This is a genomic window from Brevundimonas huaxiensis, from assembly GCF_014218725.1.
GTDB lineage: Bacteria > Pseudomonadota > Alphaproteobacteria > Caulobacterales > Caulobacteraceae > Brevundimonas > Brevundimonas huaxiensis.
In genome coordinates, this window is record NZ_JABBJE010000007.1 from 56775 (window position 1) to 113492 (window position 56718).

General features: G+C 67.2%; 53 protein-coding genes, 1 other RNA gene and 1 pseudogene (2 of these 55 running past the window's edge). 27 read left to right on the forward strand and 28 right to left on the reverse strand.

Annotated features, from left to right (window positions below):
• Positions 1-87 carry the 3' portion of a hypothetical protein gene (locus HF680_RS12890; protein WP_185225335.1) on the forward strand. The gene continues 711 nt to the left of window position 1, outside the view, so only the last 87 of its 798 coding nucleotides appear in the window; the start codon falls outside the window, past its left edge; its stop codon occupies positions 85-87.
• 3 nt (positions 88-90) lie between these two features.
• Here the strand turns inward: HF680_RS12890 and HF680_RS12895 are convergent, their stop codons facing one another.
• Both HF680_RS12895 and HF680_RS12900 read right to left on the reverse strand, forming a co-directional pair.
• Positions 91-336, reverse strand: a complete 246-nt coding sequence (locus HF680_RS12895) for a Tat pathway signal protein (RefSeq protein WP_185225336.1) — start codon at positions 334-336, stop codon at positions 91-93.
• Positions 333-473, reverse strand: a complete 141-nt coding sequence (locus HF680_RS12900; RefSeq protein ID WP_185225337.1) for a hypothetical protein — start codon at positions 471-473, stop codon at positions 333-335. The genes HF680_RS12895 and HF680_RS12900 overlap by 4 nt, the downstream gene beginning before the upstream one ends.
• A 110-nt stretch (positions 474-583) precedes the next feature.
• Between HF680_RS12900 and purL the strand changes: the two genes are divergently transcribed.
• The 4 genes from purL (at position 584) to HF680_RS12920 (ending at position 5833) form a co-directional block, all read left to right on the forward strand.
• Positions 584-2800 (forward strand): phosphoribosylformylglycinamidine synthase subunit PurL, encoded by a 2217-nt coding sequence (gene purL / locus HF680_RS12905; RefSeq protein ID WP_185225338.1) that lies wholly within the window; start codon positions 584-586, stop codon positions 2798-2800.
• Positions 2797-3234, forward strand: a complete 438-nt coding sequence (locus HF680_RS12910) for a DUF305 domain-containing protein (RefSeq protein WP_185225339.1) — start codon at positions 2797-2799, stop codon at positions 3232-3234. Before purL ends, HF680_RS12910 begins: the two co-directional genes overlap by 4 nt.
• Positions 3235-3282: 48 nt before the next feature.
• Positions 3283-4668 carry a cytochrome P450 gene (locus tag HF680_RS12915; protein WP_185225340.1) on the forward strand — a complete coding sequence of 462 codons (1386 nt, stop codon included), beginning with the start codon at positions 3283-3285 and terminating at the stop codon, positions 4666-4668.
• Positions 4669-4741: 73 nt separating this feature from the next.
• The gene (locus tag HF680_RS12920; protein WP_231576560.1) at positions 4742-5833 is read left to right on the forward strand and encodes a glycosyltransferase family 4 protein; all 1092 of its coding nucleotides are present in this window, start codon (positions 4742-4744) and stop codon (positions 5831-5833) included.
• Here HF680_RS12920 and HF680_RS12925 read toward each other — a convergent pair.
• The 5 genes from HF680_RS12925 to HF680_RS12945 form a co-directional block, all read right to left on the reverse strand.
• Complete coding sequence (locus tag HF680_RS12925) at positions 5812-6633, reverse strand: TIGR00282 family metallophosphoesterase (protein ID WP_045809851.1); 822 nt, start codon at positions 6631-6633, stop codon at positions 5812-5814. The two genes, HF680_RS12920 and HF680_RS12925, sit on opposite strands and share 22 nt — an antisense overlap.
• A 10-nt stretch (positions 6634-6643) precedes the next feature.
• Entirely contained in the window at positions 6644-7216 is a 573-nt protein-coding gene (locus HF680_RS12930) for a 5-formyltetrahydrofolate cyclo-ligase (RefSeq protein WP_235968975.1), read from the reverse strand.
• A gap of 48 nt (positions 7217-7264) precedes the next feature.
• Positions 7265-7425: non-coding RNA, 6S RNA (gene ssrS, locus HF680_RS12935), on the reverse strand.
• 63 nt (positions 7426-7488) lie between these two features.
• The gene (locus HF680_RS12940; RefSeq protein WP_045809850.1) at positions 7489-7812 is read right to left on the reverse strand and encodes a cell division protein ZapA; all 324 of its coding nucleotides are present in this window, start codon (positions 7810-7812) and stop codon (positions 7489-7491) included.
• Entirely contained in the window at positions 7812-8060 is a 249-nt protein-coding gene (locus HF680_RS12945; protein WP_045809849.1) for a hypothetical protein, read from the reverse strand. The genes HF680_RS12940 and HF680_RS12945 overlap by 1 nt, the downstream gene beginning before the upstream one ends.
• Positions 8061-8154: 94 nt before the next feature.
• On the opposite strand from HF680_RS12945, the gene tkt reads away from it, so the two are divergent.
• The 5 genes from tkt (at position 8155) to HF680_RS16065 (ending at position 14368) form a co-directional block, all read left to right on the forward strand.
• Positions 8155-10146, forward strand: coding sequence for a transketolase (tkt, locus tag HF680_RS12950; RefSeq protein ID WP_185225341.1), 1992 nt, complete (start codon positions 8155-8157; stop codon positions 10144-10146).
• A 61-nt stretch (positions 10147-10207) separates the two neighbouring features.
• Positions 10208-10600 (forward strand): VOC family protein, encoded by a 393-nt coding sequence (locus tag HF680_RS12955; RefSeq protein ID WP_185225342.1) that lies wholly within the window; start codon positions 10208-10210, stop codon positions 10598-10600.
• A 5-nt stretch (positions 10601-10605) separates the two neighbouring features.
• Entirely contained in the window at positions 10606-11802 is a 1197-nt protein-coding gene (purT, locus tag HF680_RS12960; RefSeq protein ID WP_185225343.1) for a formate-dependent phosphoribosylglycinamide formyltransferase, read from the forward strand.
• Between the two features lie 252 nt (positions 11803-12054).
• Positions 12055-14142, forward strand: coding sequence for a carbon starvation CstA family protein (locus tag HF680_RS12965; protein WP_185225344.1), 2088 nt, complete (start codon positions 12055-12057; stop codon positions 14140-14142).
• Positions 14126-14368 carry a YbdD/YjiX family protein gene (locus tag HF680_RS16065; protein ID WP_205196277.1) on the forward strand — a complete coding sequence of 81 codons (243 nt, stop codon included), beginning with the start codon at positions 14126-14128 and terminating at the stop codon, positions 14366-14368. Before HF680_RS12965 ends, HF680_RS16065 begins: the two co-directional genes overlap by 17 nt.
• Before the next feature lies 1 nt (position 14369).
• Here HF680_RS16065 and HF680_RS12975 read toward each other — a convergent pair whose 3' ends face one another.
• Together HF680_RS12975 and HF680_RS12980 are read right to left on the reverse strand one after the other, a co-directional pair.
• Positions 14370-15641, reverse strand: a complete 1272-nt coding sequence (locus HF680_RS12975) for a S41 family peptidase (protein ID WP_235968976.1) — start codon at positions 15639-15641, stop codon at positions 14370-14372.
• A 52-nt stretch (positions 15642-15693) separates the two neighbouring features.
• The gene (locus tag HF680_RS12980) at positions 15694-16404 is read right to left on the reverse strand and encodes an SDR family NAD(P)-dependent oxidoreductase (RefSeq protein ID WP_185225345.1); all 711 of its coding nucleotides are present in this window, start codon (positions 16402-16404) and stop codon (positions 15694-15696) included.
• Between the two features lie 41 nt (positions 16405-16445).
• Between HF680_RS12980 and HF680_RS12985 the strand changes: the two genes are divergently transcribed.
• From HF680_RS12985 to HF680_RS13005, 5 genes are all read left to right on the forward strand, one after another.
• Entirely contained in the window at positions 16446-17147 is a 702-nt protein-coding gene (locus tag HF680_RS12985; protein ID WP_185225346.1) for an HAD family hydrolase, read from the forward strand.
• 467 nt (positions 17148-17614) lie between these two features.
• Positions 17615-20743, forward strand: coding sequence for a TonB-dependent receptor domain-containing protein (locus tag HF680_RS12990; protein ID WP_317134081.1), 3129 nt, complete (start codon positions 17615-17617; stop codon positions 20741-20743).
• 240 nt (positions 20744-20983) lie between these two features.
• On the forward strand, positions 20984-21298 hold the full coding sequence (locus tag HF680_RS12995; protein WP_038293704.1) for a ribonuclease E inhibitor RraB: 315 nt from the start codon (positions 20984-20986) through the stop codon (positions 21296-21298).
• Between the two features lie 25 nt (positions 21299-21323).
• On the forward strand, positions 21324-24623 hold the full coding sequence (gene carB / locus HF680_RS13000) for a carbamoyl-phosphate synthase large subunit (RefSeq protein WP_185225348.1): 3300 nt from the start codon (positions 21324-21326) through the stop codon (positions 24621-24623).
• 114 nt (positions 24624-24737) lie between these two features.
• Entirely contained in the window at positions 24738-24971 is a 234-nt protein-coding gene (locus HF680_RS13005; protein WP_185225349.1) for a DUF1294 domain-containing protein, read from the forward strand.
• Here HF680_RS13005 and HF680_RS13010 read toward each other — a convergent pair.
• A complete protein-coding gene (locus tag HF680_RS13010) occupies positions 24961-26259 on the reverse strand; it encodes a dicarboxylate/amino acid:cation symporter (protein WP_185225350.1) in 1299 nt (432 codons plus the stop codon). The genes HF680_RS13005 and HF680_RS13010 overlap by 11 nt on opposite strands.
• Before the next feature lie 128 nt (positions 26260-26387).
• On the opposite strand from HF680_RS13010, the gene HF680_RS13015 reads away from it, so the two are divergent.
• From HF680_RS13015 to HF680_RS13035, 5 genes are all read left to right on the forward strand, one after another.
• Positions 26388-26588, forward strand: coding sequence for a hypothetical protein (locus tag HF680_RS13015; RefSeq protein ID WP_045809839.1), 201 nt, complete (start codon positions 26388-26390; stop codon positions 26586-26588).
• 74 nt (positions 26589-26662) lie between these two features.
• Entirely contained in the window at positions 26663-27328 is a 666-nt protein-coding gene (locus HF680_RS13020; protein WP_185225351.1) for a glutathione S-transferase family protein, read from the forward strand.
• Positions 27329-27382: 54 nt separating this feature from the next.
• Positions 27383-27583: a hypothetical protein gene (locus tag HF680_RS13025; RefSeq protein ID WP_055752934.1), complete on the forward strand. Its 201-nt coding sequence runs from the start codon at positions 27383-27385 to the stop codon at positions 27581-27583.
• A 146-nt stretch (positions 27584-27729) separates the two neighbouring features.
• A complete protein-coding gene (gene greA / locus HF680_RS13030; RefSeq protein ID WP_017504734.1) occupies positions 27730-28203 on the forward strand; it encodes a transcription elongation factor GreA in 474 nt (157 codons plus the stop codon).
• 5 nt (positions 28204-28208) lie between these two features.
• The gene (locus HF680_RS13035; RefSeq protein WP_185225352.1) at positions 28209-29204 is read left to right on the forward strand and encodes a mitochondrial fission ELM1 family protein; all 996 of its coding nucleotides are present in this window, start codon (positions 28209-28211) and stop codon (positions 29202-29204) included.
• Positions 29205-29328: 124 nt separating this feature from the next.
• Here HF680_RS13035 and HF680_RS13040 read toward each other — a convergent pair whose 3' ends face one another.
• Entirely contained in the window at positions 29329-29619 is a 291-nt protein-coding gene (locus tag HF680_RS13040) for a hypothetical protein (RefSeq protein WP_205196278.1), read from the reverse strand.
• Between the two features lie 68 nt (positions 29620-29687).
• Between HF680_RS13040 and trxB the strand changes: the two genes are divergently transcribed.
• Positions 29688-30695, forward strand: a complete 1008-nt coding sequence (gene trxB, locus HF680_RS13045; protein ID WP_045809834.1) for a thioredoxin-disulfide reductase — start codon at positions 29688-29690, stop codon at positions 30693-30695.
• Between the two features lie 16 nt (positions 30696-30711).
• Here trxB and HF680_RS13050 read toward each other — a convergent pair whose 3' ends face one another.
• The 4 genes and pseudogenes from HF680_RS13050 to HF680_RS13065 all read right to left on the reverse strand — a co-directional run bounded on the left by HF680_RS13050 (position 30712) and on the right by HF680_RS13065 (position 35411).
• Entirely contained in the window at positions 30712-31671 is a 960-nt protein-coding gene (locus HF680_RS13050; RefSeq protein ID WP_185225354.1) for an aldo/keto reductase, read from the reverse strand.
• Positions 31672-31741: 70 nt separating this feature from the next.
• Positions 31742-32164 (reverse strand): annotated as a pseudogene (locus HF680_RS13055) (response regulator); the annotation flags it as partial.
• Between the two features lie 48 nt (positions 32165-32212).
• The gene (locus tag HF680_RS13060; RefSeq protein WP_235968977.1) at positions 32213-34150 is read right to left on the reverse strand and encodes a PAS domain-containing protein; all 1938 of its coding nucleotides are present in this window, start codon (positions 34148-34150) and stop codon (positions 32213-32215) included.
• 79 nt (positions 34151-34229) lie between these two features.
• Positions 34230-35411, reverse strand: coding sequence for a cell wall hydrolase (locus HF680_RS13065; RefSeq protein ID WP_185225356.1), 1182 nt, complete (start codon positions 35409-35411; stop codon positions 34230-34232).
• Positions 35412-35646: 235 nt separating this feature from the next.
• On the opposite strand from HF680_RS13065, the gene HF680_RS13070 reads away from it, so the two are divergent.
• Positions 35647-38886 carry a PAS domain S-box protein gene (locus HF680_RS13070; protein WP_235968978.1) on the forward strand — a complete coding sequence of 1080 codons (3240 nt, stop codon included), beginning with the start codon at positions 35647-35649 and terminating at the stop codon, positions 38884-38886.
• A 63-nt stretch (positions 38887-38949) separates the two neighbouring features.
• Here the strand turns inward: HF680_RS13070 and HF680_RS13075 are convergent, their stop codons facing one another.
• Together HF680_RS13075 and HF680_RS13080 are read right to left on the reverse strand one after the other, a co-directional pair.
• Positions 38950-39306, reverse strand: coding sequence for a DUF6481 family protein (locus HF680_RS13075; RefSeq protein ID WP_045809829.1), 357 nt, complete (start codon positions 39304-39306; stop codon positions 38950-38952).
• Between the two features lie 246 nt (positions 39307-39552).
• A complete protein-coding gene (locus tag HF680_RS13080) occupies positions 39553-39738 on the reverse strand; it encodes a hypothetical protein (RefSeq protein WP_045809828.1) in 186 nt (61 codons plus the stop codon).
• A gap of 449 nt (positions 39739-40187) precedes the next feature.
• Between HF680_RS13080 and HF680_RS13085 the strand changes: the two genes are divergently transcribed.
• On the forward strand, positions 40188-41312 hold the full coding sequence (locus tag HF680_RS13085; RefSeq protein ID WP_082064342.1) for a cell wall hydrolase: 1125 nt from the start codon (positions 40188-40190) through the stop codon (positions 41310-41312).
• A gap of 21 nt (positions 41313-41333) precedes the next feature.
• Here HF680_RS13085 and nadC read toward each other — a convergent pair whose 3' ends face one another.
• From nadC to nadA, 4 genes are read right to left on the reverse strand one after another with little or no spacing between them, the layout of a single operon-like run.
• The gene (gene nadC, locus HF680_RS13090) at positions 41334-42191 is read right to left on the reverse strand and encodes a carboxylating nicotinate-nucleotide diphosphorylase (protein WP_185225358.1); all 858 of its coding nucleotides are present in this window, start codon (positions 42189-42191) and stop codon (positions 41334-41336) included.
• A complete protein-coding gene (locus HF680_RS13095) occupies positions 42188-43702 on the reverse strand; it encodes an L-aspartate oxidase (RefSeq protein ID WP_185225359.1) in 1515 nt (504 codons plus the stop codon). Before HF680_RS13095 ends, nadC begins: the two co-directional genes overlap by 4 nt.
• A complete protein-coding gene (locus HF680_RS13100; RefSeq protein WP_045809825.1) occupies positions 43699-44571 on the reverse strand; it encodes a metalloprotease in 873 nt (290 codons plus the stop codon). The genes HF680_RS13095 and HF680_RS13100 overlap by 4 nt, the downstream gene beginning before the upstream one ends.
• Before the next feature lie 58 nt (positions 44572-44629).
• Positions 44630-45721 carry a quinolinate synthase NadA gene (gene nadA, locus HF680_RS13105; protein WP_185225360.1) on the reverse strand — a complete coding sequence of 364 codons (1092 nt, stop codon included), beginning with the start codon at positions 45719-45721 and terminating at the stop codon, positions 44630-44632.
• Positions 45722-45911: 190 nt separating this feature from the next.
• On the opposite strand from nadA, the gene ilvA reads away from it, so the two are divergent.
• Positions 45912-47426 carry a threonine ammonia-lyase, biosynthetic gene (ilvA, locus tag HF680_RS13110; RefSeq protein WP_185225361.1) on the forward strand — a complete coding sequence of 505 codons (1515 nt, stop codon included), beginning with the start codon at positions 45912-45914 and terminating at the stop codon, positions 47424-47426.
• 69 nt (positions 47427-47495) lie between these two features.
• Positions 47496-49703, forward strand: a complete 2208-nt coding sequence (locus HF680_RS13115; protein WP_185225362.1) for a methyl-accepting chemotaxis protein — start codon at positions 47496-47498, stop codon at positions 49701-49703.
• A 37-nt stretch (positions 49704-49740) separates the two neighbouring features.
• Here HF680_RS13115 and HF680_RS13120 read toward each other — a convergent pair whose 3' ends face one another.
• Entirely contained in the window at positions 49741-50139 is a 399-nt protein-coding gene (locus HF680_RS13120) for a host attachment family protein (RefSeq protein WP_091749628.1), read from the reverse strand.
• 109 nt (positions 50140-50248) lie between these two features.
• On the opposite strand from HF680_RS13120, the gene HF680_RS13125 reads away from it, so the two are divergent.
• On the forward strand, positions 50249-50959 hold the full coding sequence (locus HF680_RS13125) for a LamG domain-containing protein (RefSeq protein WP_235968979.1): 711 nt from the start codon (positions 50249-50251) through the stop codon (positions 50957-50959).
• Here the strand turns inward: HF680_RS13125 and HF680_RS13130 are convergent.
• The 6 genes from HF680_RS13130 to HF680_RS13155 form a co-directional block, all read right to left on the reverse strand.
• Positions 50956-51483, reverse strand: coding sequence for a methylated-DNA--[protein]-cysteine S-methyltransferase (locus tag HF680_RS13130; protein ID WP_185225363.1), 528 nt, complete (start codon positions 51481-51483; stop codon positions 50956-50958). The genes HF680_RS13125 and HF680_RS13130 overlap by 4 nt on opposite strands.
• Positions 51467-52558: a bifunctional transcriptional activator/DNA repair enzyme AdaA gene (locus HF680_RS13135; protein ID WP_185225364.1), complete on the reverse strand. Its 1092-nt coding sequence runs from the start codon at positions 52556-52558 to the stop codon at positions 51467-51469. The genes HF680_RS13130 and HF680_RS13135 overlap by 17 nt, the downstream gene beginning before the upstream one ends.
• A gap of 58 nt (positions 52559-52616) precedes the next feature.
• Positions 52617-52826 (reverse strand): helix-turn-helix transcriptional regulator, encoded by a 210-nt coding sequence (locus tag HF680_RS13140; protein WP_017504712.1) that lies wholly within the window; start codon positions 52824-52826, stop codon positions 52617-52619.
• On the reverse strand, positions 52819-53520 hold the full coding sequence (locus tag HF680_RS13145; protein ID WP_185225365.1) for a hypothetical protein: 702 nt from the start codon (positions 53518-53520) through the stop codon (positions 52819-52821). Before HF680_RS13145 ends, HF680_RS13140 begins: the two co-directional genes overlap by 8 nt.
• 73 nt (positions 53521-53593) lie before the next feature.
• Positions 53594-54736 (reverse strand): hypothetical protein, encoded by a 1143-nt coding sequence (locus tag HF680_RS13150; RefSeq protein ID WP_317134071.1) that lies wholly within the window; start codon positions 54734-54736, stop codon positions 53594-53596.
• Positions 54733-55068: a PadR family transcriptional regulator gene (locus HF680_RS13155; RefSeq protein WP_161638426.1), complete on the reverse strand. Its 336-nt coding sequence runs from the start codon at positions 55066-55068 to the stop codon at positions 54733-54735. Before HF680_RS13155 ends, HF680_RS13150 begins: the two co-directional genes overlap by 4 nt.
• Before the next feature lie 141 nt (positions 55069-55209).
• On the opposite strand from HF680_RS13155, the gene uvrB reads away from it, so the two are divergent.
• On the forward strand, positions 55210-56718 hold the 5' portion of the coding sequence (gene uvrB, locus HF680_RS13160) for an excinuclease ABC subunit UvrB (RefSeq protein ID WP_185225367.1). It continues 831 nt past the right edge of the window; 1509 of the gene's 2340 nt are visible here — the first part of the coding sequence; the start codon lies at positions 55210-55212; its stop codon lies beyond the right edge, outside the window.

Genomic DNA, 56718 nt, shown 5'->3' on the forward strand with positions numbered 1-56718 from the left:
ACGGCCCTGGCCGGCGCGATCGTCCTGCTGATCGGCGGCCTGCTGCTGACCTTCCGCCTGCGACCCGGCGTCGAGCGGGCTCGCTAAGCCTCAAGGCTCGTCGGTGACCGCGTCGTCCTGAGGCGCGTGGTCATCGGCGCCCACATCGAAGGCGCCGGCCTCGTCGAAGCCGACGCTGCCGACCCCGACGGCCGAGCCGGTCAGCCGCTGACGACGGCTGGCAAGCGCGGCTTCGGGCGCTGCGGCGTCCATCTCTGCGGTGGTTTCAGGATCGTTCGAACGGTCCATCTGCTGGCCTTCGGCCGGGACGATGCGGTCGGTGTGCGGCTTGCTCACGCCTCGTCCTCCTCGGCGTCTTCGGCCTGTTTCTGAGCCCGTTCGGCCAGGGCGGAAGCGCCGGCGTCGTCGGCGGCGATCTCTGGCAGGTCGTCGTCTTCGGGGGTGGCGGCGGGGTCGATGGGGGTATCGGTCATGGCGGCTCCTTTGACTGTCGCCGGGATCAACCACCTGCGATAGACGATGTTCCCCGATGTTGCGCCGCGCGGGCTGACATTCGGCCCATCTGCGGCTAGAAGCGCCGCCCATGAGCGCTCCGCAAAAGACCATGGCTGAATTGGCCGCCGAATACGGCCTGGCCCCTAATGAATATCAGGTCGTCCTCGATCGACTGGGGCGCGAGCCGAACCACGTCGAGCTGGGCGTCTTCTCGGTCATGTGGTCCGAGCACTGCTCCTACAAGTCGTCCAAAATCCACCTGGGCAAGTTCCCCACGACCGGCGAGCGCGTCATCTGCGGGCCGGGTGAGAACGCCGGGGTGATCGACATCGACGACGGCGACGCCTGCATCTTCAAGATGGAGAGCCACAACCACCCCTCCTACATCGAACCCTATCAGGGCGCGGCGACGGGCGTGGGCGGCATCATGCGCGACGTCTTCACCATGGGCGCGCGTCCGGTCGCCCTATTGAACGCCCTGCGTTTCGGCGATCCCGGCCATGAGAAGACCAGGCGTCTGGTCAAGGGCGTCGTCTCCGGCATCGGAGGCTATGGCAACTGCGTCGGCGTGCCCACGGTCGCCGGCGAGACCAACTTCCACAAGGGTTACAACGGCAACATCCTGGTCAACGCCATGTGCGTCGGCCTGGCCCGCGCCGACGAGATTTATTATTCGGCCGCGCCCGAGGCGGGCCATGACGTGGTCTATTTCGGCTCCAAGACCGGCCGCGACGGCATCCACGGCGCCACCATGTCCTCGACCGAGTTCGACGACGAGTCGGAGGCCAAACGCCCCACTGTTCAGGTCGGCGACCCCTTCGCCGAAAAGCTGCTGATCGAGGCCACGCTGGAGCTGATGGCCTCGGGCGCCGTCGCAGCCATTCAGGACATGGGCGCGGCGGGCCTGACCTCCTCCTCCGTCGAAATGGCGGGCAAGGGCGGCGTCGGCATCGAACTGAACCTGGACAAGGTGCCGCAGCGCGAAACCGGCATGACGGCCTATGAGATGATGCTGTCGGAAAGCCAGGAGCGGATGCTGGCGGTGCTGAAGCCCGGCTATGAAGATGTCGGCTATCGCATCTTCCAGAAGTGGGGCCTGGACTTCGCCATCATCGGCAAGACGACCGACACCGGCCATCTGGTGCTGAAGCATCACGGCGAAACCGTCTGCGACGTGCCGCTGGCGCCGCTTTTCGACGACGCGCCCCTGTATGACCGCCCCTGGGTCCAACCGGAGCTTCAGCCCAAACTGAATCACGCCGACATTCCCGCCCCCGAAAACTGGGCCGATGCGGTGATGAAGGTCGTCGCCTGCCCCGACATGGCCTCCAAGCGCTGGATCTGGGAACAGTATGACCGCCACGTCATGGCCGACACGCTGCAGGACTCCTCAACGGGAGCCGACGCCGGCGTGGTGCGCGTGCACGGTACGAACAAGGGTCTGGCCGTCACTTCGGACTGCACCCCGCGCTACGTCCAGAACGACCCCTATGAGGGCGGCAAGCAAGCTGTGGCCGAGGCCTGGCGCAACCTGACCGCCGTGGGTTCGCGCCCCATCGCCATTACCGACAATCTGAACTTCGGCAACCCGCAGCGCCCGGAGATCATGGGCCAGATCGTTCGCGCCATCGACGGCATGGCCGAGGCCTGCCGCGAGCTGGTCTTCCCGGTCGTGAGCGGAAACGTGTCGCTCTATAACGAGACCAACGGCGTCGCCATTCCGCCGACCCCGACCGTCGGCGCCGTCGGCCTGCTGCCCAACTACGACGTGGTGACCGGCTTCTCGACCTTGGCCGAGGGCGATGCGCTGGTCCTGATCGGCCAGACCCAAGGCGAACTGGGCGCCTCCATCTATCTGCGCGAGGTTCTGGGCCGCGAGGACGGCGCCCCGCCGCCCGTCGATCTACCGCTGGAAAAGAAGACTGGCGATTTCGTGCGCGACCGGATCGAGGCCGGCGAGTTGACCGTGGTTCACGACCTCTCGGACGGCGGCCTGATCGGCGCCGCCGCCGATCTGGCGCTGGCCTCCGACGTCGGGGTCACCCTGGACGCCTCCAGCGCCGCCCACGCCCACATCTTCCTGTTCGCCGAGGACCAGGCCCGTTACCTGGTCGCTGTGCCTGACGCCGACGCCATCATCGCCAAGGCGCGTGAGGCGGGTCTGCACGCTTCGGTCGTCGGCCATGCGGGCGGCGCCGCCTTCGCCTCCAAGGGCGACAAGGGCGAACTGTTCAGCATCCCCGTCGCCCACCTGCGCGAATGGCACGAAGGCTGGATGCCGGGCTGGCTGGGCGACGCCGCATGATCCGTGTTCTGGCGCCGCTCGCGCTGCTGGGCTTGCTGAGCGCCTGCGACGGCGGCGGCGATCCGGTGGAGCAGGCGCTGCGTGATGCGTCGGCCGCCCATCAGGCCGCAGCGGCGCGCACGACCGAACAGATGCAGGCCGGTCACGCCGGTCACGACATGGGCGGCCCCACGCCCGGCGTCACCCCTGGAGATCGGGCCTTCGCCGCCTCCGAGGCCGAGATGCACCGCAAGATGGCCGCCGCCTCTGGTCAGACGATCGACCAGGCCTATGTCGCCAAGATGATCGCCCACCACGAAGGCACCGTCTCCATGGCCAAGGTCGCCCTGCGCGACAGCCGCGACCCGGAAATCCGCCGCATGGCCCAGAGCGTCGTCGACAGCCAGACGCGCGAGATCGCCGAGATGAAGGCCTGGGCGCCGACGGCGCAATAGTGCGCTAAAGGTCTTTCGAAGGCTGCATACAGCGCCTAACTGTTGCGCATGGCCGACGGAACGACACCCTTCCGCCCTGCGATACCGCCCCGGCGCGCGGGCAAGCCGCTGTCGCTGCTGCCCTTCCTGTGGATCAGCTGGCGCGATCCGATCCAGATGTGGTCCGAGCGGCATTTCACCGAGCCGCAACTGTATGGATCCTCGGCCTTTGGCGAAATTCTGGTGGTCAGCCATCCCGAGGGCGTGCGGCACGTCCTGACCGAGAACGCCGCCAACTATGTGAAGGGCGATCTGCAACGGCGTGTGCTGGGGCCGATGCTGGCTGAGGGCCTGCTGCTGACCGAGGGCGAGGTCTGGCGTCGCGCCCGGCGTATCCTCGCGCCCCTGTTCACCCCCGCCAAGATGGCGACGCTGAACGCAAGGATGGCCGAGGTCTGTCACGCGCGTGTGGCCGCATGGTCGCTGTCGGCGCGGGGGCGGGTGCTGGATATCGACAGCGAGATGTCTGGCCTGACCTTCGACATTCTGTCGGCGACCATGTTCTCGGACGAGTTGGGCGGCGAGGCGCGCGGGTTCGAGCGGGCGCTGAACCAGTTTCTGGCCAACGGCGCGCGGATCGATCCGCTTGACGTGCTGGGCGCACCGGACTGGGCCCCGCGCCTGGGCCGCCTGGCCAGCTTCCGCTCGGCCCGCTTCTTCGAGCAGCGCGTGACGAAGCTGGTCGAGGCCCGCCGCGCCAAGATCGAGAGCGGCGACGCGCCGCCCGACGACCTGCTCAGCGCGCTTCTGCTGGCCCGCGACGAAAACGGCGGTCCGGGCCTGAGCGACGAAGAGGTCGCGGCCAACATCCTGACCTTCATCCTGGCGGGACACGAGACGACGGCCCGCGCCTTGGGCTGGACCCTGCATCTGCTGTCGCGCCAGCCGGATTATCTGGCTTGGCTCCAGGCCGAGGCCGACGCCTTCGACGTCTCCGATCCAAAATGGGCCGAGGCCCTGCCTTGGACCCGCGCCGTGCTGGAGGAGACGATGCGCCTGTTTCCGCCCGCCCCGACCATGGCCCGCAAGGCGCTGGCCGACGACGAGATCGGCGGGCAGACGATCAAGGCCGGCGCCACCGTCATCATCTCGCCGTGGATCCTCCAGCGCCACCAGCTGCTGTGGGACGACCCCGACGCCTTCAAGCCCGAGCGCTTCCTGCCCGAGAACCGCAAGGCCATCGATCGCTACGCCTACATCCCCTTCAGCGCCGGACCCCGCGTCTGCATCGGCGCCGCCTTCGCCCTGCAGGAAGCGATGATCGCGCTCGCCGCCATCCTTCGCGTCGCCGATGTCGAAGCCCTGACCACGGTCGAACCCCGTCCGGTCCACCAGATCACCCTGCGCAGCCGCGATCCCATGCGACTGCGGCTGAGGGCGCGCCGAAAGGGCTGACCGAGCGGCTCCGTCGCCGTTCCGCCACGAACCGACTATAGGTCGCGCCGTCCTTTCCACCGGATGCCGACCGTTGCGCACCGCCATCCTGCTCCCTCCCGGCTGCCTGTTTTCCGAAGCCCAGCCGAACTCGATGGAGACGGTGGTGCGGACGATGGCGGGCGTCGATCGGGGTGGCGAGACGCGCATCTTCTGTTGTCAGGGCGCGGACGACGGAGTTTCAACGAGCGTGGACGCCCTGCCGGCGGGACGCATCCGCATGCCGACCCTGATCGAGCGGCTGCGCGCCTTTCGGCCTGATGTGATCGAACATCATCAGCAGGTGAAGCAGGCGCTGGCCGTGCGGCAGGCCCTGCCCGAGACGCCACACCTGCTCTATCGCCACAACGCCTTGCGCCCGCCGCGCCACCCCATCGACCGATGGCGTTATCGGGCGCGTTACGAGCGGCTGGACGGCCTGGTCTTCGTCAGCGTGGCGGAGCGGGACGCCTTCGTGCGCACCTTCCCTGATCTGCACGACCGGGCGTTCGCGGTGCCCAACCCCATCGACGCCGGCGCCTGGCTGGCCTCGCCCGATGATCGACAGCCGGTCATCGCCTTCGCCGGGCGCGCCATGCCGGAGAAGGGCGTCGATGTGCTGTGCGCCGCCCTGCCCCGCGTTTTGGACGCCCACCCCGACTGGCGCGCCGTGCTGATGCTGAACGACTGGAACGACCACGCGCGCTGGGCGGCCCGGCACGTCGCGCCGTTGGCGAGGTATGGAGACCGGGTGGAGGTGCTGAAGTCCGCGCCCTTGGGCGAGGTGCGGCGACGGATGCAGACGGCCGCCATCGCCCTGACGCCCTCGGTCTGGGACGAGCCGTTCGGACTGACGGCGATCGAGGCCCATGCGGCCGGCGCAGCCCTGATCTCGTCCGGGCGCGGCGGCCTGCGCGAAGCCAGCGGGGCGCACGCCCTCTATGTCGATGCGGTGACCCCGAAAACATTGGCGGCGGCGATGGACCGGCTGATCTCGTCACCTGAGGAACGATTGGCGCTGGCGCGATCCGCACAGGCCTATGTGCTGACAACCCATACGCCCGAGCGTCGTGCGGCCGAGCTGAAGGCCGTGCGCCAGACCGCGATCGACCGTCGCCGGGCGCGTCAGACGACTGGGATCGCCTGAGACAACCGCCCGCCGACGCGGATCGGCTCGACCCGCACGGCCAGCCCAGTCCGGTCGTCCGTCTCGACGAAGACCCCGCATACCGTCGCCGGGCCGGACGCGGGCATGTAGCGGCCGCCGGAAATCCGGGTGGTGAAGCGGCGCAGCGGCTCTTCCTTCTCGTTGCCGATCACGCTGTCGTAGTCGCAGCAGCCGCCGGCGTCGGTCTGATAGGCCGTGCCGCCGGGCAGGATTTGGCAGTCGGCGGTGGGCACATGGGTGTGTGTGCCGACCACCAGTGACGCGCGCCCGTCGCAGAAATGGCCCATCGCCATCTTCTCGGACGTGACCTCGGCATGCATGTCCACGATCACGGCGTCCGCCACCGCGCCGAGCGGCGCCGCGGCCAGCTCGCGCTCCACCGCCCCGAACGGGTCGTCCATCGGGTCCATGTGCACCCGGCCCAGCACGTTCATGACCAGGACCGTTCGGCCCGAATGGGTCTCGAACAGATTGGCCCCGGCGCCCGGCGCATCCATGAGACGCGGATAGTTGGCCGGCCGGATCAGGCGCGGCTCACGCACAATATAGGTCAGGGCCTCGCGCTGGTCCCAGCTGTGGTTGCCCAGCGTCAGGCAGTCGGCGCCGGCCATGAACAGCTCGCGCGCCGTGTTCTCGGTGATGCCGAAGCCGCCCGCGGCGTTCTCCGCATTCACGACCACGAAGTCGAGTTTCAGGTCCCGCTTCAGGCCCGGAAGATGATCGCTGATGCCGTCACGGCCGGATTTGCCGATGACGTCGCCGAAAAATGCCAGTCTCATGCGAAAAGTCTCATTCGAAAGCCGTATAGCCGGTCTCGGTCAGAACGCCATGCAGTCGAATGTCGTGCGGCTCCAGCGCTAGCCGCTCGACCCTTTGGCCGGCGTAGGCGAAACCGATGCGGATGGCGTCGGGTCGCGCGGCGAAGGTCCGGTCATAATAGCCGCCGCCCTGCCCCAGGCGCCCGCCCTGATAGTCAAAGGCCAGCAGCGGCGTCAGGATCAGGTCCGGCAGGACGACCTCCGCCAGCGGCAGCGGCGCGGGGCATCCGGCGGCGTCCATCTCCAGCGGTTCGCCGGGCGACCAGGCGCGGAACGCCATCGGCGCGTCGCGCTGGACCACGACCGGCAGGCACAGCCGGCGGCCCGCCGCCTCCAGCGCGGCGGCCAGGGCGTCGGTGTCCAGCTCCGACCCCATGGCGCGATAGAGCGCGACGATCCGAACGGCGGGAAGCGCTTCGGCATGGTCCGCCGCCCGGCGGGCGGCCAGCGGATCGACCTGGGCTAGACGCTTGCGCAAGGCGCGGGCGGCCGATCGAAGTTCATGTTTGTCCTGGATCATCGAACCGCCCCTACGCGTGCTCATGCAGGGAGCCGCCGCGCGGCGAGCGATAGCACACCACAGAGAGAGGGTGGCGGCGCCGCGCGAACCGTGAAGAACGTTTAAATCCTCTCGACCTGGGTAGCCAGGTGGGCTCCGTATGCCCAAGCCCTCGAGCCCGGACAGGGACAGATCCCGTAGAGTGAATTAAGGTCAGAAGGATATGTTGTCTTCGACGTGAGCCGCAGCATGACCCGCCGTCGATCAAGATAGGCCTTCACCGGCCCCGACGCCAGCATCCGCAGCGGAATAATCGCCTAGAGGTTCTGGGCGATCTTTTCGATTCGCGCGGCGACCGCGTTCAGCGCCTCGGCGACCCCGTCCGTCGAAGCCGCCGCCGGCGCTGTCGCTGACGAAGGCCCCGCCCTGCCGGCGTTCAGCCGCGCCTCGTGCAGTTCGTCGGCCAGGATCAGCGCGGACATCAGAAACAGCCGCAGATCGCCGACATGGCCCACGTCGCCTGCGACCTGACGCACCTGATTGTCGAACTGTTTGGCCAGGATGCGGACCCGCTCTTCCTGCCCGTCGGCGCAGCCCACCGCATAGGGGCGACCGTTGACCTCGACCGTCACCGTCGCCATCAGCCGGCCTCGCTTTCGGCCAGGACTTCGCGCACGGCCTGGGCGGCGCGGCCCAGCGCCTCGGACGCCTCGCGCCCGGCGGCCTCCAGTTCGGCCACGCGCTGATCTGTGGCGCGCGGGGCGAACAGATCGTCGTCCGCGATCGCGGGCGCCGAGGCGGGCCGCGCCTTCAGCTCCAGAATCTTGCGTTCCAGTTCGGCCAGGGCGCGGTCGATACGCGCCCGTGCGGCCGTGGTGGCGTCTGCCATCGGTCGCTCCTTTAGATTCCGTATAGAAGCCGAGGACGCGCCGGGGTAAAGGGGCGCGCCCCCTTTTTCCGCCTTCCCAACAGAGGTCTCCACAGTGACCGACGCCAAAACCGCACCAAAGGCCACGCCCGAGCAGATGGCGAACGCCATCCGCGTCCTCGCCATGGACGGCGTTGAAAAGGCCAAGTCCGGCCACCCCGGCATGCCGATGGGCATGGCCGACGTCGCCACGGTGCTGTTTTCCCGCTTCCTGAAGTTTGACGCCTCGCGCCCCGACTGGGCTGACCGCGACCGCTTCATCCTGTCGGCCGGCCACGGCTCGATGCTGATCTACGCCCTGCTGCACCTGACGGGCTATAAGGGCGCGACGAAGGAAGAACTGTCGAACTTCCGTCAGTGGGGCTCCAAGACCGCCGGTCACCCGGAATACGGCCATATGCCGGGCGTCGAGGTCACGACCGGCCCGCTGGGCCAGGGCCTGGCCACTTCGGTCGGTTTCGCCATGGCCGAGCGCCATCTGGCGGCGAAGTATGGCGACGATCTGGTCGATCACCGCACCTGGGTCATCGCCGGCGACGGCTGCCTGATGGAAGGCGTGTCGCAGGAAGCCATCGCGCTCGCCGGCCGCTACAAGCTGAACAAGCTGCACGTCCTGTGGGACGACAACGAGATCACCATCGACGGCAAGGTCTCCCTGTCGGATGCGACCGACCAGAAGGCCCGCTTCAAGGCGGCCGGTTGGGCGGTCAAGGCGATCGACGGCCACGACATGAACGCCATCAAGGGCGCGATGAAGTGGGCCATGCGTCAGGACAAGCCCACCCTGATCGCCTGCAAGACCAAGATCGGCAAGGGCGCCGCCACGATGGAAGGCAGCCACAAGACGCACGGTGCGGCCCTGGGCGCCGCCGAGATCGCCGCCACGCGCCTGGGCCTGGCTTGGGATCACGATCCGTTCGAAATGCCCCAGACCATCGCCGACGCTTGGAAGAAGGTCGGCCGTCGCGGCGCCAAGGACCGCAAGAAGTGGGAGGCCCGCCTCGACGCCTCGTCCCAGGCCGCCGATTTCACCCGCGCCATGAAGGGCGACTTGCCCGAGGCCGCCTTCGACGCCCTGAACGCCAAGATCGCCGAACTGGTCGAGACCCAGCCGGCCCAGGCGACGCGCCAGTCGTCGGGCGCGGCGCTGGACGAACTGTTCGCCGCCATTCCCGAACTGGTCGGCGGCTCGGCCGACCTGACCGGCTCGAACAACACCTTCGTCAAGGGTACGCCGATCCTGGATGCGCCGACCTATGAAGGTCGCTACGTCAACTGGGGCATCCGCGAGTTCGGCATGGCCGCAGCCATGAACGGACTGGCCCTGCACGGCGGGGTCATTCCCTACGGCGGCACCTTCATGGTGTTTTCGGACTATAGCCGCCCGGCCATCCGCCTGGGCGCCCTGATGGGCGTGCGCGCCATCCATGTCCTGACCCACGACTCGATCGGCCTGGGCGAAGACGGCCCGACGCACCAACCGGTCGAACATCTGGCGGCCCTGCGCGCCATCCCCAACCTGATGGTCTTCCGCCCCGCCGACACCATCGAGGCCATGGAATGCTGGCAGGTCGCCCTGCAGACCAAGACCGCGCCGTCGGCCCTGGCCCTGTCGCGCCAGAAGACCCCGGCCGTCCGCACCGTCGCCACGACCGAAAACCTGTCCGCCAAGGGCGCCTATGAGATCAAGGCCGCCAATGGCGAGGCCCAGGCCACACTGTTCGGCGCAGGCACCGAACTGGCCCTGGCGCTGAAGGCCGCCGAGACGCTGGAAGCCGAAGGCGTGGCCACCCGCGTCGTCTCGGCGCCCTCGTTCGAACTGTTCGAACAGCAGGACGCCGCCTACCAGGCCTCGGTCATCGGTCGCGGCACGGTCCGCGTCGCCGTGGAAGCCGCGATCAAGCAAGGCTGGGAACGCTTCATCGGCGAAGACGGCGCCTTCATCGGCATGACCGGCTTTGGCGCCTCCGCCCCGGCCGAGGTTCTGTACGAGAAGTTCGGCATCACCTCGGACGCCATCGTCGCGGCGGTCAAGGCGCGGCTGTAAAACCCGAATCACTCCCCCGTGCGCGACGCTTCACGGGGGAGATTTTTTGAAAGCAGAAGCCATGAGCCGCATCGGCGCGATCAGCCTGCTTGTTCACGACTATGACGCGGCCATCGCCTTCTATGTCGGAAAGCTGGGTTTCGATCTTAGCGAAGACACCGACATGGGCGGGGGCAAACGCTGGGTGCGCGTCACCCCCAAAGGCGGCGAGACCAGCCTGCTGCTGGCGCGCGCCACGACCGACGCCCAGAAGGCTCAGGTCGGGAACCAGGCTGGCGGCCGCGTCTGGCTGTTCCTCGAAACCGATGACCTGATGCGCGACCACGACGCCTGGCTTGCCGCCGGCGTCCGCTTCCGCGAAACCCCGCGACATGAGACCTATGGCAAGGTGGTGGTCTTTGAAGACCTCTATGGCAACGCCTGGGACCTGATCGAACCCGCTACCGGAGCCTGACGCCCATGAAACTCGGCACCCCGCTTTCCGACACCGCCGTGCGCGTGATGCTGCTGGGCTCGGGCGAACTGGGCAAGGAAGTCGCCATCGAGCTTCAGCGGCTCGGCGTCGAAGTCATCGCCGTCGATCGCTATCCCAACGCCCCGGCCATGCAGGTGGCGCACCGCAGCCACGTGATCCCCATGACCGACGCCCAGGTGCTGAACGGCGTCATCCTTGCCGAGGCCCCGCACTTCATCGTGCCCGAGATCGAGGCCATCGCCACCGAGGTCCTGGCCGATATCGAGGCCGCCGGCATGGCGACGGTGATCCCGACGGCTCGCGCGGTGCAACTGACGATGAACCGGGAGGGTATTCGTAAACTGGCCGCCGAAGAACTGGGCCTGCCCACCAGCCCCTACGCCTTCGCCGGCTCGGCCGAGGAACTGGCCGCCGGCGCCGAGGCCGTCGGCTATCCCAACTTCGTCAAGCCGGTCATGTCCTCGTCGGGCAAAGGGCAATCCTTTGTCGAAAGCGCCGATGAAATCGCCGACGCCTGGACCTACGCCCAGGACAGCGGCCGCGTCGCCGGCGCCCGCGTCATCGTCGAGGGCCGGATCGACTTCGACTTCGAGATCACGCTTTTGACCGTCCGTTCGCGCGACGCCGACGGCTCGACCCGCACGGACTTCTGCGCGCCCATCGGCCACCGCCAGGTCAAGGGCGACTATGTCGAAAGCTGGCAGCCGCAGGCCATGACGCCCGCTGCGCTGGCCGCCTCTCAGGACATCGCCGCCAAGGTCACAGAGGCCCTGGGCGGTTACGGCGTCTTCGGCGTCGAACTGTTCGTCAAGGGCGATCAGGTCTGGTTCTCCGAGGTCTCACCCCGCCCACACGACACCGGTCTGGTCACCCTGGCCAGCCAGACCATGAGCGAGTTCGCGCTGCACGCCCGCGCCATCCTGGGCCTGCCCGTCGACGTGACCCAGCGCGAGCCCGCCGCCAGCGCGGTCATCTATGGCGGCATGGACGCGCAAGGAATCGCCTTTGAGGGCGTCGCGGAGGCCCTGTCGGTCCCGACCGCCGACCTGCGTCTGTTCGGAAAGCCCGAAGCTTTCGAGCGCCGCCGCATGGGCGTGGCGACCGCGCGCGGCGCCGACGTCGACCAGGCCCGCGACCGCGCGCGTGAAGCCGCAGGCTGTGTGAAGGTGGTTCGGGGCTGAACACCACCGTCTCCTCCCCACCTGTGGGGAGGGGGACCGCGAAGCGGTGGAGGGGTTCTGGAATCCCCACGGGCGCCCGCGATGCGGTGAAGACCCCCTCCGTCTCTCCGCTGCGCTTCGAGCCACCTCCCCATGAATGGGGAGGAGACTTCTGATCCCTCATTTCTACGACTTTAGTCGATTGGCCTTGTCCCGCGTTGTGGTGCAAACCAAGGGCGAGGGTCGCAGTCAGCCGGCCGGGAGGGATCTGTCGTGGGCAAACTCAGCACACCCATAATCTTCGGCGCCATCGCCATCCTGGGGGCGGTGTCCCTCGGCGTCATCGCCCTGCATCAGGGCGAGAGCATCAGCGCGGTCTGGATGGTGGTCGCCGCCGTCTGCACCTACGCCATCGCCTATCGGTTCTACAGCCGCTACCTGGCCAACAAGGTCATGCAGCTGAACCCCGCACGCCTGACGCCGGCGATGCGGCGCAACGACGGGCTGGACTATGTGCCGACCCCCAAGAACGTGCTGTTCGGCCACCACTTCGCCGCCATCGCCGGCGCAGGCCCGCTGGTCGGGCCGGTGCTGGCCGCCCAGATGGGCTATCTGCCGGGCGTCCTGTGGATCCTGGTCGGCGCCGTGCTGGCCGGGGCGGTGCAGGACATGATGGTCCTGTTCATGTCCACGCGTCGCGACGGCAAGTCGCTGGGCGACATGATCCGCACCGAAATGGGCAACATCCCCGGCATCATCGCCCAGGTCGGCGTCCTGATGATCATGGTCATCATCCTGGCGGTTCTGGCCCTGGTCGTGGTCAAGGCTCTGGCCGAAAGCCCGTGGGGCACGTTCACCGTCGCCGCCACCATTCCCATCGCCATCTTCATGGGCCTTTACACCCGCTTCCTGCGGCCGGGCCGCGTGGGCGAGGTGTCGGTGATCGGCGTCGTCCTGCTGATCCTGGCCATCATCGGCGGCGGCCATATCGCGGCGGATCCGTTCTGGGGCCCGGCCTTCACCCTGACCGGCCCGACCCTGGCGATCCTGATGATGGTCTATGGCTTCATCGCCTCGGTCATTCCGGTGTGGCTGCTGCTGGCGCCGCGCGACTATCTGTCGACCTTCCTGAAGATCGGCGCGATCGTGGCCCTGGCCGTCGGCATCCTGATCGTGCGTCCGCATCTGCAGATGCCGGCCATCACCCCCTTCATCGACGGCACCGGCCCGGTTTTCGCCGGCGCCCTTTTCCCCTTCCTGTTCATCACCATCGCCTGCGGCGCCGTGTCAGGCTTCCACGCCCTGATCTCGTCGGGCACCACGCCCAAACTGCTGGAGAACGAAGCCCAGATCCCGATGATCGGCTACGGCGCCATGCTGTGCGAAAGCTTCGTCGCCGTCATGGCCCTGATCGCCGCCACGGTTCTGGACCCGGCCGTCTATTTCGCCATGAACAGCCCGGTCGCCGTCATCGGCAAGGATGCGGCCTCCGCCGCCGCCGCCGTGGCCCAGTGGGGCTTCCACATCACGCCTGGAGAGCTTGAACAGTTGGCGCGCGATGTGGGCGAACATTCCATCCTGTCGCGCGCAGGCGGCGCCCCGACCCTGGCGGTCGGCATGGCGCACATCCTGTCCGGCGTGATCGGCGGCAAGGCCATGATGGCCTTCTGGTATCACTTCGCCATCCTGTTCGAGGCCTTGTTCATCCTGACCACCGTGGACGCCGGCACGCGCGTCTGCCGCTTCATGATCCAGGACCTGCTGGGCGTCGCCGTGCCCAAGATGCGCGAGACCAAGTCCTGGGGCGCCAATGTCGTCGCCACGGCGCTGACGGTCGGGCTGTGGGGCTATTTCCTCTATACCGGCGTGGTCGATCCGCTGGGCGGGATCAACAGCCTGTGGCCCCTGTTCGGCATCGCCAACCAGATGCTGGCCGCCGTCGCCCTGATCCTGGGGACCGTCGTCCTGTTCAAGATGAAGCGCGAGAAATTCGCCTGGGTCATGATCGTTCCCGCGACCTGGCTGCTGATCTGCACCCTGACGGCGGGCTTCCAGAAGCTGTTCCACCCGGACGTCCGGATCGGCTTCCTGTCCCACGCCCGGAAGTATCAGGAGGCGCTGGGCGCCGGCGAGCTGATCGCTCCGGCCAAGAGCATCGGCGACATGCACCGCATCGTGGTCAACGACTACGTCAACTCGACGCTGACGGCGGGCTTCCTGTTCGTGGTCGTCACCATGGTCGTCTATGGCGTCCTGGCGTGCCGCAAGGCCTATGCGAACAACCGCCCGACGGTGCGCGAATATCCGGAAAGCCACCAACTGACGGCGGCCGACGAGGCGGCGGATGCGGCCCGTGCCTAACCCGTCGCAAGACGACCTGTTGTGCCTGTGTCGCGACACCGCCCTGCGGTGGGGTCGCGGCGTCCGGCGCACGGCCGGCGCCATGATCGGTCAGCCGGACTATCAGGCCTATGTCGAGCACGCGGCGGCGACCCATCCCGACCAGCCGCCGCTGGACAAGACCGCCTTCTTCCGCCTGCACGAGCAGCGCCGCTTCGGCGGCGCCGGCGGGTTCAAATGCTGCTGATCTAGAGGCCGCTGGCGGGGGTCGAAGCCCTCGCCCGCTCCTCCGCTCGAAGCGCGGCGATCGCCGCCTCCAGCGTCGGGTCGTCGCCCGCGCGGCGCTGGGCCACGGTGCGCGGCGCGGCGATGTCCGGCGTGACCCCCCGCTTCTCCAGCCGAACCCCGCCCGAGGTCACGAAGTCCGCCCGGCTTAGCGTCAGCCGCCCGCCGTCCGGCAGATTGGTCTCCTGCGCGATCAGCACCGATCCGCCGGTCTTCTCGCCCACCACGATGCCGCGCCGCGCCTCCTGCAAGGCGGCCGGCGTCAGTTCGGCGGCGCTGCGGCTGCCCTGATCCACCAGAACCGCCACATCATTGGCCAGGGGATCGCGCCGATCGCCGCAGTCGCCCGCCGCCCTCAGCACCACCGGCCGGCCGCTGCGTCCCGTCCGCGTCGCCCAGACATGATCGCGCGGCAGGAAACAGGTCAGGACCGATTCCGCCTCCATCAGCCGCCCGCCGGGATTGCCGCGCAGGTCCAGCACCACGTCGACATCCGGCGGCAGACCTTCCAGTTCGCTGCCCATCCAGGCGCCCAGGCCCTTGTCGAACTGCTCGACACGCAGCACCAGCACCCCCGGCCGCGATTTGTCAGCGGTGAACGGCTCGATGGCTTCCATCACCCGCGGCGTCAGGGCGATCTCGCGCCGCTGTCCCGCATCGTCGGTCAGGACCAGTTGCACCGGAACCCCGTCATAGGTCTCGACGTCCGGTCCCCAGGGCTTGCCATCGACCGAGTTCAGGGCCCAGCCCATCTGCACCCCCGCCGCCTCGGCCGGCGAGCCCGGCCGGACACGTTCGACGGTCCAGTCGTCCGGCGTCTCGCCCCGCATCAGGGTCAGGCCCATCACGGCGCGCCGGGCGAACTGCGCCTCCTGACGCCGCACCGCCGCCGGCGGACTGGCCGCCGCATGACCGTCGTCCAGCAGGTCCAGCATCGCATTGATGACGCGGTACAGACCCCGCTCGTCGCTCGCCGCCAGGGCCTGGGGCCGGAACGTCGCCCGCGCGGCGTTCCAGTCCACACCGTGCAGGGTCGGATCATAATAGCCGCGCCGCACCTCGCTCCACACCCGATCGAACACCCGCTGGTTCAGCCGCGCGCGGTCACGCGAGGGCGCTGCCGCGACGACCGTATCGACAGCGGGCGAATTAACCGGTTGGGCCACGGCCGGAACGCTCAACGGCAGGCCGAGCAACAAGAGGCTGAAAAGCCGGGCGGAAACGCTCTGACGCATGCCCACCATCTGACGCCAGTCGCCCGTCTCGCTCAAGTCACGACTGCGCGCGCTATTCCGGCACCCGCGCCCCGTCCCAGGCGAAGACGCCGCCGCTGTCGGCCGGGGTCAGGTTCGACAGCACAGACAGCAGCCGCTCGGCGGAATAGTCGGCTGGGAACAACTTGCCCTCCGCCATCCCCTTCTGGAACGGCGCGCTCAGGTCCGTCGCCACCGTGCCCGGATGCAGACCGGCGATCACCGCCTGCGGATGGCTGCGCGCCATCTCGATCGACAGATTGCGCAGGATCATGTTCAGCGCCGCCTTGGACGCGCGATAGGCGTGCCAGCCGCCCAGCCGGTTGTCGGCGATCGACCCCACCCGCGCCGACAGTGCCGCGAACACCGCCCGCCGATCGCGCGGCATCAGCGGCAGCAGATGTTTCGCCGCCAGCGCCGGCCCCACCGCATTGACGCGGTAGTCCCTCAACAGGTGTTCCGCATCCAACTGGCGAAGCGACCGCTCCGGCTGAAGTCCGTCATGCAGCACTCCGGTCGCCACGACGATCAACGTCGGCGCCGGCCCCTGGCTGAGCCGTTCGGCGGCGGACGCCAGGCTGGCCTCATCCTCCAGATCGGCGCTCAGCCCTTGCGAACCCGCCACATCTGCGCCGGACCGCGACACGGCCCACACCGTATCGAACGCGCCGTCCGTCACGATCCGCTCGACCATCGCCCGGCCGATGCCGCCCGTCGCCCCGATCACCACCGCCGATCCGTTCATCGCGTCTCCCTTCCGCGTTCATCCCATGATAGGGGCGCGGCATGAGTATCACCACGGTCGGCCTCGATGCCGACGACACCCTCTGGCACAATGAGACGATCTTCCGCCTGACCCACGCGCGGTTCGTCGATCTTCTGGCCGACCACGGCGACGAGGCGACCATCGAGGCGCACCTGGCCGAAACCGAGCAACGCAACCTGCGCATCTACGGCTACGGCATCAAGGGCTTCACCCTGTCGATGATCGAGACGGCGATGGAGCTGACGAACGGCGCCGCCCCGCCCCATGTCGTGCGCGAGATTTTGGCCGCCGGTCGCGAGATGCTGGCCCACCCGGTCGAAACCCTGCCCGGCGTGGATGCGGTCGTCGCCGAACTGTCCGAGGAATACCGCCTTGTCCTGATCACCAAGGGCGACCTGCTGGACCAGGAGCGCAAGCTGGCGGCCTCAGGCCTGGGCGACCTGTTCAGCGCCGTCGAGATCATCTCAGAAAAGGATCGCGCCACCTACGAGCGGGTCTTCACCCGCCACGGCACGGGCCCGGCCGAAGCCGTCATGGCCGGCAACTCCATGAAGTCCGACGTCCTGCCCGCCATCGCCGCCGGCGCCTTCGGCGTCCACATCCCCTATCACGTCACTTGGGCCCACGAACTGGCCGACGCCCCGGTGGACGAGCCGCGCTATACTTCCCTCTCCAGCATTTCGGAGCTAAAGGGCGCAATCGATAGTTGGTATACTGAATAGATTCCATCCAACATCAGATCAATATTAGCTCAATAAACGAACGCCTTTACAGCTCATTCTTGGACCCGAAAACGAGATCTGACTGAAAATCAATGCGGCAAATAGGGCGTTGCATTGAGACCACATTATAGCAATACCGACGTTATATTGACACGAAAGTCCAAAGCGACGCTTGAACCCTATGGATGTGTCCGGTCTGTGGCACGCCTGCGGCAGTTCAGCGACGGCTCTACTAGCACTCCTGATCCCCCCTGCTGCGATCATTGGAGAGTAAATGCGCAACTTCCTTCTGACTTCGACGGTCCTTGCGGGCGCCTTGGCGGCCTCTAGCGCCTTCGCCCAGACTGCAGACCAGCCCATCAGCACCGCCCCCGTTGCTGAAAGCCAACAAGCCGCCGAGCTTGGTGAAATCGTGGTGACCGGGTCGCGTATCCGTCGCGACGCCACCAACGCCCCCACCCCCCCTAATCCAAGTATCGCGCGACGAGCTGCTGTCGACCGGTCAAACTACGGTCATCGACTATCTGGCGACCATTCCCGCCCTGTCGAACTCGGTCGTGCCGTCGGATACGACGGGCTCCAACCTGGGCGACGGCGGCCTGTCGCTGCCGAACCTGCGTTCGCTGGGCTCCAACCGCACGCTGACCTTGGTCGACGGTCGCCGCCATGTCGGTTCGTCGGGCGGTTCGCTTTCGGTGGATATCGACACCATTCCGCGCCTGCTGATCCAGAACATCGAAATCGTCACGGGCGGCGCGTCGTCGGTGTACGGCGCGGATGCCGTCTCCGGCGTTTTGAACTTCATCCTGCGCAAGGACTTCGAAGGTCTGGAGATCGACGCCAACTACGGCCAGATCAACCAGGACGGCGAAGCCAATCAGCGTGTCTCGGCGCTGATCGGCAAGAATTTCTTCGACAATCGACTGAACGTCTACGCTCATGCCGAATATGAGAAGGTCGACGAAGTCACCTCGATGGACATCGACTGGATCCGTCGCGCGCCGGTCCGCATCGGCGTCGACGCCGATCCGACCTCGGCGCCCTTCGACGGCCGTCAGGACGCCTTCCTGTTCACGGGCGTTCGTCGCCTCGACATCCCGCGCTGGGGTCAGACCACGCTCGCCAATGTGCAGCAGCCGAGCGACCTGACGAACCCGAACGTCCCGTACGAAAACTGCTTCCCGGGCGGCAATGCCGCCGGAAACTTCAGCTACAGCGCCAACTGCTTCGGCGTGACGCCGGGCAAGACGTACTGGTATGACGGCACGACCGCGCGCCTGGCCGACTTCGGCCAACGGGTCGGCAACACCGGCATCAACCGTCCGTACAACATCGGCGGCGACGGCGAAAACCCGGCCGACTTCTCGACCGGCTCGCGCGTTCCGCGCTCGGAATCGCAACGCTATCAGGTCGGAAGCACCTTCAAGGTCACCGACTCGATCGAGGCGTACGCCGAAGCGAAGTACGTCACCGAAGACACCTTCGACGTGGGTCAACCGACCTTCTTCGACATCGATCTGGTGAACTCTTACGGCGCGAACGCCGTCAACCCGATCTATGCCGTCAACAACTTCGACCTGCGCTGGTCGGACAACGCCTTCCTGCCGCAGAACATCAAGGATGCGATCCGCACGAACGTCGTCACGCCTTACGCGCCGCCGACCGCGACCAACCCGGGCGCCGCGCAAACGGGCGTCCTGCTTCAGAATGCGCGCCACACCCTGTTCGGCCCGGATCGTACGCAAGACAACACGCGTGAACTGCAGCGTTACGTCCTGGGCCTCCGCGGCAACCATGACCAGATTTCGTTCGTCAAGGACGTCAGCTGGGACATCGGCTATACCTACGGCAAGGTCGAAATCGAAAACCGTGAACGCGCGGTGGATGGTCAACGCTTCGCGCTCGCAGCGGACGCGGTTGTCGACACCCTGGGTGTTGTGAATGGCCGAGCCGGCGAGATCGTCTGCCGTTCGCAACTGCTGCTGAAGCAGGGCGCCGCCCTAGACGACTATCAGCGCGGCGGCGATCTGCGTGACACGCAGTATGGTCGTGACTCGGTGGCGCAATGCGCCCCGCTGAACGTGTTTGGCAAGGGCAATCAGAGCGCCGCAGCGCTTGACTATGTCGGCGCCGAAATCGGCATCACCGAGCGTAATGAGCAGCAGCAGGCGATCGCGTCGGTCTCCGGCAGCCTCTGGGACTTCTGGGGCGCTGGCCCGATCGGCGTCGCTCTGGGTGGTGAGTATCGCAAGGAAACGACGGAAGCCACGGGTCGCGACCGCGACACCGATGGGCGCCTGCTGTTCCTGAACTCGGGGCCCGATTTCCCCGAAGCCAGCTACGAGTCCAAGGAAGTCTTCACGGAAGTCTCGCTTCCGCTCTTCCGCGACAGCGTGCTCGGCGAATATGCCGAACTCAGCGGTTCGTATCGCTACGCCGACTATACGACGGTCGGCAATGTCGACGTCTACGGCGTGAACCTGGTCTACCGTCCGATCCAGGACATCACCTTCAAGACCAGCTACAACACGTCGGTTCGTGTTCCCGACTTGGCCGAAAACTTCGCTCCGAACAGCGAGACCTTCCTCAACTCGTTCACCGATCCCTGCACCACGGCTGCGATCGCTGCGGTCAACGACAATGAAACGAAGGCGAACCGCATCCGGAACTGCACGGCCTTGGCCGCGCAGCAAGGTCTGACATTCGATTTCGCCGGCGCTACCCCGCAAAACACCGACGACTTCAACCCGACCTACACCTCGGGCATCTCGGGCGTCTCCGGCGGCAACCCGAACCTTCAGCCTGAAGAGTCGAACAGCTTCACCTTCTCGACGGTGCTGCGTCCCCGCTTCATGCCCAACTTCAGCCTTGCGCTCGACTATTACGAGATCAAGATTGACCGCGTCATCGCGGCTGTCACCGCCGACACGGCTGCGGCGAACTGCGTTAATGGTGCGGAACTGAACGTCGACGCCTGCTCGACAATCTTCCGCAACAATCCGAACATTCCGTTCGGCATTGGCGCGCCGGCTAGCGATCCGATCGGCGGCTTCATCGAGCGTTCGTTCAACTATGCGTCGTTGGAAACCCGCGGTCTGGACTTCACGGGTCGTTATCGCCTCGACACCAGCGACAGCTTCGGCCGTAACTGGGGTGTGTTCGATTACTCACTCGCCGGCTCGTGGCTGATCGAACAGAAGCAGTTCCTGAATGAAGCCGATCCCGGCGATTTCGATGAACTGGCCAGCACGCTGCAATACCCGCGCGTTCGCTTCACCTCCTCGTTGACCTGGACCCCCAACGAAACTTGGAGCGTGAACTGGACGGCGGACTGGCAATCGGCTCAGAATATCGTCTTCCGCCGCGACTTCGTGAACAACGCGGATGCCCGTTCGGCCGATCAGCTGGACACGGGTAACTTCGTGCGCAACGACTTCACCGTCCGCTACAACGTCAACCAAGATCTGACGCTGCGCGCCGGCGTCGTGAACGCCTTCGATTCGGAACAAGCCCCGTACCTCGGCACGACGCTGTATTCGAACTTCGATCCTTATGGCCGCCGCTTCTTCATCGGCCTGAACTACAAGGTGTTCTAAGACTCACAGATCCTGTGATCTTGAAACGAGGGGCGACCGGCGACGGTCGCCCCTTTCCTTTTGCCCAATCCGGACCGAGACCGAACACGCGGAATTCCGCTTTCCTTCTTGCCCCCTCGCCCCACCCTCTTTAAACGGGCCGCTTAACCGACAAGCAGACGTGAGCGTCGCAGGGCCTGGCTCTGCGGGGGCTTCTCGCGCGCGTAGAGAACGACAGAGAACGAAGGACCACGCACTCCCTTGGACGCCTCGGACATCCGTCATGACGAACGCGACGCCATGGTGCGCGCGGCGCTGGCCGAACAGGGCGACAGCGGCGTGACGCCGCGCCATACGTTGTTCTACTTCTATGGCGAGGGCGACCACGGCGACTTGAACGAGGTCGCACGGCGCGCCGGCTTCCTGACGCGCGGCGCCGACGACATGACGGTGCTCGAAACGACCATGGCGGTGGACGAGGCGTCGTTTGCGGCGACCTCGGCCATGATGCAGACCTGGGCTGCGGCCTTCCAGCTGGAGTATGACGGCTGGGAATGCGCGGTCGTGACCCACTAGCGTTCAATAAGAAGAAGAGCTGGCGATGCCCAAGCGCACAGACATCAAGTCCATCCTCATCATCGGCGCAGGCCCGATCGTCATCGGCCAGGCGTGCGAGTTCGACTATTCCGGCGTTCAGGCCTGCAAGGCGCTGAAGGCGGAAGGCTACCGGGTCATCCTGGTTAACTCGAACCCCGCCACCATCATGACCGACCCGGAGGTGGCCGACGCCACCTATATCGAGCCGATCACGCCCGAGATGGTCGAGAAGATCATCGTCAAGGAAAAGCCCGACGCCCTGCTGCCGACCATGGGCGGCCAGACGGCGCTGAACACTGCCCTGGCCCTGCATGAATCTGGCGCTCTGGCCAGGCACGGCGTCGAGATGATCGGCGCAAAGGCCGAGGTGATCGACAAGGCCGAGGACCGCCAGAAGTTCCGCGACGCGATGGACAAGCTGGGCCTGGAATCGCCCCGCTCCAAGGCCGCCCATTCGATGGAAGAGGCGCTGGAGGGGCTGGAGTTCGTCGGCCTGCCCGCCGTCATCCGCCCGTCCTTCACCCTGGCCGGCACCGGCGGCGGCATCGCCTTCAACCGCGAGGAGTTCGAGGAGATCGTCCTGCGCGGCCTGGACCTGTCGCCGACCACCGAGGTGCTGATCGAGGAGTCGGTGCTGGGCTGGAAGGAATATGAGATGGAGGTCGTCCGCGACACGGCGGACAACTGCATCATCATCTGCTCCATCGAGAACGTCGATCCGATGGGGGTCCACACCGGCGACAGCATCACCGTCGCCCCCGCCCTCACGCTGACGGATAAAGAATACCAGCGGATGCGGACCGGCTCGATCAATGTGCTGCGCGAAATCGGCGTCGAGACGGGCGGCTCGAACGTGCAGTGGGCGATCAACCCCGCCGACGGCCGCATGGTCGTGATCGAGATGAACCCGCGCGTGTCGCGCTCGTCGGCCCTGGCGTCCAAGGCCACCGGCTTCCCCATCGCCAAGGTCGCGGCGCGTCTGGCGGTCGGCTACACCCTGGACGAACTGACCAACGACATCACCCAGGTCACGCCGGCGTCGTTCGAGCCGTCGATCGACTATGTCGTCACCAAGATCCCGCGCTTCGCCTTCGAGAAATATCCGGGATCCGAGCCCCTCTTGGGCACCTCGATGAAGTCGGTGGGCGAGGTCATGGCCATCGGCCGCACCTTCCAGGAATCGATGCAGAAGGCCCTGCGCGGCCTTGAGACCGGCCTGTCGGGCTTTGACGAGGTCGAGATCGAAGGCGTCGCCGGCGCCGAGGACGACGCCACGGCCCGCGGCGCCATCGTGCGGGCGCTGGGCGTTCCGACCCCCGACCGCATCCGCGTCATCGCCCAGGCCTTCCGCCACGGGCTGACGGTCGAAGAGGTCAACGCCGCCTGCGCCTACGAGCCCTGGTTCCTGCGCCAGATCGCCGACATTGTTCGCGAGGAAGGCCACGTCCGGGTCAAGGGCCTGCCGACCGACCCGACCGAGTTCCGCCGTCTGAAGTCCAAGGGCTTCTCCGACGCCCGTCTGGCGCAGCTGACCGGCCAAAGCGAAAAATCCGTCCGGACCGCCCGTCGCGGCCTGAACGTCCGCCCGGTGTTCAAGCGGATCGACACCTGCGCCGCCGAGTTCGCCAGCGCCACCGCCTATATGTATTCGACGTATGAGACCGGCGCGCTCGGCCAGATCCCTGAGTGCGAGAGCGAACCGTCGGACAAGAAGAAGGCCATCATCCTGGGCGGCGGTCCGAACCGGATCGGCCAGGGCATCGAGTTCGACTACTGCTGCTGCCACGCGGCCTTCGCCTTCGACCAGATCGGCGTCGAGTCGATCATGGTCAACTGCAACCCCGAGACCGTCTCGACCGATTACGACACCTCCGACCGCCTGTATTTCGAGCCGCTTACGGCCGAGGACGTGCTGGAGCTGATCGAGGTCGAGCGCTCGAACGGCGAGCTGATCGGCTGCGTCGTCCAGTTCGGGGGCCAGACCCCGCTGAAGCTGGCCCACGCCCTGCAAGAGGATGACATCCCCGTCCTGGGCACCAGCGTCGACTCCATCGACCTGGCCGAGGACCGCGAGCGCTTCCAGCAGATGCTGGAAGGCATCGGCCTGCGCCAGCCGCCCAACGGCCTGGCCCGTTCGGCCGAGGAAGCCGCGCAGAAGGCCGAAGAGGTCGGCTATCCCGTCGTGCTACGTCCCTCCTACGTTCTGGGCGGTCGCGGCATGATGATCGTCCACGACCGCGAGCAGCTGGACCGCTACGTCCACGAGGCCATGCGCGTCTCGGGCGACGATCCGGTCCTGATCGACCACTCTCTGAACCGCGCCACCGAGGTGGACGTCGATGCCCTGTGCGACGACGAGACGGTCTTTGTGGCCGGCGTGCTGGAACATATCGAGGAGGCTGGCGTCCACTCGGGCGACAGCGCCTGCTCCATGCCGCCCTTCTCGCTGCGGCCCGAGATCGTGGACGAGCTGAAGCGCCAGACCACGGAAATGGCCAAGGCCCTGAAGGTGCGCGGCCTGATGAACGTGCAGTTCGCCATCGAGGAGCCGCACAGCGAAAACCCGCGCATCTTCGTGCTGGAGGTCAATCCGCGCGCCAGCCGCACGGCGCCCTTCGTGGCCAAGACCATCGGCCAACCGATCGCCTCCATTGCCGCCAAGGTCATGGCCGGCGTGCCGCTGAAATCCTTCGGTCTGACGGACAAGCCCTACGACCATATCGCGGTCAAGGAAGCCGTCTTCCCGTTCGCCCGCTTCGCCGGGGTGGACACCGTCCTGGGCCCGGAAATGCGCTCGACCGGCGAGGTCATGGGCCTGGACTTCAAGCGGTCGGGAGAGGCCGACATGGCCCCCGCCTTCGCCCGCGCCTTCGCCAAGTCCCAGATCGGCGGCGGCGCCAAACTGCCGACCTCGGGCTGCGCCTTCATCTCGGTCAAGGACGAGGACAAGCCCTTCATCGTCGACGCCGCCAGGACGTTGCTGGCCGAAGGCTTCAGCCTGATGGCCACCGGCGGCACCCATGCCTATCTGGTCGAACAGGGGCTGGAGGTGAAGCTGGTCAAGAAGGTGCTTGAGGGCCGCCCGCACATCGTGGACGCCATGAAGAACGGCGAGGTTCAGCTGGTTTTCAACACCACATCAGGCAAGCAGTCGCTGCAGGACAGCTTCTCGCTGCGCCGGACCGCCCTGATGATGAAGATGCCCTACTACACCACCACCGCCGGCGCCCTGGCGGTTGCCCAGGCCATCGGCGCGATCAAGGCCGGCGACCTGGATGTGCGGGCGATCCAGGACTACGCCTGACGTTGACGAAATCTCCGGTTTTCGGCCGCACGCTGCGAGGCTGTAGCGGCCGAACACCGGAGACACGCCGATGTCCAATCTCGACCTCGCCCTGATCGCCATCCTGGGGGCGAAGTGCTGGGGTTTCTCGCCTTCGCCAGGGACAAGCGGCGCGCCAAGGCCGGCCTGTGGCGCACGCCGGAATCGACGCTCTTGCTGTTCGGCCTGATCGGCGGGCTGGGCGCCTGGATGGGTCAGCACATCCTGCGCCACAAGACGCGCAAGGAGCCGTTTAGGACCCAGTTCGGCCTGATCGTCCTGCTTCACCTGATCCTGCTGGCGGGCGCCGCCGCCTGGGTCATTCTATAACGCGATCGCCCTCGCCCGCCCCATCCTCACCCGCCACGATCCGCGTCGCGGCCAGGTCGGCGGTGACGTTGCCGACGGTGCGGAAGATGTCGGGGATGACCTCGACCGCCAGCAGCAGCGGCAGCACGCCCAGCGGCAGGCCCATGGCCAGGCAGATGGGGCCGATGGCGGCGAAGAAGCTGACCTGGCCCGGTAGGCCCACCGAGGCGATGGACACGGCGATGGCCGTCAGACCGCCGGCGATCAGCACGCCGAGTCCCAACTCCACCCCGTGCAACTGCGCCACATAGAGGCAGACCGCCAGATTGGCGACCGGGCTGGTGATGCGGAACACCGCGACCGCCAGCGGCAGAACGAGGCCGGCGGAGGTCTGTGGCACGCCCAGCCAGTCGCGCGCGCGCTCGATCATGACCGGCAGGCTGGCCAGCGACGACTGGGTCGAGACGGCGACGACCTGGGCCGGGGCCACGGCGCGCGCGAACCGGCCCAGCGAAATCTGCCCCCACACGACCGCCACGACATAGATGATCAGGATCAGGCCGATCTGGCTGAGGCAGACGATGGCGACATAATGGGCCAGCGTCCCCGCCACCCCCAGGCCCGCGCGCAAACCCACGCCCAGCGCCAGGGCGAACACCCCGAACGGCGCCGCCAGCAGCACCCAGTGGACGATGACCACCATGGTCTCGGCCACCGCCTCGAAGAAGCCGGCCAGGGGCCGCCGCAGCTCGGCCTTGATCCGCGTCGCGGCGAAGCCGAAGGCGACGGCGAAGACCACCACCGCCAGCACCCCGTCGTCGGACGCCGCCTTGATGACATTGGCCGGCGCCAGACTGGCCAGGAAGGCGCGCAGGCCGTCGGTGCGCGCCGCCTCGCCCACGGTCGCCAGCGATTCGGCGCTGACGCCGGCCAGCAGCCCACGCCCCGCCTCCGGATCGATCGGCCAGACCGCCAGCAGGCCCAGACCCGCCAGGATCGCATAGAGCGTCGCCCCGACCAGCAGCACGCCGAACACCACCAGCGACCGCACCGCGATCCGGCCCGTCGCCGCCGCATCGGCGATGGAGACGATGCCGGTCACCAGCAGGCTGAACACCAGGGGAATGACCGTCATGCGCAGGGCGTTCAGCCACACCTGGCCCAGGCTCTCGACCACGCCCAAAGCGCCGGTCAGCCAAGCGGCCTGCGACCCTTGCGCCAGGGCGCCGACGACGACGCCGGCGACCAGGGCCGCGATGACGAAAAAGCTCAGGGAGGTGAAGAAGGCGGCGATGCGGGATTGGCTCATACCCTAGCGCTAGCACCGCTTGACGCATCGCGCGCGTCAAACCTTCTGTCGGTCGCTGACAGTTCATGTCGTCGCAGGGCGAACCCCGGTCGCATAAAGCGCGTTGATGCGACGAAAGGAACTCCATCATGTCCCGTCTGCACAAACTCGTCCCATTGATCGGCAGCCTACTGCTCTCTAAGGGCGGCCGTCGCGTCGCCGGACGCCACGCCGGCAAACTGGCCCTGGCGACCCTGGCTTATGAGGTGTGGCGCAGCCGGCGCGAGGGCGCCAAGCCCAAGGTCACTCCGCAACCGCGCGGACGCTGGAGCGGTCGCCGTCCGCGCTGAGGCCGCAATCGCCGCTCGACTTCTGGGGCGGCGTTGCGAATAGTCACGCCTCGCCCCCACCCCGGAGCCGACCCATGATCAAAGTCCACCATCTGAACGACAGCCGCTCGCAACGCGTCCTGTGGCTGCTCGAAGAGCTGGGCCTCGACTATGAGGTCGTGCGCTACGAACGAAACCCCGGCAACCGACTGGCCCCGCCCGAACTGCTGGCGATACAGCCGCTGGGCAAGTCGCCGGTCATCGAGGACGGCGCGGTCAAGGTCGCAGAGACCGGGGCCATCGTCGAATATCTGCTCGATACCTACGGCCAAGGCCGCCTGCGTCCGGCGATGGGAACCGAGGACGGCCGTCGGTTCACCTATTGGCTGCACTATGCCGAGGGGTCGGCCATGCCGCCCCTGCTGCTGAAGCTGGTCTTCAGCATGTTGCCGCGCCGCGCCCCCGCTCTGCTGAAACCCATCGTCAATGGCGTCGCCAACAAGGCGATCGCCAGTTTCGTCGACCCGCAACTGCGCACCCATGTCGGCTTTTGGGAAGACGAACTGGGCCGCTCGGAATGGTTCGCGGGCGATCAGTTCACCGCCGCCGACATCATGATGAGCTTTCCGGTCGAGGCGGGCGCCGACCGCGCCTTCGATGCCGAGACCAAGCCCCGCCTGAAGGCCTTCCTGAACCGCATCCATGCACGGCCCGCCTATCAGCGCGCGCTCGAACGCGGCGGTCCCTACAGCTACGCGTGATCGGATCGTGATCGCGACGGCGCAACCCGCCGTGGTCGAGGGCGTTAAGGTCTCATGCGCCTTCAAACCATTCAGATCGTGGCCGGACTGGCTGCGGCCGTCGCCTTCGTCCTCGCCTTCATGGCGGCGGGAGCCGCCTTGATTTCCGGCGTCTTCATGCTCGCCGGCCTCGCCGCCGTGGGTTGGCTGGCCTACAGCCTCATCAAGGGTGTCCTGCGGCGCGACCACAAGCCCGAACCGCCGGCCCGCGCCTGAGGGGTCAACCGGGGCGGGCGTTACGCTCTTGAATTGCTGAGCGAGAAACCCTAGTCTTGATGCCCGGCCGCGCCCGCCCCGCGGCCTTTTGTGTGCTTATCTCGCGTCTTTCCAGTCTCCGGGCGAACCAGAAAAATCACGACACAATGGAAAAAGTGCCGATGACGGCCGAGGGCTACCGCGTCCTCGACGATCAACTGAAGCAATTGAAGTCGGTCGAAAGGCCGAGCGTGATCGCCGCCATTTCCGAGGCGCGTGAGCACGGCGACCTGTCCGAAAACGCCGAATACCATGCCGCCAAGGAGCGTCAGGGCTGGATCGAAGGCCAGATCGCCGAGATCGAGGACAAGATCAGCCGCGCCCAGGTCATCGACGTGTCCAAACTGTCGGGCAGCCAGGTCAAGTTCGGCGCCACAGTCACCGTGGTGGACGAGGACACCGAGGAAGAGGCCACCTATCAGATCGTCGGCGAACACGAGGCCGATGTGAAGAAGGGCAAGATCTCGATCGCCTCGCCGATCGCGCGCGCCATGATTTCCAAGGAGGTCGGCGACGTCGTGGAGGTCAACACCCCCGGCGGCGTGAAGGCCTACGAGATCCTTAAGGTCGAGTGGAAGTAAAAGTGATGGCGGGGGCAGCGTCCGCGCGCCCCCTCTCTCCCGATCCTTTGGCCATCTGGGTCGTCTCCGACGGCCGCGCCGGCATCGAGAATCAGGCGCTGGGTCTCGCCGAGGCCGTTCAGCGCCTGACCCCGGCCGAAATCACGATTAAACCTATCCGCTGGCGGCCGATCTTCGACCGCCTGCCGTCGGCGTTGAAAACCCCGGCCATGCTGGCGTCCGCGCCGCTGACCGGCCCCTGGCCCGATCTGTGGATCGCCACGGGTCGCGCGACCCTGCCGCTGTCGACCCGCATCAAGGCCTGGAGCGGCGGCAAGACCTTCGTCGTTCAGACCCAGGACCCCCGCTGGGCCAACGACCGCTACGACCTGATCGTCGCCCCCGCCCATGACGGTCTGTCGGGCGACAATGTCTTTGAAATCACCGGCTCGCCGCACCGCATCACGCCCCAGCGCATCGCCCAGGCCGCACCCGCCTTCGCCGACCGGATCGCCCCCCTGCCCCATCCGCGCATCGCGGTGCTGATCGGCGGCAAGTCCAAGGCCTTCGACCTGCCCCCCGCCCATGCGGCCGACCTGGCCGACCAGATCGCGGAGGCCGTGCGAGCATCTGGCGGCGCACTGATGCTGACCTTCTCACGCCGCACGCCCGATGCGGCCAGGGCCGTCATGACCGCGCGCCTTTCGGACCTGCCGGGCTGGATCTGGGATGGGACAGGCGAAAATCCCCTGTTCGGCTTCCTGCATTTCGCCGACCACATCTTGGTCACCGAGGACAGCGCCAACATGGCGGCCGAGGCCGCCTCCACCGGCAAGCCGGTCCATGTCCTGCCGATGATCCCGCTGAAGGCGGGCGACAAGTTCGCTCGCCTGCACGACGACCTGCAATCGCGCGGCGCCACCCGTCCGTTCGACGGCGCGCTGGACGGGTGGACCTACGAGCCGCTGAACGAAACCGACCGCGCCGCGCGCTCCGTTCTGGAAGCGATGCGGACCCGATAGCGAAACCCACGTCCGTTCCTGACGCAGCCAGGCCCCATGGTGGCGGCCGCCATCGGGAGAATTCCTAAGAACGGCTCGCAAAAATCTGCACGAAAGTGCACTAAAAAAATCTGGAGTGGCCTTTTCAGTCGCCGCCACCCCCGCCGCCGCCGTCACAGCCGCTGTCCGCGCTGCAGTCTGGGGCGCTGTGCTGCGACGTATCCGACGGCGGCGTGACCGCGCCCCCGTCCGACCCGCCGCCCTTTTTGGACTTGATGTTCGCCGCCCCCATCAGAGCCACGCCGAACCCTGACCCCATCGCCGTGCCCAGGGCGAGACCCAGGCCGACACTGTCCAATGCGACGCCCAGCGCCACGCCGATCGACAGGCCCAGACCGATCCCGATCGGCAGGAAGGCCACGCTCTTGTTCGTCATCCCCATCTCCCTCGTGGTCCGATGAGACTAGCATCGCGCAAACGGGAATCACCGCCTAAATAGGAGCCATGACCCAAGCTCGTACCGTTCGCGTCGCCATCATCGGCTCCGGCCCCGCCGGCTGGACCGCCGCCATCTACGCCGCCCGCGCCTCGCTGAACCCCGTCGTCATCGCCGGCATCCAGCCCGGCGGTCAGCTGACCATAACCACCGATGTCGAGAACTATCCCGGCTTCGCCGACACCATCCAGGGCCCGTGGCTGATGGAGCAGATGCAGGCCCAGGCCCTGCATGTCGGGACCGAGGTCATCCACGACATCGTGGTTTCCGCCGACCTGTCGCAACGCCCGTTCCGGCTGACGCTGGACAGCGGCGAGGAAATGCTGGCCGAGACGGTGATCATCTCCACCGGCGCCCAGGCCAAATGGCTGGGGCTTGAGAGCGAGGCCGCCTATCAGGGCTTCGGCGTCTCGGCCTGCGCGACCTGCGACGGCTTCTTCTATCGCGGCAAGGAAGTCGTGGTCGTCGGCGGCGGCAACACCGCCGTCGAAGAGGCGCTGTTCCTGACCAACTTCGCCTCCAAGGTCACGGTCGTTCACCGCCGCGACGAGTTCCGCGCCGAGAAGATCCTGCAGGACCGGCTGTTCGCCCACCCGAAGGTCGAGGTGATCTGGAACTCGGCGATCGAGGAGATCGTCGGCGTGGTGGACGGCATGGCCAAGAACGTCACCGGCGTTCGGCTCAAGAACGTGCAGGACGGCTCGACCCGGGAAATCCCCGCCGACGGCGTCTTTATCGCCATCGGCCACGCCCCGTCGTCGGAACTGTTCAAGGGCCAGCTGGAGACGAACGCCGGCGGCTATCTGCGGGTGAAGCCCGGCACGGCCTCGACCGAGATCGAAGGCGTCTGGGCCGCCGGCGACGTGACGGACGACGTCTATCGCCAGGCGGTGACCGCCGCCGGCATGGGCTGCATGGCCGCACTGGAAGTCAGCCGCTTCCTCGCCGAAGAGGACCACGCCAAGGCGCACCACCCCATCAGCCACGCCGAGGCGGAGAAGATCGGGGTCTGGTGACCCCGATCTTGCGCGATCAGTAGGCCGAGGCCTCCGTCAGTTCCGCCAGATTCTCATCTGACAGCTTAAGCGTCGCCGCCTTCAGCGTGTCGGCCAGTTGTTCGGTCGAGGTGGCGCTGACGATCGGGGCCGTCACGCCCGGCTGGGCCAGCAGCCAGGCCAAGGCGACCTGGGCGGACGTGGCCTCGTTCTTCTGCGCCACGGCGTCCAGGACAGCCAGAATACGTACGCCGCGCTCGTCGAACTTGTCCTTCAGCATTCCCTCGCGCTTGGTCCCGGCGATCTGATCGACGGTCGTGTATTTGCCGGTCAGGAAGCCGCTCTCCAGGCTGAAATAGGTGATGACGCCCAGGCCCTTCTGGACGGCCAAGTCCTGCAATCCGCCCTCGAAGGTGTCGCGGCTGTAGAGGTTGTAGTGCGGCTGGATCGTCGCATAGGCGGCCAGCCCCTCGCGCTGCGAGATGTCCAAAGCCTCGGACACCTGCTCGACCGAATGGTTGGACGTGCCGATGGCGCGCACCTTGCCGGCCTGCACCAGCTTGTCCAGCGCGCGCAGCGTCTCCTCCTGCGGCGTCTTCGGATCGGGCCAGTGGGTTTGATACAGGTCGATATAGTCGGTCTGGAGCCGACGCAGCGACGCCTCGACCGCCGTCTCGATCCAGGCCGGCGACAGGTCGTTGTGGCCCTGCCCCATGTCCGATCCGACCTTGGTCAGGATTTTGACGTCGTCGCGCCGACCGCGCGCCTTCAGCCACTTGCCGATGATCGTCTCGCTTTCGCCGCCGGAATGGCCCGGTACCCAGCGCGAATAGGCGTCGGCGGTATCGATGGCGTCAAAGCCGGCCTCGACGAAGGCGTCCAGCAGGGCGAATGACGTCGCCTCATCCGCCGTCCAGCCAAAGACGTTGCCGCCGAACACCAGTGGGGCGATATCCAGGCCGCTCGAGCCGAGCTTGCGTTTGGAAAGGGTCGTCATGGGGAGGTCTCCTTGCAGGGAGCCCTCGACATATGCCGCATCACTGCGACCGCAACCGCCTCGGCGGCGGTTAGCCGAAGAGTTGAAGACCCGGAGGCGCGTAATCGACCGGTTGGCCCTGACGCCGACGCAGCGCGTAGTCCACAGCCGTCTGCACCGCATGTTCGTCTGTCGGTTTGGACAGGACGCCGATGGTGCCGGCCACACCCTCGCGCACCATGCCGGGATTGGCCGTCATGAACAGGACGGAGACGCCCATATCCTGGCCCAGTTCCCGACCCAGGTTGATCCCGGTAGGACCATCGGAGAGGTGGATATCAACCAACGCCAGATCGACGTCGTTCTCGCGCACCAGATCGCGCGCGGCCTGTGCGGTCGCGGCGACGCCCAGAACCTCGTGACCGAGATCTTCCAGGACGAACCTGAGCTCCATCGCAACGAGAGCTTCGTCTTCGATGATGAGGATACGCGCAGTCATGGCTCGGTCGGGGGTTCGGGAACGTACGTAACGTCAGTGTGAGGGATAGGTTTCAATAGAGGACTAATTTGAATATCCGCCCGCCGCGCGCCGCCTGGACAAGGCCGTCGCCGGCAGATCCACGATGACCTGAAGGCCCTCGGGTCGCCATTCGCGCGACAACCGACCGCCCAGCTGTCCCTCGACCGACAGACTGGCCAGGGACGATCCGAAGCCGGTGCGCTGCGGCGTGCCCTGGATAACCGGACCGCCCGTTTCCGACCAGGTCAGGACGAAGCGATCCTCCTGTCGCTCTGTGTCGAGCGTCACGACGCCTCCGCGCTCGGACAGGGCGCCGTATTTGGCGGCGTTGGTCGCCAGCTCATGAAACAGCAGAGCCACTGAAGTCGCCGCCTGGTCGTCGAAAACGGCGTCCTCGCCCCGGATGACGACGCGCGCGCCGCCCGTCTCGTCCGCATAGGCCTTGAACAGGTCGGACAGGAAGGAATGCAGCGTCGTCGCACCGATCGTGGTCTTGGACGTCTCGGTATGCGGCCGCACGAACTCATGCGCCCGGGCCAGGGCGGCGATGCGTGTGCGCAGCGAGGCCGCAAACGCCTTGGCCTCCGGATACTGGCGCGCCGACAAGGCGACCAGAGCGGTGACCACGGCGAAGATGTTCTTGATCCGGTGGCTCAGCTCCTGGCTGACCAGCTCGCGCCCCTGCTCCAGCCGCTTCAACTCGTCGATATCGGTGCAGGTGCCGAACCACCGCGTGATCTGCCCGTCTTCGTCACGGATCGCCACCGCACGTCCCAGCGTCCAGCGATAGACGCCGCTATTATGCTTCAGGCGGTATTCGATTTCGTAGGGCTCGCCCGTCTCAAGCGAGTGACGCCAGGCTGTCCAAGCCCGCTCCTGATCGTCCTTGTGGAACATATCGTTCCAACCTTCGCCGTCCGTGGAGCCGACCGGTACGCCGGTGAACTCATACCAACGCGCGTTGTAGTAATCGTGGAAACCGTCGGGCTGGGTGGACCATACCATCTGCGGCATGGCGTCGGCCAAAACCCGAAACCGGGTCTCGCTTTCACTGAGAGCACGAGCGGTTTCGGCCAAATCCGTCTCGATGGTCTTGCGTTCGGTGATGTCCACCGCGACGCCGGGGAAGCGGATCGGCTTGCCCTCCGTGTCGAAATAGACCTGACCGCGCGCCAGGACCCAACGCACGTCATCGCCCTGGCCCAGACGATATTCGCTGACGAAGGCGCCGTCGCCCGTCATGGCCCGGTCGATCTCGTCGGCGACGCGCTGGGCGTCGTCGGGATGGACGTTGCTGGTGAAAACCTCGATGGCCGCGCCCTCGCGCGCCGCTTCGGGATCCACGCCATACATGCGAGCAAAGCGTTCGTCGGCGATCACGCGGTTCTGGGGAATGTCCCAGTCCCAGGCCCCGACATAGGCCGAGGCCTCTATCGCCAGCCGCGCGGTGCGGTCGCTGAGGTCCCGGTCCAACAGGGCGCGACGCAGCTCCAGTTGCGTCATCACCTGATGCGCCAGGGTCTTGAGCGCCATCAGCTGAAGCTCGGTCAGACCTTGCGGGCGCGACTTGTCATCCAGAACGCATAGGGCGCCCAGCGGCACGCCGTCGGGCGTCCTCAGCGGATAGCCGGCATAGAAGCGGATGTGCGGCGGGCCCGCCACCAGATCATTGTCGATGAAGCGGTCATCCTGCATCGCGTCGGGGATGACCATGACGTCGTCGCCCAGCATGGCGTGGGCGCAGAACGACAGCGGGCGCGGCGTTTCGCGCACGCCCAGACCGACCTCGGACTTGAACCACTGACGCTGGGAATCGACCAGACTGACGGCGGCCATCGGCGCTTCGCAGATGCGCGCAGCGAGAGACGCCAGATCATCGAACGACCCTTCAGGCGTCGTGTCCAGCACGCCGTAGCTCGTGAGGGCTTTCAGACGGTCGGCTTCGTCCCACCTCGGACAATCGACTTCGGGGTGGGTCAAGCAGGCGTCCTCGCGGAGCCGGTCAGGCCCGGCCATCGACATCAATGCTCGGAGTGACGAAGCGTTGCAATGCTGGATGTCAGTTCGCGGGGCGACCGACTTCCTCCACATCCATTGTCGTGACGCCTGCGGGCGCCGGGGCGGCCGGCTTTGTGGCGGCTGCGGGCCGCTCCAGGGCGTTCAAGCGCGCGTTGATGGCGGCGACTTCGTCACGCGTCGGAAGGCGACGACCGCCCAGGCTGACCACGCCGACGACCCGCTGCTGGCCATCGATCTCGACCGTCTTCAACGGCGCGTCCTTGACCGGCGCATCGGGATCGGCGCCGCCGGTTGCCGAGCCTGCCGCGATCGTCATCCGCGGACGCGAGAAGCGCGCCTCGTCGATGGCCGGCTCGCGCCCATTGTAGGTTTTGCGGAAGGCGGCCGTTTCGCCATAGACGCCTTTCCAACGATAGAAGATGTGCGCGCCGATCTGCGTCACCTTGGCCACCGTCGGCGCCCACCAGGGATGCACATAGTCCGCGTGATAGTGGGTGGCCGTACCGACGTCCTGAGCCACGGCGCCGTTCAGCGCGCGCTCCGCCACCTTGCGCGCCCGGTCCCACGCCCAGCCGACGGGCGCTTGGCCCAGCGAGCCGTCGCAGGTGAAGCTGAACTGACAGCCAGTGACGCGTTCGGCGCCTTCGAACACCACGCCGCAGACGGTGTTGGCGTAGTTCGGATCGCGCACGCGGTTCAGGACCACCTGCGCCACGCCCGCCTGGCCGTTGTCCGGCTCCAGCGCCGCTTCGTAATAAACCGCCTGGGTCAGGCAGCGCAAAGCCCGCCTGCGATCCTCGGCGCTGCCCTTGAACACGAACGGCAAGGCGGGACGCAGCGCGCCGGACGCCGGCGCCATGGCGGCATTCAGCCGCTGGGCCTCAAGGCCGCTCTTGCCCGGTTCCAGTCCCGGCTTGCCAGCCAAGGTCAGGCTTTCCCAGCCCGGCGTCAGCCCATAGAGGGCCGGTTGCAGCTGGTTCGGATCGTGCCGCATCGCCAAGGCCAGTTGCGACGGCGTCAGACGCCCCTTGATCGCCGCCAGACCGCCCGCGCCCAGGTCGCCCCCGGTGATGCGCGAGACCGCCTCAGCGGTTCGATCCATATCGGGCCGCACGCTGGACCCCGCCGCCATGGCGACGCCCAGCACCGCGCCGGCTGCGGGCAAGGCCGCCGCCGAACGCCGCAGCGCCTTCCACATCGTCTTCCAGGGCAACCGGGTCATTCAGGGTCCAATAGCCGCGATCGGCGCACCGGCCTTTCGCTGAGATCGCGCGTCTAGTCCGACTTATAGGCCATTTTCCGGCGTCACGACGACCGCCGTTATCAAACCCCCTGCGCGTCAGGGGTGGTCGCCCCAAGCGCAAGGTGTAAAACTATGTTCCAGCGAGGCAAACGCGTCGCTGGTGGGGCGAACCGACGATATGAGCGCAGGCGGATCGAAACGGCGGATCGCGGTCATGGATCGCTGGCTGATCGGCCTGGCGCGCTTATCGACGGCCTCGCCGACGCATCGCCTTTTGATCGGGATCGGCATCGCTCTCGCGGGTCTGGCGATTCGGGCGGCAGCGTCGCCGCTGTATGGCGAGGTGACCGGCTTCACCATCCTGTTGCCGGCGGTGACCTTGGCGGCGCTGGCGGCCGGCTGGACCGGCGCCCTGGCGGCGCTTGCGGTCTGCACCAGCGGCGGCTGGGCGATCGTCGCGCTGACGGCCACCGGTCGCGATGGCGTGCTTGACGCCATCGGCGGTGCGGCGACCTGGAACTTCGTTCTCGTCGGCCTGTTCATCGCGGCGGTGGGGGCATCGCTGCGCAAGGCCCTGTCGCGGCTGAGCGAAAGCGAGACCCGATTCCGCGAACTGGCCGATACCGCCCCCTCGCCGATCTGGCTGCTGGACGCCAAGGGCGAGTTCGAGTTCGTCAACGCCGCCGTCTTCACCCTGCACGGGCTGGACATCGAGGCGTTGCGCGAAGGCGGCTGGAAGACAGCCGTGCACCCCGACGATCTGGAAACCGTAAAGGCGGCCGAGAAGGCCGGCGCGGCTGATCGCAAACCGTTCCAGATGGAGGCGCGCGTTCAGGGACAGGATGGCGTCTGGCGCTGGATGCGGGCCGTCGTCCGTCCACGCTTCGATGGCCAAGGCGCCTTCGTCGGCTATGCCGGCATTTCGTTCGACGTGACCGAAACCCGTGAGGCGCTGGATGCGGCGGCGCGCGCCGCCCGACGTCAGGCCTTCCTGCTGGATCTCAGCGACCGACTGCGCGACCTGACCGATCCCGAAGACATCATGGCCGATGTGGAGAGCACGCTCGGCGCCCTGCTGGATGTCGACCGGGTGGGCTACGGCGAGGTGGATCAGGCGGCGGGCGTCGTGTCTATGAGCCGCGACTGGACCGCCGGCGTCGAAAGCGCTCAGGGTCAGTTCAGCCTGAACGCCTTTGGCGAAGATCTGATCGCGGACCTGAACGCAGGCCGCACCATCCAGATTTCAGATGTGCGCGAGGACCCTCGCACGGCTGCGGTCGCCGACGCCTTCGACGCCATCCAGACCCGCGCCCTGGTGCGCGCACCGCTGATCCGCACCGGACGCCTGCGCGCTTTCCTCTATGTCCATTCGGCGACGCCGCGCGACTGGACCGAGGCCGAGGTCAGCCTTGTCGAGGAAGTCGCCGCGCGCACCTGGGCCGAGGTCGAACGCGCCCGCGCGGAAAACGAGACCCGTGAGAGCGAACAGCGGTTCCGCGCCATCGCCGACACCGCGCCGGTGCTGATCTGGGTCACCAAACAGGATCGCACGCGCGCCTTCGTGAACCGCGCCTATGTCGATTTCCATGGCTCGGACTATCAGACCGTCCTTAACCTGGATTGGCGCAGCGCGCTGCATCCCGAGGATCAGGCGCGGATCCTGGCGGAATCGCTGAGCGGCGAGGCGACGCGCGAGCCCTTTTCGATGGAGGCGCGCTATCGCCGCCACGATGGCGAATGGCGCTGGCTGAAGTCCTTCTCCCGACCCCGGCTGGCGGGTCAGGAGGTCGTCGGCTTCGTGGGCGTGGCGTTCGACGTGACGGACATGCGCACGGCCCAGGCGCGACTGGAGGAATCCGAGAACCGCTTCCGCACCGTCGCCGACAGCGCGCCCGCCCTGATCTGGATGAGCGACGATGCCGCCCAGATGGTGTTCGCCAACAGGCGCTACCGCACCTTCTTCGGCGTCGAGGCGGACGCGCATCTGCCCGACAGCTGGCGACGCCTGATCCACCCGGATGACGAAGGCGTGTTCGCCGCCGCCTTCATGCGCGCCTTCGAGGCCCGGGATCGGTTCGAGGCGCTGACGCGGATCAACCACCCGACGCTCGGCCCGCGCTGGCTGCGAACCGAAGGCGTGCCGCGTTTCGACGCCTCGGGCCTATTCCAGGGTTATGTGGGCGCCTGTCTGGATGTGACCGACGCGAAGCGGGCCGAAGACGATCTGAAACGCATCAATGAACTGCTGGAAGAACGGGTCGACGAGGCCCTGGTCGAAAAGGCCCAGGCCGAGGCGCAACTGGTCCACGCCCAGCGGATGGAGGCGGTGGGGCGGCTGACCGGCGGGGTCGCGCACGACTTCAACAATCTGCTGACCGTCGTGATCGGGGCGTTGGACATCATCCTGCGCAGCGAGGATGCGGCCAAGCGCAAGAAGCTGGGCGAAGCGGCGCTGGCGGCGGCGCGACGAGGTGAGAGCCTGACGCATCAGTTGCTGGCCTTCTCGCGTCGTCAGGCGCTGCGGCCCGAGCCGATCGATCTCAACGCCCTTATCCGCGAGAGCGAACCGCTGCTGCGTCGGGCCGTCGGCGAGGCCGTGGACTTCAAGGTCAAGCTGAAGCGCGGCGGCGCGCCCGCCAATGTCGATCCGGCCCAGTTCGAAGCCGCGTTGCTGAACCTGATCGTCAATGCGCGTGACGCCTTGGGCGATGTGACCGGGGCCAAGGGCCGCCAGGCCCGCATCACCGTGCAGACGCGGGCCTGCACCGTCGAAGCCGGACAGATCGCCGAACTGTCGGCCGGCGACTATGTCTGCGTCAGCGTCGCCGACAACGGCGAAGGCATGTCGCCGGACATCCGCGACCGGGTGTTCGAACCCTTCTTCACCACCAAGGGCGTCGGCAAGGGGACGGGCCTGGGCTTGAGCCAGGTCTATGGGTTCGCGCGGCAGTCGGGCGGTGGGGTCCAGATCATCTCCGAGCCGGGGCGCGGGGCCGAAATCTGCATCTTCCTGGCCCCGCTGTCGGCGGAAGACGCCGCAGTGACGTCGAGCCTGGTCGCCGCGGATGGCGCCGGCTTGGTCGAGGGCGGGCGGATGTTGCTGGTCGAGGACGACGCGGGCGTGGCCGCCATCGCGCTGGAAATCCTGGAAGGCTTCGGGCTGGAGGTCGACTGGGCCGAGACGGGCGACGATGCGTTGAAGTTCCTTCAGGCCGACGACTTCGATCTGATGCTGACCGACGTGGTGATGCCCGGCGGCATGAGCGGGATCGAACTGGCGCGCGAGGCGGCGGCGCGCTGGCCGGATCTGCGGATCGCCCTGACCTCGGGCTACGTCGGCGAAGACGTGGATGCGGTGCTGGCCGACACGGTCTGGCCGCTGCTGAGAAAACCCTATTCGTCGGACCAGTTGCGCGCCCTGCTGGAACGCCTAAGCGCTGCTCCGGCGATCTGACAGCCAAAGAAAAACGCGCCGCAGCGATGCGACGCGTCGATCTGTCTGGAGCTGCAGCTGGATTTAGCGGCGGGCCTTGCGGGCGGCGTAGCGTGCGTCGCGCTTGGCCTTCTGCTCTTCCTTGGTCAGTTGCTTGCGCGCCTTGCGGTCGGCGCGCTTCTCGGCGTCGATCTCTTCCTGGGCGGCGAGTTCGGCGGCCAGACGCGCGGCTTCCTTTTCAGCCTTCTCGCGACGCAGCTCGGCCTTGGCCAGTTCGTGCTGTTGACGCAGGGCTTCCTTTTCGGCGGCGCGCTTTTCGGCCAGCAGCTCGAACTCGGGATCGGGCGCGGCGGCCTTGGGCTTGAATTTGGCGAGCAGGGCCTTCTTGGCCTCTTGCTGGGCGGTAATGCGGTCGGAGAATCCGGTCTTCAGATCTTTCATGCGAAAGCGTCAGGGTTCCTTGTGAGCGACCAGGGCGGTCGTCGGGGGTCAGGCTGCGCCACGCACGGCCCGAAGCGGGGCGCACAAAGCCGATAAGCGCGCGAAAATCAAGGTTCGCAGCCCGCAAATCGGCCTGATGCGTCATTTGAAGCGTCGCGGCGGCGCGGCCGCAACACCTCAATCAGATAAGCGACGCGGCCCGTATCGCAAGCGCGGCGATAAGAGCGTGCGTCGATCAAGGCGGTCTTAGTTCGGCTTTTGCGCCTGACCGACAGCCGTTCCGGCCGCGCCGCCAACGGCGGCCCCGACCGGCCCGCCGACGACCGCGCCGGCGATGGCGCCGCTGGCGGCCTTCTGCTCGATGGTGGTGCCGCAGGCGGACAGGGCGAGCGCCGCCGCAGCGGCTGCGGTCAGGGTTATGATTTTTGTCATGGGCTTCTCTCCAAAGGCCACGCTTCAACGCAAACGCCGCACAGCGGTTCCTGGCTTGGGTTCTAGTTGCGTGGACACTCCAGGCCACATTTCTAAACAGATTTGATATGTACGTTTTAGTCTGTCGCGCTGCAACATATCTACAGATAACAAGTCTCACTGTAGTCGGATACAGTATTCAAGCGATAGATTTATCCGACCTTGCCGGTTTGCAGCCACACAGGGCGCCGAGACTAAAAAATGCCCACCGAAATCGACGCGTTAACCATAGGATTGCGAATCGAACACATTGAGGCCATAAAAGGCTGGCTAAAGGCCCGTCCTCGACGCCCGGGCCAGTGAGCCGAGCGCCGGAATTTGCAGGCTGGACCGCGACCGCAATGGGTCGCCTTGCCGGCAAGACTACCCCGGGGGCCGCGTTTCTCGCCCTGCTGAACAGGACTACCTCGTTGTCGCATTCCTCGCAGACGCGCGCCATTTTGCGCGCCGATCGTGTGGCCAAGATCAAGCCCATGACGGCGGCTGCAGCCTTTGGCGGTCTGTTGGGACTGGCGATCGGATGCGCCTATCTGGGCGGCACGACGGCGCGCGCGACGACGCTGCGCGCCCAGGCCGAACGGATTCAGGGCGCCACCGCCGCCGGTTTCACGGAAGAAGCCCTTGCCGCCGCCGCCGGCGGCCTCGACGCCAGCGCCCTGACCATCGCGCGCCGTCATGATCCCTACACCAGCGCGGGCTCGGCCCAGCGCGATCGACAGGCCGAACTGCTGGCCGCTCGTCTCGAACAACTCCGCGCGCCGGGCGATCCCAATCTTCGCCGCGCCAGCCTGACCGCACCGACCGCCGCGCCCGCCTTCCGCGTGGCCAACGCCCTGGACGCCAGCCGCGATCTCGATTGCCTGACCCAGGCCGTCTATTACGAAGCCCGTGGCGAAGGCGCCGACGGCATGAAGGCCGTGGCTCAGGTGGTCCTGAACCGCGTGCGCCACCCCGCCTTCCCCAAGACCGTCTGCGGCGTCGTCTTCCAGGGCGCGGCGCGCAGCACCGGTTGCCAGTTCTCCTTCACCTGCTCCGGCGCGATGCGCGGCCGGGTCAATCAGGCCGCCTGGAACCGCGCCAGGACCGTGGCCTCGAACGCCATGTCGGGGTCGGTCTTCTCGCGCGTCGGCAATGCGACCCATTTCCACACCACCGCCGTGACGCCGGGCTGGCGTTCGTCGCTGGTGCAGGTCAGCCAGGTCGGCAGCCATCTGTTCTATCGCTTCGGCGGCCGTTCGAGCAGCGGCGGCACCTTCACCTATGCCGCCCGTCGCGCGGCGCCGGCGGACCAGCCGCGCCTGATCCAGGCCGGCCTGAACCCGGTCGAGACCGCGCGTCAGGCCGGACAGGCGGTCGCCTATTCGATGGTGCTCGCGCAGGAAGGTCGCGCCCTGCCCGCGCCGGCGGCCCAGTCGACGACGTCTTCGCCTGCCGCCACACGCGCCGCCGCGTCCCAGCCGGCTTCCCGCCCCGCACGGGCGAACGACACGCCGGCCAAGACCGACGTCGCCGAGACGGCCTCCAGCCCCGCTTGATCGGCGGAGGCCTGCAAGCGGTCAGAGCGCGTCCAGGCCAATATCGAGAACCGGCGCCGAATGGGTCAGGGCGCCCACCGAGATGACGTCCACGCCCGTTTCGGCGATGCCGCGCACCGCTGTCAGATCGACCCCGCCCGAAGCCTCCAGCACGATCCGCCCTGCGACGCGCGCAACGGCGGCGCGCAGGTCGTCGAGGCTGAAGTTGTCCAGCATGATGACATCGGGCGCCGCGCCCTCTTCGATCAGGGCCAATACGGCGTCCAGCTGATCCAGCCCATCGACCTCGACCTCCACCTTCATCAGATGCGGCGCAAAGGCCCTGGCCCGGCGCACCGCCTCGGCGACCCCGCCGCAGACGGCGACGTGATTGTCCTTGATCAGGATGGCGTCATCCAGACCGAAGCGATGATTAATCCCGCCGCCGCAGGCCACGGCGTGCTTCTCCAGCGCGCGCAGCCCCGGCGTGGTCTTCCTCGTGTCCGCGATCCGCGCATTCGTCCCGGCGACGGCCTCGACATAGGTGCGCGTCAAGGTCGCCACGCCGCTGAGCCGTCCGACCAGATTGAGCGCCGTTCGCTCGGCCGAGAGGAAGGCGCGCGCGTCGGCCTCGACAACAGCCAGCACGGCGCCCGCGTCAAAGGCGTCGCCGTCTCTCAATCTCAAATCGACCGATGCCCTGGGGTCCATGGCCAGAACGGCCAGACGCACGCAGTCGATGCCCGCCAGAACACCGGGCTTCCTGGCTGCAAAGGCCGCCTTCATCCACGCACCCTCTGGGATGCAGGCCATGGCGGTCACATCGCCGGCTCGACCCAGATCCTCGGTCAGCGCCAGCCGCACGACAGGCTCGATCAGAACTTCTGGAAGTCGTCTCATTCCGCCGCCTCCAGCGCCGCCGGGTGGGGAATCCGCACTCGCGTATGCACCGCCGCCCCATCCGTCTGCGGATAGTCCGACCGGTAGTGCCCGCCCCGGCTCTCGCGCCGGTCCAAAGCCGCCTTGGCGATCAGCCTCGCCGCCAACAGGACGGCCGCCGGCCCGTGCCGGCTCTCCAGCCGGTCGATAAGGGCGATCAGGGTCTGCAGTCCCTGCGCATCACGCACGACACCCGCATGAGCCGTCATGGCGGTCCGCAGTTCGGCCATCGCCGCATCCGGCAGGTCGGGCGAGATGTCAGCCGCCAAGGGGCGGCCGCCGCCGACTTCCTGGGCCGCCGACCGGCCCGCGCGTCGACCGAAGGCTGCCGCTTCCAGCAGGGAGTTGGACGCAAGCCGGTTGGCGCCGTGGACGCCGGTCACCGCGCACTCTCCGACCGCATAAAGGCCCGCGACCGTCGTGCGGCCGTCGGCATCGGCGGCGATCCCGCCCATGTGATAGTGGCATGCCGCCATCACCGGGATCGGGCTGACGCGCGGGTCCAGACCGGCGCGCATACAGGCACCGAAGACGGCGGGAAACGCATGAGGAAACTCGTCCCCGATCGCCGTGCGTGCATCCAGAAAGGCTCCTCGCCCGTCGGCGCACGCCGCATGAACTGCGCGCGCCACCACGTCGCGCGGTTTCAGATCGGCGTCGTCCGCCTCGCCCAATAGAAAGCGCCCCTGACCATCGATCAGTCGCGCGCCCTCACCCCGCAAAGCCTCGGTCGCCAGCGGCGCGGGGTCCAGTCCAACGTCGATAGCCGTGGGGTGAAACTGCACGAACTCGGGATCGAGGATTTCCGCGCCGGCGCGCGCGGCCAGGGCCATCCCCTCGCCCTTCAACGCCGCCGGGGTCGTGGTCGCTGCGAACAGACCGCCCGCCCCGCCCGTGGCCAGCACCACCGCCGTCGCCGTGATCTCGACCAGGCGGTCGCCGCGCACGACCACCGCCCCGACCACTCGGCCGTGGGCGTCCTGCGACAGGGCCTTCAGCCGCGCGTCGTCCCAGACCTCGATCAACTTTTCGGCCCGCACCGCCGCAACGACGGCCGACAGGATGGCCCGGCCCGCCCCGTCGCCGCCGACCCGGGCCACGCGGGGAACGGAATGGGCCGCCTCCAGGCTGACGACGAAGCCGCCGTCCGCATTCCGGTCGAACGGCGCGCCCAGGGCCGCCAGCCACTCGACCGTCTCGCGCCCGGCGTCGGTCAGGGCGCGCGCCGCGACCGGCTCGACCAGACCTGCGCCCGCCGCCTCGGTATCCCTGGCGTGCAATGCGGCCGAGTCCTGTCCTGTTAGCGCCGCCGCCATCCCGCCCTGCGCCCAGGCGGACGAACAGGCGTTCAGCAAAGGCTCGGGCGTCACGACCAGAACCTTGGCCCCAGCCTTCGCCGACTCCAGCGCGGCCGACAGCCCCGCCAGGCCCGCCCCGACGATCAGAGGTCCGTCATGCCGCGTTCGGTTCATCGTCCAAAGCCCAGGTAGTTGAGGCCCAACTGCACTGCGCCGGACGGATCGCCCGCGGTCATCGGCATTAGGGCGCCGACGGCCGCCGCCGCGCACACCGCCAGGGTCAGCAGATAGAGGGCCAGGCTCTTGCCCGCCTCGGACCAGCTCAGCGTGCCCCAGGCCGCACGCCAGACGCCGCGCTTCAGATGACTAAACACCGACAGGGCCAGGAAGGCGGCCAGGATGAACCGCCCGGTCGTCAGCCCCCACCAGACCACCGCGACACCGATGACCAGCAGCACGATCTGCTCCAGACGCGGATGCACACGCGTTAGGATCGGCCCTAGAGCCTTGGATCCATCCAGAGGCGGCGCCGGCACGAGGTTCACCAGATTGAGCATGGCGATGAAGAAGGCGCCCATCAGCCATTCGCCCTGCCCCAGAACCATCCAGACCCCGACGAAGGGAATCATCGCCAGCAGGCCGAACGCCGGTCCGGCCAACGACACCAGAACCCCGTCCCACTCGCTCTTCGGCTCACGCCGCGCCTTGGCCAGGCCGCCGAGGAACGGGATGATGTAGATGCGGGCCGGCCCCATGCCGAGCTTGTTCATCGCCAGGGCGTGGCCCGCCTCATGGACGAACAGGCCGATCAGCACCGCGCCCGCCACGATGGCGCTGCCCGTGATCCACCACAGGAAGCCGCCCATCAGCGCCGTGGACAGTATCGCCCAGACCAGGCTCTGGTCCTTATCGATCGGCGCTTCGGCTGCGGGCGCCGGCGCAGTCTCACGCGCCCGTGTCGTTTCAGGCCTGGCGTCCCACGGTCCCGGCGTGCGGCCAAGAGTACGGTCAGGCGTCTGATCTGTCGTGTCTGTGTTGCTCATGGCGTCCAGATGGGCGCAAGGATCCGCCCCGTCGCCGGGACCGATCGCCGCGTCACGCTCAGATCAGCTCCACATCGACGTGGTGGCGCGCCTTGACCAGGTCGTAGCGCGCGGGAATGGCGGGCGGCGGCAGGTCGATCATTCGCTGCACCGCCAGGCGTCCACGCTCGATCATGTCGGCCGGCACCGTGACCTCGAACTGCATGTTCAGCAGGCAGTCGTGGATGTTCTGCAGCGTGATCCGCTTCATGTGCGGGCACAGGTTGCACGGGCCGATGAACTGCACGCCCGGCACGTCGCCGGCCACGTTCGAGGCCATCGAACATTCGGTGATCATCACCACCTGTCTGGTCCGGCGCGCCTCGACATAGTCGGTCATCGCCGCCGTCGATCCGGCGAAGTCCGCCGCCGCCAGCACATCTTCCGGGCATTCGGGGTGCGCCAGGATTTCCGCGCCCGGATAGGCGGCGCGCATCTCGGCGATATCGTCCACCGTGAACCGCTCATGCACCTCGCAACGGCCTTTCCAGGCGATGATGCCGACTGTCGTCTGGGCCGCGACGTTGCGCGCCAGGAACTCGTCGGGGATCAGGATGACGCGGTCCACGCCCCATTCCTTCGCCGCCCATTCCACCACCTGAACGGCGTTGGCGCTGGTGCAGCAGATGTCGGTCTCGGCCTTCACATCGGCGGTGGTGTTTACGTAAGTCACGACCGGCAGACCCGGATAGCGCTGCTTGATCAGCCGCACATCCGCTCCGGTGATGGAGGACGCCAGCGAGCACCCGGCGCGCAGGTCGGGGATCAGCACGGTCTTTTCCGGCGACAGAATCTTGGACGTCTCGGCCATGAAGTGAACGCCCGCTTGGACGATCACCCTCGCATCCGACCGCGCGGCCTCCTTGGCCAGCCCCAGGCTGTCGCCGACATAGTCGCCGACCCCGTGGAAGATCTCGGGCGTCATATAGTTATGGGCCAGGATCACGGCGTCGCGCTCGCGCTTCAGCCGGTTGATCTCGCTGATCAGCCGCGCCTGCGCAGGCCATTCCAGCGGCGTGACGTGGTCCTTGACCTTGGCCCACACCCCGGCGGTTTCCCGCTCCAACTCTTTCGTCAGACCAAAGGCGCCGTCAGCCATGATCATCTCCATACCCTTATGCTCACATTTAGCATAAGCAGGCGCAATGTAGGCCGATGCGGGCGCTGTGCAAGAGGAAATGCATTCCTATTTCCGCAACTCACCGACGACTGCGATGTGCAAAAACCGTTCCCAACAGTGCGGATATCGCCTAGACGGCAGCCTACTTCTTTGCCTTTAAGCGCCTATTCACGACATTTCCATGCAGGACACCATCCGCCGCATCCTCACCGCCCGCGTCTATGATGTGGCGGAGGAAACGCCTCTCGACCCGCTGCGCCGCCTGTCGGCCCGGCTCGAGCGGCCCGTTCTGCTAAAGCGGGAAGACTTGCAGCCGGTCTTCTCGTTCAAGATCCGCGGCGCCTATAACAAGATCGCCGGCCTGTCGGAGGATCAGTTGTCCAAGGGCGTCATCTGCGCCTCGGCCGGCAATCATGCGCAAGGCGTGGCCCTGGCGGCCGCACGTCGCGACATTCCCGCCACCATCGTCATGCCCACCACCACGCCCGGCATCAAGGTCGCGGCTGTCCGGGCCCTGGGCGGCGACGTGGTTCTGCAAGGCGACAGCTTCGACGAGGCCTACGCCCACGCCCGTGAACTGGAGAGCCGGACCGGCGCGGCCTTCATCCACCCCTTCGACGACCCCGACGTCATCGCAGGCCAGGGCACGGTGGGGCTCGAGATCGCCCGTCAGCACGCCGACCCGATCGAAGCCATCTTCGTGCCCATTGGCGGCGGGGGTCTGGCCGCAGGCGTCGCCGCCATCGTCAAATTTCTGCGTCCGGAGACCCGGATCATTGGCGTCGAGCCGGTGGATGCGCCAACGATGAAGTCCGCCATCGACGCGGGTCAGGTCGTGACCCTGAACGAGGTCGGTCTGTTCGCCGACGGCGTCGCCGTGCGTCGAGCCGGGACCGAAACCTTCCGCCTGTGCAAGGATCTGTTGGACGAGATCGTGCTGGTGGACACCGATGCGATCTGCGCCGCGATCAAGGACATCTTCGACGACAGCCGCGCCATCGCCGAACCCTCGGGCGCTGTCGCACTGGCGGGGCTGAAGGCCTGGGCCGCCGCCCATCCAGGTAGCGGCAGCCTGATCGCCATCAACTCGGGCGCCAATCTGAACTTCGACCGCTTGCGCCATGTCGCCGAACGGGCCGAGATCGGAGAGGGCGCTGAGGCCCTGCTGGCCGTGGCGATGAAGGACGACCGCGACGACTACCGCCGCTTCCTGGATAGTCTGGACGGTCGTTCGGTCACCGAGTTCAACTATCGCTGGTCCGGCGACGGGCAGGCGCAAATCTTCGTCGGCGTGGCTCTGCGCAACGGCCCTCACGAGCGCGACGATCTGATCGCCCGCCTCCGCACCGGCGGCTACGCCGTCGAGGACATGAGCGACAATGAGACCGCCAAGCTGCATGTCCGCTACATGGTGGGCGGCCGCACTGTCGGCCTGCCCCACGAACGCATCCTGCGCTTCCAGTTCCCCGAACGCCCCGGCGCCTTCCTGCGATTCCTGAACAGCCTCCAGCCCGCCTGGGCCCTGACGCTGTTTCACTATCGCAACCACGGCGACGACGTCGGTCGTGTGCTGGCGGGCATCAGCGTTCCGCCCCAGGAGCAGGCCCAGCTGACCGCCGCCCTGGCCGATCTGGGCTACCCCTACGTCGACGAGACCGCCAATCCGGCGTGCCGCCTGTTTCTGGACGGCGCGTAACTACGTAGTACGCCCTTAACCGAGCGTTTGCGGGCGGCGGCGCATGAGTACAGGCCTACGGAGCCCGTCATGTTCTCGTTCAATCGCCTGTCCATCGCCCTGAAGCTCGCCGTCGTGGCGGGGCTCGCCATCGGCGCCTTGATGATCGTCGCCGCTATCGGCGTGACGGCCTATTCCGGCGCGATCGTCCGCGACATGGCCGGCCGATACGCCGAAAGCGCTGCGCTAGAAGCCTCGCAAGAGATCCGCAACGAGATCGTCTCGGCCGGCACGGGCGCCAAAACCCTGGCCGCGACCTTGGGCGCCGCCCGACAGACGGGGCTGACCGACCGCGCCGCCTATATGGCGCTGGTCAAGCCGAACGCCGAAGCCACCGATCAGGTGATGGGCGCCTGGTTCATGGCCGCCCCGGACGCTGTCGGCGCCGACGCCGCCCACATCGGTGATGCGGCGAGCAGTTCGAACGTCAACGGACGACTTTCAATCTACTGGGTGCGCCGTGACGGTCAGAGTTCCCTGGAGCCTGAGGCTGACGGCTCCGACTTCGAACAGGCCTATTACACCGAGCCCATGGCCAGCGGCGCGCCGGTCGTAGTCGAGCCGTACGAAGAGAACATTGGCGGCGGCAAGGTCGCGATGACCTCGGTCGCCTATCCGGTGCGCGCCAACGGCCGCATCATCGGCGTCGCGGGCCTGGATATCACCTTGGCCAACCTGTCGCAGCGCTTGGCGGCGATGAAGCCGCTGGGCACGGGCCGCGTCACCCTGGTGTCGAACAAGGGCGTCTGGGTCGCCCATCCGGACGCCGCCGTGCGAGGCCAAGCCTATGCGGACGCTGGCGCGGACATCGTGCGCAACGTGATCGCCAAACGTCAGGCCCGGGCGGTCGAGGGCGTCAGCGTGAACGGCGAGCCGGTTCGACGTCTGGTCCAGCCTGTGATCCTGCCCGGCCAAAAGGCGACCTGGGCCGTCGTACTGGACATTCCTGTCGCGACGATCGAGGCCCCGGCGCGGCAGTTGGCCTTGATGCTTCTGGTCGGCGGCGTTCTGATCATCGCCGCCATCATCGTCGCCCTTCTGATCACCAGCGACCGTCTGATCCGGCGCCCGCTTGCGCGTCTGACCGCCCATGTTCGGACCATGAGCGACGGACGCTATGACATCCCCGTCGCCGGTGCGGACAAGGCCGACGAACTGGGCCAGATCGCGCGGGCGCTCGAAGGGTTCCGGCTCGAGCTTGCGGACGGTCTGGCGCGGCGCGACCAGCAGCAGCGAGAACGTGCGGCCGCCGAAACCGATCGTCGCCGGCACGCCGAGGAGACGGAGCTTTTCGCCGCCTCGCAAACGCGCGCCGTCGAGACGTTGGGCGAAGGTCTGTCGCGCCTCGCCGCCGGCGACCTGGCCTGGCGGATGCCGGAGGCGGGCTTCACCGCCGACACGCGTCGCATCCCGGAAGATTACAACGCCGCTTTGCATCAGTTGCACACGACGATGACCGGCATCTGGACCACGGCCCAGTCGATGCGCGGCGGATGTCAGGACATCGCCGCCGCCGCCGACAGCCTGTCGCGCCGCACCGAGCAGCAGGCCGCCGGTCTGGAACAGACCGCCGCCGCGCTGGACGAGCTGACGCAGACGGTACGCAGCAGCGCCGAAAACGCCGAGCGCGCCCGAGACATCACTCAGGCCGCTCAGGCGGCGGCGGACAGGGGCGAGGCCGTCGTGCAGGACGCAATCGGCGCCATGTCGGAGATCGAGCAGTCCTCGACCCAGATCAATCAGATCGTCGGCGTCATCGACGAGATCGCCTTCCAGACCAGCCTTCTGGCCCTGAACGCCGGCGTCGAGGCCGCCCGGGCCGGGGAAGCCGGACGCGGCTTCGCCGTCGTCGCCTCCGAGGTGAGGGGCCTGGCCGAACGGTCGGCCAGCGCCGCCAAGGAGATCAAGGCGCTGATCGCCCTGTCGCAAAGCAATGTGCAGCGCGGATCCGATCAGGTGTCGCTGACGCGCGACAGCCTCAGCGCCATCGCTGTCCAGGTGGCGGAGGCCAACGCCCTGGTTCGCACCATCGCCGCCGCGACGCGCGAACAGTCGGTCGGCATCGGCGAGATCAATGTGGCGATCAATCAGATGGACCAGTTCACCCAGCAGAACGCCGCCATGGTCGAGGAATCCACCGCCGCCAGCCACGCCCTGACGAGCGAGGCCGGCGAACTGGAGGGTCTGATCAGTCGCTTTGATCTGGGTCAGACGACGCAGTCGAGACGCGCCGCCTGATCCGGGAACGGGCGCCACGCACAGCGCCCGTCTGTCTTCACGCCTTGTCGATGGCGGCGGCGATCTGATCGCTGGAATGGCCCGTCAGGTCCTTGGCGATCTCGCCCACCAGCTTGGCTTGAAGGTCCTTGCGCCAATGCTTGCGCAGCTCGCCCAGCGTCTTGGGCGCTGCGATCACCAGCAGTTCGTCGATCTTGTTGGTGACCGACCATTTGTTCAGCACCTCGGCGACGCCCATGGCGAAACCGTCCTCGGCCTGGGTGTCATTGTCGGGGTTCGCCTCATTGGATCGGCGGCCGGCCGAACCCGACACCCGATCCGCTATGGCCGGGGTTTCCAGCGGCGTCAGCTTGATGTCCGAAGCGTTCGTATTCTTGAATAGGGCCAGCTTCTCGCCATCGACCACCGCCACCAGCGCGCCATTGGAAAGTTTCATCGTCGATACTCCAGTGTGTAGGGACCTGGACAACGAACCGGGACGCAGGCCGTTGCCTCACGCCGCCGATCCCATAGTGTCGCGCGACAAAACCACCGGGAGATGAACCATGCCTGACGTCCTGCCGCTGGACCGCCGCCGCATGATGGCCCTGGGCGCATCAGGCGCCGCGGCTGCGATTCTGCCGGGATGCGCGACCATGACGGCTGCGTCGCCGCGCCAAACGGTATGGACCTTCGATCGCCTGACCGACATCGGGGGGATCCAAACCCACGTCGAGGGCGCTCCGGGCCTGATCGACAGTCCCTTTGGCCGAGCGGTTCAGTTCGACGGCGTGGACGACGCCCTGTTCATCGACCAGCATCCGTTGGCCGGGGCCGAGACCTTCACTTTCGAGGCCCTGTTCCGACCCGACGGCGGCGCCTTCGAGCAACGCTGGTTTCATCTCGCCGAAGAGGCGCCGGCCGGTCAGCCGCCGTCGCAGACGCGATTCCTGTTCGAGATCCGCGTGGTTCGGGACCGCTGGTATCTGGATGCCTTCACGCGCGGCCCCGGCTACAACCACACCCTGATCTTCCCCGAGCGGCTCCATCCGTGCGGACAGTGGTTCCACGTCGCGCAGACTTTCGACGGCGTCCTGTACCGGGCCTATGTCGACGGGGTCCTGCAGGGCGAGCAGCCGGTGCCGTTCAAGCCGCAAGGGCCAGGCCGCGCCTCGGTCGGTTGCCGCATCAACCGCGTGAACTACTTCAAGGGGGCGGTGCGTCAGGCCCGCTTCACCCACACCGCCCTGCCGCCTGAGCGCTTCACTCGAAGCTAAAGCAGCCGGCCGCCCGCTTCATGCGCCAGCAGCCAGCGTTTGCGCTCCAGTCCGCCCGCATAGCCGGTCAGCGTCCCGTTCGCGCCGATCACGCGATGGCAGGGCACAATGACGCCGACTGGATTGGCGCCGTTGGCCAGACCCACGGCGCGGACGGCCTTGGGCGCGCCGATGGCCGCAGCGAGCTGACCATAGGTGCGCGTCTCGCCGGTCGGGATGTCGCGCAACGCCTTCCACACCGCGCGTTGGAAATCCGTACCGCCGGTGCGGACCGTGATGGCGTCGAAGGCGGTCAGGTCGCCGCCGAACCACGCCTCGACCGCCCGACGCACCGGCTCCGGCGCGCGGCCTTCGGTCAGCACAACCTCACCGTAGTGTCGGCGCAGCAGCAGGCGCAGACGGGCTTCGTAGTCGTTGAAGTCCAAGGCCCGCACCGCGCCGTCGGCGTCGGTGACGACCAGCACCTCCCCTACCGGGGACGGGATGCGATCCAGGCTCAGATGCATGTCAGGCTGCTTGGTCATTTCGCCGTTCCTCGCTCAGACCCCAATAAAGTGCGCCATAGGCCCGCCACGGCCGCCACCGCTCGGCGCGCGCCAGCAGCGCGGCGTCCGGCGTCGTCAGCCGGTCGCTGGGCGCATCCTCGCCGGCGTCGATCCAGCCGCCTGCAAGTCTCAACCCCGGCCTGGCCATGAGTGCGGCGTGCAGAACGGGATCGGCCGACAGGTCGCGCGTGATCGCCTCGGGATCGGCGGCGAGGTCGAACACGCGCCGCACCCGCGCCAGCACGCCCGGCAAGGCTTTCAGATTGTCGATCCGCGCCTCAACCGCCGCTTCGCCCGGTTGAGCGGGGCGCACCGTCACCGCACCCTCTGTGCCATCCACGTCGGAGCGCAGCCGCCGAGTCCAGACGCCATCGACAACCGCCTCGCCCGCGACGCCGCGCGTCGCCAAGGTCGTCATCATGACGGGCCAGTCATAGGGCGGGCGGTAGGACAGACCGATCTTGATCACCCCGCCCGCTTCGGCCTCGACCTTGCGACGCCGCAAGTCCGACGGCGCGCGACCATACAGGGCCTGAAACGTCTCGTTGAAGCGCCGGACGCTGCCGAAACCCGACGCCATCGCCACCTCGGCCATCGACAGGTCGGTCTCGTGGATCAACTGTTTGGCCAGAAGGACGCGCCGTGTCTGGGCCACGCTGACCGGGGCCGCGCCCAGATGCTGACGGAACAGGCGGCGCAGTTGTCGCTCGCCCAAGCCCAGCCGTGTCGCCAAGGCGTCCGTGTCGCCAGTATCCAACGCGCCCGCCTCGATCAGGGCCAAGGCGCGGCTGACGGTGTTGGACGTGCCGCGCCAGGCGCCCATTTCCGGCGCTGTTTCGGGTCGGCACCGCAGACAGGCCCGCAAGCCCGCCGCCTCGGCCGTTGCGGCGCTGGGGTGAAAGACCACATTCTCGCGCTTTGGCGTCCGCGCCGGGCAGATGGGCCGACAATAGATGCCGGTCGAGGTCACGCCGGTGAAGAAACGCCCGTCGAAACGGGCGTCCCGCGCCACGACGGCGCGCCAGCAAGCCTCCTGATCCAACAGCTGATCCATGTCCGAAGGATGCGCCGCCCGCCCGACGATGTCTCGCGGTTTTCGGACATGGATCGGATCAGTCTCTCAGGAAGAACAAGGCCTCGACCGTCGTATCTAAGGCCCGGGCGAGTTCCAGCGCCAGAACTGTCGAGGGCACGAAGACGCCGTTCTCGACCGTGTTGATGGTCTTGCGCGAGACGCTGGCCTTGTCGGCCAGCCCCTGCTGAGTCAGGCCCGCGGCGGTGCGCGCCTCCTTCAGCCGCGAGCCGAGCCTGGGATCACCCATCGCGACCGGCCTCGCGATCCAGCCAGGCGAACCGCAGGCCCGCCGACGCCCCGCCCAGCGCCAGCACATAAGGCAGGGCCAGCACGCCATAGTCCGCGCGCCACAGGCCCAGACCCAGCGCCACGGTAACCCCGCCCATCAGCACGACGAAGGCCAGGATCATCGACCGCGCCCGTAGAACCTGGGTCAGCTCATCTTCCATCAGACGGCGGTTCTTCTGCGCGTTCCAATCCCAGCCCATGACGAGCACAGGGATCAGCCAGCCGTACAGAACCGGCAGCAGGATCTGCACATAGGCGCCCAGGTTGTGGTCGCCGCCCAGAACCCGCTGCATGGCCAGATGCGCCTGAGCCATGAACAGCAGCAGCACAAGAGGAAAGAGCACCAGCTGTCGGGTGCGCTCCCGCTGCAGCTTTTCGCGGCGGGCGCCGTCCCGGCTCTCCGCAACATCGATGGGCTGACCGGGGCGGCCGCACCACGCCATCATGGCCCCGATGATCATCAGCCCGAAGCCGAAGCCCGCCGCCACGCCCGCCGTCGTCGCCTGGTCGCCCTCGGTTCCATGCATGAGCGCGAAGCCCGCGCCGCCCGTTAGGGCGGCGGCGCCGATGACGAGCATGGCGACGCCGCCCCACCAGTATCGACGCCGGCTCGACTGCACCCGCAGAACCGCGGCGTTTTCATCCTTGTTCACGACGTCCTCCCGAAGTAACCTTGAGGTGACATATCACCTATAGGTTACACGTCGTCAAGAGAGGACGTCGCCTTTATCGACCGACGACCAGACGCGCCGCCGCGCGGATGACCCGCACCACCTCGGCAGAGAAGGCCCAAACCACCACGACCATCAGGATCGTCGCCACCCCGCCAACATCGTCGCCGGAGCGGCCGATCAGAACCCGAGTACGATCCACGAACTCGGTGATGCTGCCGACCCAGATCAGCGGCGACAGCGCCGACCAGAACCAGACCCACAGCAGGCCCCAGGCGGCGGCGATACCGAACGACAGGTCGCCCAGCGCCGTGACCCGCGCGTTGCCGCCCGACGCCGCCCGCATCAGGTCGAAGCCGATGCGGCAGGCGGCGAACAGGGCGACCGGCCAATAGGCGACCCGCACCATGTCGGCCAGAATGCGCCCGTAATCGACGCCGTCGACGACTCCAGCCAGCTCTTCCGGCCGGATCGGCGCCACCTGCAAAAGACCCGTCCACCACAGCAGCACCACGGTCCAGCCGATGGCGCTCGCCACCGCACGCGCCACGGGCGACATCTCGGCGCTCTTGCGCACGGCGCGGCCCGACTTGGCCTGCCCCATGCTCCGGCCGGACCAATCTCCGTTCGCCAGCTTCTGTCCCCACTGCTCGGCGTCGAAGTCGCCGCCCAGCTCGAACAGGCCCAGGTCCTTGACGCGCCATTTGGCGATGAAGTCCGGCTTCTTCGACTGACGCTCCAGCACGAAGCCGACGGTGGTGAGCAAGCCGACGACCGTGATCGCGCCGCTGATCAGGCTGGAAATGCCCTGCCCGATCGCCTGGCCCACATAGACGTCGCCGACCAGGACCCGCACGGCCAAGCCGATCAGGGTGACGGCGGCCATCACCGTCAGCCCGACCTTCAACCCGAACATCCACCACGGATAAAGCTCAGGCCCGATCAGCGCCTGCGGTCCTGCGCGATAGCGCGCCGCCACGCTCAGCGGATGACCGACCTCGCGCAGCAGGATTTCGGCCTCGTCGTCGGTCGGCGCCCGGCCCAGACGCGCCTCCAGCGCCTCCAGACGGCCCATGATCTCGTCACGCAGCTCGGCGACGATGTCGTCGCGGCTCTCCTTCGGCAGCTGGGCCGCCACGGCCTTCAGATAACGTTCGACCAGGTCCATGCCGGTCTCTCCCTCTTTCCCGGTGTTCACAGCATCTTCTCCAGCGAGGCCGACAGGCCGCGCCATTCCACGGCGAGCCGTTCCAGCATCGCCTCCCCGCGCGACGACAGGCGGTAGAACCGCTTCTTGCGCCGCTCCTCCTCGCGCCATTCGCTGTCCAGCAGCCCCTGGCTCTCCAGCCGACGCAGCAGCGGATAGAGGGTGCTCTCCTCCATCTCGACCCCGACCTCGCCCAAGGCGACCCGCAGCGAATAGCCGTATTGCTCGCGCCGCAAGCTCGCCAGCACGGCCAGGATCAACGACCCCCGCCGCAGCTCCAGCCGCAGACTCTCGAACAGCAACGCCTCGTCGTTCTCGCTCACCCGCCACCTCCGTGCGCCGCATAGTGTGTGATACACAGTGTATGGGGCATACTGTGTGAGGATGTCAAGCTAGGCCGACCGCAACTAGGCGGAGGTCAGCGCGCTATGGCGGGAGACATCCTCACGCACTAAGTTCTGTTCATGAACCGTTCTTCGACGCCGAAGCCCGCCGCCGCCAAGCCGGCCAAGCCCGTTCACGTGCCAAATCCGGGGGTGCAGGAGGCGTCGGCCGCCTTCCTGCGCGACACCGGAAAAATGCCGATGTTCGCTCCGGTCGCCGGGCCGCGCCTGACGCCGGAGGAGCCGGTCGCCGCGCCCGCCGACTGGGTGCCGCACCGCCCCTCGCACGAGGGCAAGAAGAAGGGCGGCCGCTTCCGCTTGGAAACCAAATACACGCCCGCCGGCGACCAGCCCGCCGCCATCGCCGAACTAGTGGCCCAGGCACAGGCTGGGGATCGCGACCAGGTGCTGCTGGGCGTCACCGGCTCGGGCAAGACCTTCACCATGGCCAAGGTGATCGAGGAAACCCAGCGCCCTGCCCTGATCCTGGCGCCGAACAAGACGCTGGCGGCCCAGCTCTATTCCGAGTTCAAATCGTTCTTTCCCGACAACGCGGTCGAATACTTCGTCAGCTACTACGACTACTACCAGCCAGAAGCTTATGTTCCGCGTACGGATACGTACATTGAGAAAGATTCAAGCATCAATGAGCAGATTGACCGGATGCGGCACTCTGCGACGCGAGCTATACTAGAACGGGAAGACGTCATTGTTGTGGCGTCAGTGTCCTGTATTTACGGGATCGGGTCGGTTGAGACCTATACGGCGATGACGTTCACGCTGAAGGTGGGGGACCAGATCGACGAGGCGAAGCTGCGGGCGGATCTGATCGCGCTGCAGTACAAGCGCAACGACCTGAACTTCGACCGGGGGATGTTCAGGAAGCGTGGCGATGTGATCGAAATCTTCCCGGTCCACCTGGAGGATCGGGCCTGGCGGATCAGCCTGTTTGGGGACGAGCTGGAGGCGATCCAGGAGTTCGATCCGCTGACGGGCAAGAAGACGGCCGATCTGAACGAGATCACCGTCTATGCGGCCAGCCACTATGTGACCCCGCGCCCGACGCTGAACCAGGCCGCCGCTGGCATCAAGGCGGAGCTGAAGGAGACGCTGGACTGGATGGTCGAGAACGGCAAGCTGCTGGAGGCGCAACGCCTGGAGCAACGCACCCGCTTCGACCTGGAGATGATGGAGGCCACCGGCAGCTGCGCCGGCATCGAGAACTACAGCCGCTGGCTGACCGGCCGCGCGCCGGGCGAGCCGCCGCCGACCTTCTTCGAATACATCCCCGACAACGCCCTGCTGTTCGTGGACGAGAGCCACGTCACCATCGGCCAGATCAACGGCATGTTCCGGGGCGACTACCGCCGCAAATCGACGCTGGCGGAATACGGCTTCCGCCTGCCCTCCTGCATCGACAACCGCCCGCTGAAGTTCGAGGAGTGGGAGGCCATGCGCCCCCAGACGGTACACGTCAGCGCCACCCCCGGCCCGTGGGAGATGGAACAGGCGGGCGGCGTCTTCGTCGAGCAGGTGATCCGCCCCACCGGGCTGATCGACCCGCCGGTCGAGATCCGCCCCGTCTCGGGC

What these genes read in the sequence shown, in the direction of transcription:
- HF680_RS12900 (WP_185225337.1), bottom strand. Translation starts at nt 473, where the DNA reads ATGACCGATACCCCCATCGACCCCGCCGCCACCCCCGAAGACGACGAC.
- purL (WP_185225338.1), top strand. Translation starts at nt 584, where the DNA reads ATGAGCGCTCCGCAAAAGACCATGGCTGAATTGGCCGCCGAATACGGC.
- HF680_RS12910 (WP_185225339.1), top strand. Translation starts at nt 2,797, where the DNA reads ATGATCCGTGTTCTGGCGCCGCTCGCGCTGCTGGGCTTGCTGAGCGCC.
- HF680_RS12915 (WP_185225340.1), top strand. Translation starts at nt 3,283, where the DNA reads ATGGCCGACGGAACGACACCCTTCCGCCCTGCGATACCGCCCCGGCGC.
- HF680_RS12925 (WP_045809851.1), bottom strand. Translation starts at nt 6,633, where the DNA reads ATGAGACTGGCATTTTTCGGCGACGTCATCGGCAAATCCGGCCGTGAC.
- HF680_RS12930 (WP_235968975.1), bottom strand. Translation starts at nt 7,216, where the DNA reads ATGAGCACGCGTAGGGGCGGTTCGATGATCCAGGACAAACATGAACTT.
- HF680_RS12940 (WP_045809850.1), bottom strand. Translation starts at nt 7,812, where the DNA reads ATGGCGACGGTGACGGTCGAGGTCAACGGTCGCCCCTATGCGGTGGGC.
- HF680_RS12945 (WP_045809849.1), bottom strand. Translation starts at nt 8,060, where the DNA reads ATGGCAGACGCCACCACGGCCGCACGGGCGCGTATCGACCGCGCCCTG.
- HF680_RS12955 (WP_185225342.1), top strand. Translation starts at nt 10,208, where the DNA reads ATGAGCCGCATCGGCGCGATCAGCCTGCTTGTTCACGACTATGACGCG.
- purT (WP_185225343.1), top strand. Translation starts at nt 10,606, where the DNA reads ATGAAACTCGGCACCCCGCTTTCCGACACCGCCGTGCGCGTGATGCTG.
- HF680_RS16065 (WP_205196277.1), top strand. Translation starts at nt 14,126, where the DNA reads ATGCGGCCCGTGCCTAACCCGTCGCAAGACGACCTGTTGTGCCTGTGT.
- HF680_RS12975 (WP_235968976.1), bottom strand. Translation starts at nt 15,641, where the DNA reads ATGCGTCAGAGCGTTTCCGCCCGGCTTTTCAGCCTCTTGTTGCTCGGC.
- HF680_RS12980 (WP_185225345.1), bottom strand. Translation starts at nt 16,404, where the DNA reads ATGAACGGATCGGCGGTGGTGATCGGGGCGACGGGCGGCATCGGCCGG.
- HF680_RS12985 (WP_185225346.1), top strand. Translation starts at nt 16,446, where the DNA reads ATGAGTATCACCACGGTCGGCCTCGATGCCGACGACACCCTCTGGCAC.
- carB (WP_185225348.1), top strand. Translation starts at nt 21,324, where the DNA reads ATGCCCAAGCGCACAGACATCAAGTCCATCCTCATCATCGGCGCAGGC.
- HF680_RS13010 (WP_185225350.1), bottom strand. Translation starts at nt 26,259, where the DNA reads ATGAGCCAATCCCGCATCGCCGCCTTCTTCACCTCCCTGAGCTTTTTC.
- HF680_RS13015 (WP_045809839.1), top strand. Translation starts at nt 26,388, where the DNA reads ATGTCCCGTCTGCACAAACTCGTCCCATTGATCGGCAGCCTACTGCTC.
- HF680_RS13020 (WP_185225351.1), top strand. Translation starts at nt 26,663, where the DNA reads ATGATCAAAGTCCACCATCTGAACGACAGCCGCTCGCAACGCGTCCTG.
- HF680_RS13025 (WP_055752934.1), top strand. Translation starts at nt 27,383, where the DNA reads ATGCGCCTTCAAACCATTCAGATCGTGGCCGGACTGGCTGCGGCCGTC.
- greA (WP_017504734.1), top strand. Translation starts at nt 27,730, where the DNA reads ATGGAAAAAGTGCCGATGACGGCCGAGGGCTACCGCGTCCTCGACGAT.
- HF680_RS13035 (WP_185225352.1), top strand. Translation starts at nt 28,209, where the DNA reads ATGGCGGGGGCAGCGTCCGCGCGCCCCCTCTCTCCCGATCCTTTGGCC.
- HF680_RS13040 (WP_205196278.1), bottom strand. Translation starts at nt 29,619, where the DNA reads ATGACGAACAAGAGCGTGGCCTTCCTGCCGATCGGGATCGGTCTGGGC.
- trxB (WP_045809834.1), top strand. Translation starts at nt 29,688, where the DNA reads ATGACCCAAGCTCGTACCGTTCGCGTCGCCATCATCGGCTCCGGCCCC.
- HF680_RS13050 (WP_185225354.1), bottom strand. Translation starts at nt 31,671, where the DNA reads ATGACGACCCTTTCCAAACGCAAGCTCGGCTCGAGCGGCCTGGATATC.
- HF680_RS13065 (WP_185225356.1), bottom strand. Translation starts at nt 35,411, where the DNA reads ATGACCCGGTTGCCCTGGAAGACGATGTGGAAGGCGCTGCGGCGTTCG.
- HF680_RS13070 (WP_235968978.1), top strand. Translation starts at nt 35,647, where the DNA reads ATGGATCGCTGGCTGATCGGCCTGGCGCGCTTATCGACGGCCTCGCCG.
- HF680_RS13075 (WP_045809829.1), bottom strand. Translation starts at nt 39,306, where the DNA reads ATGAAAGATCTGAAGACCGGATTCTCCGACCGCATTACCGCCCAGCAA.
- HF680_RS13080 (WP_045809828.1), bottom strand. Translation starts at nt 39,738, where the DNA reads ATGACAAAAATCATAACCCTGACCGCAGCCGCTGCGGCGGCGCTCGCC.
- nadC (WP_185225358.1), bottom strand. Translation starts at nt 42,191, where the DNA reads ATGAGACGACTTCCAGAAGTTCTGATCGAGCCTGTCGTGCGGCTGGCG.
- HF680_RS13095 (WP_185225359.1), bottom strand. Translation starts at nt 43,702, where the DNA reads ATGAACCGAACGCGGCATGACGGACCTCTGATCGTCGGGGCGGGCCTG.
- HF680_RS13100 (WP_045809825.1), bottom strand. Translation starts at nt 44,571, where the DNA reads ATGAGCAACACAGACACGACAGATCAGACGCCTGACCGTACTCTTGGC.
- nadA (WP_185225360.1), bottom strand. Translation starts at nt 45,721, where the DNA reads ATGGAGATGATCATGGCTGACGGCGCCTTTGGTCTGACGAAAGAGTTG.
- ilvA (WP_185225361.1), top strand. Translation starts at nt 45,912, where the DNA reads ATGCAGGACACCATCCGCCGCATCCTCACCGCCCGCGTCTATGATGTG.
- HF680_RS13115 (WP_185225362.1), top strand. Translation starts at nt 47,496, where the DNA reads ATGTTCTCGTTCAATCGCCTGTCCATCGCCCTGAAGCTCGCCGTCGTG.
- HF680_RS13120 (WP_091749628.1), bottom strand. Translation starts at nt 50,139, where the DNA reads ATGAAACTTTCCAATGGCGCGCTGGTGGCGGTGGTCGATGGCGAGAAG.
- HF680_RS13125 (WP_235968979.1), top strand. Translation starts at nt 50,249, where the DNA reads ATGCCTGACGTCCTGCCGCTGGACCGCCGCCGCATGATGGCCCTGGGC.
- HF680_RS13130 (WP_185225363.1), bottom strand. Translation starts at nt 51,483, where the DNA reads ATGACCAAGCAGCCTGACATGCATCTGAGCCTGGATCGCATCCCGTCC.
- HF680_RS13135 (WP_185225364.1), bottom strand. Translation starts at nt 52,558, where the DNA reads ATGGATCAGCTGTTGGATCAGGAGGCTTGCTGGCGCGCCGTCGTGGCG.
- HF680_RS13140 (WP_017504712.1), bottom strand. Translation starts at nt 52,826, where the DNA reads ATGGGTGATCCCAGGCTCGGCTCGCGGCTGAAGGAGGCGCGCACCGCC.